Origin of the sequence: Brasilonema sp. UFV-L1, from assembly GCF_012912105.1 — a bacterium.
Classification (GTDB): domain Bacteria; phylum Cyanobacteriota; class Cyanobacteriia; order Cyanobacteriales; family Nostocaceae; genus Brasilonema.
In genome coordinates this window covers 1-42004 of sequence record NZ_QMEA01000046.1, presented here as the reverse complement: position 1 = coordinate 42004, position 42004 = coordinate 1, and the positions used below count along the sequence as shown (strand labels likewise).

The following is a 42004-nucleotide window of genomic DNA, read 5'->3' as shown; positions in this document are numbered from 1 at the left end:
AGATGGGGAAGTGGGGGAAGATAGGGAAGTGGGGGAAGTATTTTCTCCCCCTACCTCCCCTACTCCCCCTACTCCCCTTGTCTCCTTGTCCCCGGTTCCCATCTCCCCGGCTACCTCTGTACTCAACAAAATCGTCGGGCGTCCTGTGTCCTGTGCGACTTGTCCTGCGACTAACCCCAAGACACCAACAGCCCATTGCGGGTCTTCCAAAACAATAACGCTAGTGGTTGATAAGTCCATTTTGGAAAGCTTTTGCGCGACTTGCCCGGCAACATCTTTCTGCAAAGATTTGCGACGGCTGTTCGCTAATTCTGTGATTTCTGCGAGTTCATTCACACGTTTTTTGTCGCGACTTGTGAGTAATTCCACGCAGAAAGAAGCATCCCCTTGAATGCGACTGACAGCGTTAATTCGGGGACCTAAACCAAAAGAAATATCTGTGGGGCGATCGCCACTTTTCTGACATAATTCCAATAGTCGCCCGACACCCGGACGCCGCCTCAACTCAGGTATTTTCTTAAAATCCTCTTGCAGTCGCCCAATTCCCAACTGTGCTAAGTAGCGACAATCTCCACTCAACTGCACTAAGTCAGCAATAAGTCCAACCGCGACTAAATCCAATAACTCCTCCAAAGGTTGTTGCGGGACATTTGGTAAACTTTGATAAAAAGCTTCCACTAATTTGTAAGCCACCGCCACCCCAGAAAGATGAAACAGCTGATGTGTTTGTGGCAAATAGCGAGGGTTAATAATTGCCGTCACAGGGGGACGTTCCGGTGGTAAAGTGTGATGGTCTGTGACTATAACATCTACACCTAACTGCTTAGCATAAATAATTTCACTTATATTTGTACTGCCAGTATCACAAGTCACAATCAACTGAAAGCCTTGTTTTGCAAACTTATCAATTCCTTGGCAGTTCAATCCATGAGATTCAGTTAAGCGATTAGGAATGTAATAAACAAGCTGCGTATTTTGAGCAAAAAATTGTCCCAAACCATCCCACAGAACAGCTGTAGACGTAATTCCATCAGCGTCAAAATCTCCCCAAATAGCAACTTTTTCCCCAGCATCTCGTGCTTGTTGTAACCGTTCCACCGCCTGATGCATCTCTTGTCCAAACTCAAATGGACTCGCGGCTTGATAAGCTTGTGGATTGACAAAAGCGGCTAATTGTGAGTTTTCTCTGATTCCTCGTTCCCACAACAACTGCGCGGCAAAATGTCCACCTGATGCTGGTGCATATTGCTTCACCGCTTGGATAAACCATTCTGGGGGTTGTTCAGTTGTTGCAAGAATCCACTGTTGTTCTGGCATGATATTATGTCCGGTAAAAGACTTATGATTAAGTTCGTAGTAGCGCTGTCTTCGCAAAAAGCTATATTTCGCGCTTTAGCGCTACTACAAAGGTGGATTTTTTTATAAGTGATTAGGCGGACTTTATATGAGATAAAATCTCTACTAACAAAAACCTGGTTTTGAGAAATCAAATCACAGACAAACACCAGATGAGTACAAATTATTTATCTGCGTGCATCTCGTGTTTATCTGCGGTTCCAAATACTAAATCATGATTGTGGCACAAGTCCCTTAAAACAGCTGATAACTGATGACTGATAACTGTTATACTGGTGCTTCCTCCTCTAAAGCTTGAGGTTCACTCACCAAAGTATTGAGTGCGACTTCACTAGCCACTCCATCTGACTTGCGAGGACGCATAGTAGGACGAGAACGCTTGTAACCTGCTCTTTCAGCCTTTTGGTGTTCGTATTCAATCAGTCTGCCATAGTATTCGTGCTTGCTTAAATTCATCGACAAGAAAACATGCTGGCGAACATTGCCAAAACCCTTGCGGTTGAAAAACTTCACAGCGGGGATATTCGCCGGATCAGTGTCTACCAACATGAACCGCGCCCCATCCTCAATCATACGTGCAATAACCCTATCAACCAGCTTGTCTCCCACGCCGCAACGCTGAAATTTAGAACTGACTCCTAACCACAAAATGTAACCGTAAGTCCAGCTAGCTTTGGTAATAATAGTTCCTAAAATGAATCCTGCTAGTTGTTCATCAACTTCTGCAACAAGACAGTATTCTGGATCAGTGTTATAAAGTCCTATGACTTCCCACTCATCCCAGCAACGATACAAATAGGGATATGAATTGCTGGTAAATAACTCTTCACCCAAGTGATAAACAGGGGCTATGTCATCTATTTTTAATTCGCGGACATAAACCGCTTCAATTTCATCAAAATGCATAAAATAATAATCAAGAAATTGTCAGTCATTTACAAAGTGACTTCTTGAATGCTAGCTAGATTTAGTAGGTTCGTGTCTATTGTTGTAGAATTTGTATGAGACATTTCTTCAGAAGTGGCATCGTTATCTACATCCTCAGCACCACTTTCTCTATTGCACCGCTTTGTATACTGACAGTAATCGCAGGCTTTGCTGCCTTCTGGTTCTTGTGGGAAGGGTTCTCCCTGGTAATAACGCTCTATCCAATATGTTAAACGACTCAAAAGCTGGTTAAGTTTTTTTGCAGCTTGTTGGTGTTGGATTGTATTATAACTAAATTTAATACTTTGTGGCTGACCTTCAGATTGGACAAACCAGTAAGTCATAGAAATATTTTCTGGTAGATAATCACTCGTTTCAGCCAAGACATATAGGTAAAGACGTGTTTGCCAGTTTTGTTCTAGCTTACGTTTATGAGGCGGTTTAGGATAAGTTTTCCAGTCAATAATTTGTGCATGCTGGTTATCTGCAATCAATAAATCATAAATAACCGTGAGCAAATAATCTTGAACTTGCAGAGTACAGTAGTGTTCACTTTCACGAAAAGTTTGGCTATTGGGAACAGGCTTTAAAATTTCTGGTGCTGCATTAGCAAAGCTTGACATCCAGCGTTGCAGTTGAGCATCCTCTTGTAAGAAAGTATCAATAGGTAAACCCATTTCTCGCTGCTGCATCAGCAAGTGAAAGCGGCTTCCTAAAGTTTGCCGTTCTTCATGTTCTGGATCTAAGGGAGAATGGAGTTGTTCTAAGTAGGTGTGTTGGAATTGACGGGGACAACGTTCTAGTAAGTTGAGTTGTCCTTGCGAAAGTCGCAACAGTTGAGGTTGAGTTATTTGCATAATACTATTCTAGAGCGTTGGTACATTACCAGTACTCCAGAACTCATGGTAGCAGGAACATTCCAAACTCCGCACACCCAAAAGCTTTTTCGTTTCATTTTTTGGTTTGCATATCAACCGTTATAAGACATAATATACTACATGAAGTAGTGTAAATTTGTCTGGTGAGAATTTCGTGAAGAAGTTTAAAGACACATTTCATCTTGTATTCAGCTACAGCAAGATTTTCTACCGTTCCTTACTTTTGTTGTGGACATCTGCACCTAGAGAAACAATATTTCTCACTGCTGCACTCTTGCTACAAGGTGTTATTCCTGCTGTTGCTATCTGGATTAATAAACAAGTTGTAGATACAGTAGTCGCTACCTTAAATTCAGGAAGAGAATTTCACATTGAGACTCTTGCTACCCTCTTTACTGGGTGGGTTAGTGCTATTTTTATTGAAACTTTGCTACCACCTTGGGTAGAAGCTGCTTATAGAAATCTTGGTGAAAAGCTGAGTGCTCATATTAATTTGCAGTTGATGCGTAAAGTTGATAGCTTCGTTGATTTAATTCACTTTGAAGACTCTCGCTTTTATGACGAATTACAGATCATTCAAGAACAAACAGAACGTCAATCATTTAACTTAATAGGAGGAATAGCTCAAGCATTTCCTGTATTCCTGACCTTGATAACAATGTTGATTTTGTTGTCTGGTGTGAGTTGGTGGATTCCTTTACTGATTCTCATAACATCCTTACCTCAAACTTACGTCTCTTTCAAAATCCAGTGGGATATTTGGGAAACAATGTATGAGAAAAGTCCACAAGATCGCCGGATGCAGTATTATTCATCAATGATACTGACTGATACTTATGCCAAGGAAGTACGACTTTTTGGACTGGGTTCTTTGTTTATCCAACGCTATCTTGAAGCTTTCCAAGATAAGTACAAAGCAATGCAAAACCTGCGAGGTAAACAAGCGTTTTCATTAACTGGTTTGTCAGTGTTAAGTGCGTCCGGGAATGCTTTTGCTTTCTTTTGGATTGTGCTACAAGCTATGAGTGGAAAAGTGACTCCTGGAAGTGTGCTGTTGTTTATCCAGTCATTAGCTTACACTCAACAAAATCTCAGTCAACTTATGGGTAGCTTTTATCTTCTCCAAGAAAACCTGCTGTATATGGAGCGTTTTTTCAACTTTCTGGAAACGAAATCCACCATGTCAGTTTGTATTCCTAGTTCTCCAGTACCCAAACCAATTAAGTCAGGAATTACATTTGAAAATGTTGACTTTTCTTACCCAGATAATAGAGTAGCTGTCACTGGAATTTCTTTTACCATCAAGCCTGGTGAAACAGTCGCTTTAGTTGGTGAAAATGGTGCAGGTAAAACTACCCTCGTTAAACTTTTAGCTCGCTTTTACGACCCCACGAGTGGCAATATTTTTATAGATGGTGAAAATCTCAAAAATTTAGATCTTCAAGCATGGCGACAGCAAATTGCAGTAGTCTTTCAAGATTTTTGCCGTTACTCTCTAACAATAGGAGAGAACATCGCCTTGGGAAATCTCAGCGCTATCAATAATTTAGAACAATTAAAAAAAGCTGCTGAAAAATCTGGGATTGCACAAAAGGTTGAATTGTTCCCAGACAAATATTTGACACAACTAGGTAAGCAATTTGACGGTACTGAACTTTCTGGAGGAGAGTGGCAAAAGTTAGCTTTAGCACGGGCTTTTATCAGGGAAGAAGATGCTCAAATCCTGATTTTGGACGAGCCAACAGCAGCTTTAGATCCCCGTAGTGAGTACGAAATATACCGCAGTTTTTCTAAGTTGGTTCGGGGGAAAACAGCTATTTTAGTGACACATCGACTAGCGTCAGTACGGATGGCTGACCGCATTTTGGTACTCAAAGCCGGGAAATTAATTGAAGTTGGTACACATTATGAACTTTTGCATCAAGGCGGTGAATACGCTGCGCTTTGGAGTATGCAAGCACAACAGTACCAAGATACAACAATGCAGTCATGATCATTTTGTGTCAAATTCTGTTGCTTAAACTTGCGCGATCTAGGCTTCCTTGCAGCAGAGGCGATTGCCTCTGCTGCAGACTACCCGCAGTTACAACAGAAGACGCGCCTCTTGCTTGATGCGAAGCGTATCGCATTCCATACCTTTACACTTATTCATCTCTTAATGACGATAGGTGAATGGTCATCAGACACAAAGCTACTTTAAACTTGATATATAAATGTATTAATTAACGTATGCTGCAAAAAAGCGACAGTCAAACGTATTCATAAGCAGTTCTTCTTGTTGCTGACTTATCGCTGACTCATTGCTTTTCAATATCCTTATAAAATTCCATTATGGTGTAGGTAAAGCTTAACTTAAATTCTGAATCAATTGCGTGTGGAGTTGTGCTGAATGGAATTACTCGTGTTTGGATTAGTAGTGGTTTATACAGGTGGTGTTTGGAAGTTCTGGAATGGATTTAACCGGACAAACTTCCAGCGAACTCTGCCCAATCGCTTAAGATTAGCCTTATTATGGCCAGCTTTGTTTGCCACAAACAAATCTTATCGTCAAAATTTTAGAAAGGCTCTTAAAGGTTAGAGTTGTTGATGGGACATATCTAACTGATATTATCGACCACAGCCATCATCAGAACTTACGCAAAATGATGGAAAAACGAACTGTATAAACAAACTAGCAAGCGGTGAGACAGGGCTGCATCCTTGTTTCCCGCACCTTGGCGACTGGCGTAGGTTAGAAATATGAAGTTCTAGAGAGTTCTTGCCTAAGTCCTAACAATGAAACTGGTAACGCTTTGATATCGTGACTAATAATTTACAACCAAAAAATACAGAATGAAAACCACTATATAATCTCAACTTTGCGATAAACGCTGGACTGCTTCACCTACCAGCATTTGATGTGCTTCTGCTAGAAGGTGGGGAATTTTGTCAGCGTGGGGACTACGGCTGAGACATTGTCTCAAGTCTAACTTTTCTACGTTGTCTGCTTTATTACCGGGAAACCAATGGTTTGCATTACCGAGTAGGTTGTAGCGCATTTTGGAGTACTCCAACATATCATAGGCGATCGCCAAATTTCTTAACCATAAAATCGTTGGAATATTCACTTGATCTGGTGTTTCCTCGAAAGTCGGTAAATTGAGTTGCCAAGTTTTCACCCAGTCTTCCCCCAAGGTAGAAATCGCTTCTTCCTCTAGCCTTGCCAAAATTGGTGATAAAATTTCAGATACATTATCTAGCAAATCTAGAGTTTGCAAGTGTTCATCAAAATCTTGTGGTTTTGCAGCCCCCACACTCAGAGTATGTACTTGAGAGTGACTCAGACAAAACAAATCATTAAACACAATTGGACTCAAAGGAGTACAAAGATTTGTTAATTTTTGTGGTGGTTTATATAACATCCCTCCTTTATCAGACGGACTAATAATAAATACACCCATATCTTGGCTGTTTGCTGCTTCAATAGCAGCCCAATTCACTTGATTGATGTAATACCAATGTAAATTGACGTAATCGAATTGATTCGTCTGAATGGTTTGAATAATAATATCTGTTGGTCCATGCGTGGAAAAGCCGATAAACCTGACTTTTCCTTGTGTTTGAAGTTTTTTTGCTATATCCAAACAGCCACCAGGACGAATGCTATAGTTTAATAACTCGGCATTGTTAATACCATGTATTCCCAGCAAGTCAACATAATCTAATTGAAGATTGCGTAATGATTTTTCAAAGTCATTCTGAAATTCTTTTGGATCTGCTGTCGGACCAACTTTCGTTTGAACAATTAACTGTGTACGCTTGAAAGTCGGTAAAATTTTCCCCAACTGCATTTCAGAACTACCATAACCACGGGCAGTTTCAATGTGGTTAATTCCTAGTTCAACTGCCCGTCGAATCGTTGCTTCTAGATTTTCCTGGTGATCATGGGGTATTTCCGATTGCGGGATATCCTGCCATTTATATTGGTATCTCATACCACCGCAAGAAAACACAGGCATTTGTAATTCTGTGCGTCCAAATCGTCTGTATAACATCGTTAGATTTGTGATCTCAATTAAAAGATGAGTATAACGAAAAATTGCTCAAGATAATTTCTGTAAAAACTTGATAATTTTAATAAAATTATTAGGTATTTTACTATGTTTATTTACTCTCGACAAAAGAAAAAGCTTCTCTGCCGATGAAAACTAGGAATAATCATTGTTTTAGTCAGTACAGCTTAGAACAATCCGGAAAATCTCCAACTTGTGCGAAAAATAAAACGTTCCCATTGAAGTCTGATTAGTGGAACTATAATTTTTTTGGAGGGATTAATGCCGCATTACTTTAGCACTCAGCCAATCACTCACCCTGTGAATACCCACTTGAAAGGTTCTCATGGCAATATCAATAATTTTATAGGTTTGTCTATCATTTCCTTTCCCATACTTCTTTTAGTAGGAATTATTACTTATAAAAAGTATCGTACTGCTGTTTTCCGTAGACAAGTTGCTATCCTAGAAAAAATTTGGTTAATGGATGTTAAGAATAATACTTATAGACAAGACTGAAATTATAAAATATAACAGATTTGTGTCCAAATCGCTTTGAGTTTTCCTTCGTTTTTACATCTTCGTAAACTGGAGACTTAAACACCAAAGATTTTAGCCGCTTCCTTAAGGGCGAGATATCCAACAAAAACCTACTTAACTCAACCAGAAACAAGGTAGCATGAGTTAAGTAGGTTTAGGGATTTTAAGCAAAAATATTGTAACTACAAATATTTTAACTATTGACTTGTTGTCTCCAGAAATCGGAGCGGCGGGATTCGAACCCACGACCTCCACTACCCCAAAGTGGCGCGCTACCAAGCTGCGCTACGCCCCGTAGTCATCTTTCCAAGTATAACCTCAAAAACAACATTTATCAAGGTGTATTTTTAAAAAACCTTGAGCGTTTCACAGGCTTGCAACAAACCAGAAACAGCAGAATCATTCCATTTACCCTCTGCACAACGCCCTGTTTTTAGGATAAAGCGTAAACTGTAGGCATGAGGATAACCTTCCACTTCCATCCACAATAAATCGCTCTCAACTTCACAAGCAATCTTTTCCTCATCCATTAATTCAGTTGCAATTTGTTTGATGGTGTCTGTTAATTGCGTGAGTAACCGACAAAAATCATTCAATTCAGCTTCAGTTAATTCAATCGCCCAATCATCTGTACCTACTAAACCTTTAAACTCTGGCGCTGCTGAGTTCCAGCCGATACGCCAACCAAGTCCACTTTTGACAACACGTTCCATAGTACCGCTTCGCGGAATTCAAAATTCAAAATTCAATCCGGTGCTGCGCACCGCTGCGCTAACAAAATTCAAAATGTTTAGAGTATAAGCTTTTCGTCGATTTTGTAGACAAGGGAGCGGCTTAAGGCAAAGAGGGTATGGTTGCTTTATTTCCGCCGCCTTGCAATACTTAAAAAAGTTAAAAGTCAAAAGATTTTTTCACTTTCAACTTTTCACTTTTTACTTTAACAGCTGCGCACCGCCGCCTTTAGGTACTCGTCTTGGAGTTGGGGTTGTTTCTTCTGGCTGGGATGAGGAGGGAGTGGGGGTAGAAGCTGGTGTATTTTGCGAGTTAGAACTGAAAACGTTAACCAAGGCTTGCACCAAAGCATCTCGTTGACGACGGTTTAAGCGTGCTATTGCAGCGCGATCGCCATCAAAAGGATTTTTTCGCAGACTATCTTTTCCAGGATAAGTCGCTTCATACATGACTTCATTAGCATCCAGGTAATCAGCCAAAGTCAGCTTCCAGTCGAGTCGGTAGTTTGGCGCACGTCCCTTCAAATAGGAGTGATACCATATCATACGACTGACCAGGGTGTTATTTTCAGCGACTTTCCCCGTTTCTTTGCTAATGTACTGATTTTCTCGCGGTAAGTCGGGTAATTGCTGATAAACTGCTTGCCAAGCATCACTACGACTGACTCTTTGAGCGTCAGCAGGTTGGGAAAAAGTGAAAATAAGTACACTAGCCAGTAATATCCCAATTCTGTTGATCATGTTATGGAACAGGAGATGGGGGGATGGGGGGATAGGGAGACCTCCTGCGGAGGAATTCAAAATTCAAAGTTCTTTTTTTTGAATTTTGTTAGCGCAGCGGTGCGCAGCACCGGATTGAATTTTGAATTGTTTAGTCCCCTTATCTACTGCTTCTTCTCGGTTGAAATTACTTTAGACTTCACCAATGATTTCTGGTTGAGTCAGTTCATCAGACATTTCAATAATAGCCCTGAGTACTGGCTTCATCATTGCATCATCCGCACTGTCAAAGTCTTCGTAACGCCGACGCTTAGCACGATTTGCCACTTGAACTGTGATGCGGTAGCGATTTGAGGCTGCATGAATCAAGTCCTCAGCACGGTGCATAACTTGCGATTGAGTCGTCTCGAACTTAGAACGTCTGAGCATACATTACTGGTTTTATAAGTCATTCTCTTCAGTTTAGCAGCACTCACTGCTGACTGCTGCCTGGTAAAAAGGAAAGAAGAAACTAATGTATGTTAGTGACATACTCCTACACTGACGCAAGCATACACCGGAATTCGGCTTGTAGTCGCGCGATCGCCCGTATCTCCTCCACGCCTACGCTACGCTAATAACGAACGAGAATATATCTCCGACATATAAAAATTATGAACGAAACGGTTATCAAAGAAATACTAAGGAAGTGTTGGTCACTCAAATCAAGTACACTTTGGACTGAAAATAACCCCGCACGGGGACAGTGTAATGTGACTGCTCTTGTTATTCAAGATTGCTTTGGTGGTAAGATTTTCAAGACCAAAGTCAGTGACAAATGGCATTTCTATAATTCGATAGATGGGCTGAGTTACGATTTCACAGCAGAACAATTTGAGTCGCCTGTTGAATACCTTGATTTACCCGCAACTCGTGAGGAGGCTTTGGCTGACTTGAATATCAATCAATATGCTTACCTCTCAACAAGATTCAAAGAAACTCTTGCCAAAATACCATCTAGTATGGTGAAAAAGAACTCAGATACCCAAGATTAATACAACTTGTTTCCCCATCACAAATAACGCAACGCCAATCATCACAATCAACGTCACTTTACCACCAGGAACAAGTGGTTGACTCATGCTCATTGATTGTTGCTGTTCTTGACGTTGCTTCCAAATCATCAACGCAGGAATAATCCCACTTAAAACTGAAATACTGAACGTTCCAGCATAGTCTAGAGCAATTAAGAAGATGCTAGGATTAAGCGTTCCAAGACTCATAGGCGGAAAAAGAATCAGTGAATAAAGCGGTAGACTTTTAGAAGTCTCATTCGGTGCAAATATATCTTTGAAGAAATCCAGCAAGCCGTACATAAACCCAATGAATGATGTGACAATCGCAAACTCAGAGAAAATAGATACTAAAACTCCTAACCATTCTCCTGCACCACCATTACGCAAAATTTGCAGTGGATCAAAAACAGTTTTGCCACCAAAAGTACTTACCATATCAGGACTGATGCTTCCCAAAATGACAGCATTCCAAGCCAAGAACATAATCAAGGGAATCGCAGAACCAATAAATAAGGACTGACGTATCTTGCGAGCATCTCCTTCTAGTTGAGTCACAACTGTTGGTACAACGTTACTGTAAAACAGCGCCACAAACATCACTGAAACGGCTGCGGGAACAGCACTCCAATTCTGAAATAAGAAAGAGGAAGTCTTGAGCTGCGTTGCTCCTAATAACAACAGTCCGAGAAATGAAGCCAGAACAATTGCCACAAAAGCATTGTTCAATTTTTCCACAAATTTTTCTCGCCCAAGGTACATAATACCACCAAATAAGAGAGTGAATGCTGTTGTCCCCACCAACGCAGGCAAAACACTCTGCACACCCAACATTTTTTCAACAGCAGATAATAAAATTTCTCCACCTTGAGCAACATACGCCACAAGCAAGGCGTAGTGCAAAAACAGATACGCAGCACCTGCAATCCGCGCACCCAACTTGCCAAGCGTCTTCTCAATCATTAACAGCAAACCTAAACTTGGACGCCCCACAAGACGCATCGTGTTCAAAGTCATTTCTGCAATCAAAAGACTAGAAACTAAAGTGTAGAGCCAAACAGCAATCAATAAAACTGTTGATGGGACAACGCCAGATGGTAAAGTCACTGCAGGCAATGCCAGAATACCAGCACCAACAGTGGTTCCTGCAATCAGTGCTGTACTTCCTAAAACACTACCTGGTTGATGATTAAGCTTATTGCCATAGAGTTCAAGGTTAGAAAATAATCGAGTGACTTCTAAGGTATCTGAGTTGAGAACTGCCTTCATATGGGTTCTGCTAAGGTGAGCAAATTCTAAAACAATTGTGTGTGCAACAAAAAGTAAACTAATGTAAATTATTTTAGCAAAAACGGCTATTTTCATCACCTAGTGCTTGTCATCACTTTGAAGATGTCACGGGGTCGCGCCACGTAAAAATTTTGGCAGCCGCCTTACTACGAGTACTCGTCTTTACGGGGTTACGACTGGGAAAAAGGGTCAAGCCTTATTACAACGAGTACCCGTGAGCACCGACAAATCAACCAAACAAAGGCTTGACCCTTTTTCTTGTCCCAAGTGCTCAGGAACACAGATAAATCTTACAAAGGCTGCCAAAATTTTAGGGGACAATGCGTCAACATGGTGTCTGCTACAAAAACGCAGATAGCAAGAAATCAAACAAGGAAAAACCTAATTTAGATAGCAGATAACTTGCGGATAACCGAAAAAATCAGCCCTCCGACTCAGAACTCGTTGAGATCAAAGCCCACTTTCAGACAGAGGTACTCATATTCTCAGCTTTCTAGAATGACTTCCAGAACTTGCAAGTAGTTAGTAAATAGACAAAAAAGCTTCGCAAGTTTTCATTTTGTAAAGCACAAGAACTTGAGTCTAAAGGAGATATATCATGGCAGATACAAGCAAGCGTGGATTTGCTTCAATGGATGAAGATAAACAGCGCGAGATTGCTAGTAAAGGTGGACAAGCTGCTCACGAAAAAGGAACAGCACACGAGTTTACTTCTGAGGAAGCCAAAGAAGCTGGCCGCAAAGGTGGTGAAACAGTCAGCCAAGATCGAGAGCATATGTCAGAGATTGGTCGTGAAGGTGGTAAAAACTCTCATAAGGACGCAAAAGACGAATAGTTTTTAAATCATCGCTAGACTACTGAAGCATGCTTTCAATTGTAAAAGTCAAGACTTACGTTATCAGACAACAAAACTAGGTTAGAACTTGACTTGACAACTCTGACACACAATACAAAGTAGCGCTATCGCGCGGTAGCGCTACTACAAGCCGAATTCAGGACTTTTAGATTTAGTAAAATAGATCGATTTATTGTAGTCTGATTGCAAATAGTGTGGTTTCAAAATCAAGTTGAAAGATAAATTTGAAAGCAGTTGAAAACAATCAGGTTTGCAGGTCGGAATATATTAGTAATATAAAAAATTAGTAATATAAAAAAATTTTCAACCGCCAGTGATTATCAAACCGTTAACTTCTGCGACTCATGATTGGGTGAAGCATTTTACTGTAAATCATTGGAGTGCTGATACTGTCGTTGCTCATGGTAAAGTGTTTTCGCCACACTTACTTCCTGGCTTTGTAGCAATACTAAACAACGAACGTATTGGACTGGTGACTTATCACATCTGTGACGGCAGTTGTGAGATCATTACTCTGGACAGCCTGCATCATGGCATCGGAGTTGGTACAGCTTTGATAGAAGCGGTTAAGGTGGAGGCGAGACAAGCGGGATGTCAGCGACTGTGGCTGGTGACTACCAATGATAATCTTGATGCACTGGGCTTCTATCAGAAGCGAGGGTTTATGCTGGTAGCAGTACATCGTCACGCTGTGGAACAGGCGCGACGAGTAAAGCCAAGCATTCCGCTGATTGGTGAGAATGGAATCCCAATTCGAGACGAAATAGAATTGGAGATGGTTCTTGACTAGAATCACAACACAATACAGCATCTTACTCCCTTCGGTGCCAGAAGAATACCGATTAAATGAACCACAAAGACACGAAGAACACAAAGAAAGAAAGGAAGAAGATAGGTAATCTTACGCCACCGAAGGGAGTAGTGTTTACATTGAGATGTGATTCTTGGCTATATACAAGCGTGTGCAAAGCCGAAATGATAGCCAAAATGATAAAATTTCATGAGTTCACAATTTCCCGTTTTATCCTCTTCAACAAAGGTATTTGTGTTAGAACTCTACAGCTATTATCGCTCAACAGCTTCATATAGAGTGCGAATTGCACTCTTTTTAAAAAATATTCCTTACATTTATAAAAGCGTCTCAAAGTTAAGAAAAGGTGAGTCAAAATTCACGGCTGAATTCAGCAAAATAAACCCTCAAAAAATGGTTCCTACCCTGATTGATGGTCAAGCTGTCATCAGTCAGTCTTTAGCAATTATCGAGTATCTTGAAGAATGTTATCCCCAACCTCCACTTTTGCCGAAGGATAGTTTAGCACGAGCTTATTCACGTCAAATTGCACTTTTGATCGCATGTGATATTCATCCTTTGAATATCAAGAGAGTTCGTCAGTATCTGACCTCACCAATGAGTCATAATGACTCTGAGAAAATGGATTGGTATCGCCACTGGGTAGATGAAGGCTTCACAGCTATAGAATTCCTTCTCGTTAATAGTACATTTCGTGGTAGTTTTTGTCATGGTGATCAGCCAACAATAGCAGATTTGTTTCTTGTACCTCAAGTTTATAATGCAGAACGGTTTGGATGTCCTTTAAAGCCATATCCAACAATTTGCAAAGTTTATGAAGTCTGCATGAATCATCCTGCATTTCTAGCAGCACAACCACATTTGCAACCTGATGTTTTGGAGTACAGTCCTGACGATGAATATTAAGAATAAATATCATCACAGTTGAAGAGTACTAAGTTCAGAAAACCCTGTTCGTTAAGTATTCTACTATGTTCAAAAATCTGAGGATGAAAAAGGAGGAAACCAATTTAACCAACCATCCCAAGTTTGCACAATTTCTGCAAATTCTGCGTAACCTGCTGCTCTCGGATGAGCACCATCATTCGCTCTTGCTTCATCTTGCCAGATATTTGACTTCTCCAAAATCGGAAAAATATCCAAATAAGATATCTCAAGTTCATGACAAACTAAAGCAAATTGTTTAGATAATTTCGCTATTCTTGAATTTCTTTCATCTTCTTCTTCATCTGCACAGGGTGGGGGACCAACCATTAAAACAGGATATAACTTTTTAGCCTCAGTCAAAATATTATGGATATTTTCTATTGATTGTGCCAATTCAACACGAGGTTTATCATTTACCAGTGTTGTATCATTAACCCCAAAAGAAAATACAACCCTACCATCATATTCTTTTGGTAAACGGTAAGAAACTTCTTTTAACCAACGTTGTCTTAGCTCTGTACTTGTTTCTCGTCTGACTCCTAAATTATAGATGGTGATATCATAGCCTTTTTTATAAGCATCAACACAAACTCTTCCAGTCCATCCAAGAAACTCTGGATCACCAGTACCGTTGACAAATGATTCTCCAAGGAAGCAAATCCTGATTTGTGGTGGCTTTTCTGACATCATTCAATCGCAATCTCCTATCTGTACTATATGCTTTGGCCTTAGCCACGATGTTCACCCCAACGGCGTCGCCCCCTAAGTAGTTCTGAACTTCATCAGGAGTGTCATACAGGTACACGCATGTCCCTAATGTTGCACATCAAAAAATCTAAAACACTATTGTGCAGGAAATTAAAGAGGAAACCTTAACCTAAATTTGTGCAAGTTTTAACTTAATTTTCGTTCTTATTATCTTACTTTATCTGTAGAGTTAAGGCATAGCTGTGCTAAAATACGGTAAAACAGTAGATTATTAGATATATGCAATCCTGAAAACATTTACAGCGTAATGTTCAGATTCTTTTTCCTGTGGTGCTTTTTACTAAAACTTGAGGAGTAACAATGTTCAAGGCGATCGCGTGTGCCTGGATACTACTTATTGTTGGCGACTTCCTTTCTACTTTTTGCTATCACGTACCTGAACACGTTTTTGGTATGCTTCACCTACGAACTCACCACTCCTACAAGAAAAACTTTCGCCATTATGCCATCTTGACGTTCAATTTTGAAGTTCTTCTTGATGGTATTCTGGGTGCTTTACCTTATTTATTAGTAGCAGTAGTTCTATGGTCTTTTTCCCCTATAGGTGTTTTGTGTGGGCTACTATTTGGTCAGTTTCATGTATGGTGGAGACATACGAGTACTTTGGGTTGGCAAACTCCCAAGTCAGTAGAGATTTTATGCCGAATTCTGTTCATCACGACTCCAGAAAGACATTGGCAGCATCATCAAAAAACTAACCAGGGTTACGGCGATATTTTCACATTCTTTGAACAGCCAGCAAAAAGCTGGTTGCGTCTACTACGCTTGTTGAGGCTTCGTTTCTCGCACTTGCTTGTGTCTCAATAATCTGATAGAAAACCATATTTATAATAATGACTACAATTGGGGTAGTAGCAATAACTACCCCAACTTGCTTATATATACCTGACAAATCAACCAGTATTTCTCATACCTGCGGCGATACCGTTTATGGTTAACAACGCCCCTCGCAACAACTCGCCCTTACTGTAACGAGAGTGAATGACTCCAGATGTCACATTTGTTCGAGCTTCACGTAAGCGCTTGAGTAGAGAAATTTGTATGAAGCCTAGTGGGACTATTGTACCATTACGTAACTGCACCGAGCGTTGCAAGACAGGATCTCCATCCAAAAGTTGTTGATGACCTGTGATTTGCAACACTAAACCCCGTGTTAAATAGAATTCATGAGCAATTTGTTCAAAAACCTTCTCTAAACGAGATTTATCCTCAGGATTGGACAATTGCTGAACATATTGCTGAGCCATTTGCAAGTCTACTTTAGCTAAGGTCATTTCTGCCTTAGAAATCACCATTTTGAAGAAAGGCCACTTGATGTAAAAATAGCGTAGTAACTTCAGATGTTCTTCTGGTTCCTCGTTTAAGAATTCTTGCAAGGCTGTACCAATACCATACCAAGAAGGTAATAAAAACCGGGTTTGTGTCCAGCTAAACACCCAAGGAATTGCTCGTAAGCTGCTTAAATCTTTTTTACCAGATGGACGACGCGCAGGACGAGAGCTAATTTGTAACTGGCTAATTTCCTCAATCGGGGTGACTTGATGGAAGAAGTCAATAAAATCAGGTTGTTCGTAGATCAGGTTGCGGTAGTGTGTACGCGATCGCGCTGCTAATTCTTCCATAATTTCATTCCAAGGTTCAATATCATCAAACCCTGTCCGTAGCAAGCTCGCTTGAATAACAGCAGAGGCGATTGTTTCCAGATTATACAGCGCTAAGTCCCGCAACGAGTATTTAGAAGCCAGAACTTCTCCTTGTTCGGTAATTTTTATTCGTCCATTGATACTGTGACCAGGCTGAGCTAAAATAGCTTCATAAGATGGACCACCACCACGTCCAACAGAACCACCTCGTCCATGAAAAATCCGTAAATTTACGCCGTATTCTTCTGCGACTTTCTGTAGTGATTTTTGAGCTTTGTGAATTTCCCAGTTACTGCTTAAAAACCCAGAGTCTTTGTTGCTGTCTGAATACCCCAGCATAACTTCTTGTAAGTTTGGAGTCAGGGATGATCTGAATTGGGAAAAAGAAACTTCAACAGTTCCGTCTGCTTCTCCTGCTTGATACCCTCCTGCTAGTAAAGCGCGATATAAAGGTAATGCAAATAACTGTCGCATCACGCTTGTGGAACGTTGTAAGTCTTCTACTGTTTCAAACAAGGGAACGACTTGAATGCTTCCAACAGCTGTACCAGGATCATAAAGTCCAGCTTCTTTCGCAAGAAGCAACACTTCTAGCACGTCGCTAACTTGGCGACACATGCTGATAATATAAGTTTGGCAAACATTGTTGCTAAACTCTTGTTGCAGCGATCGCACAACCCGTAATGTTTGAATGACATCGTTTGTTTTTTCAGAAAATGGCAGTTCTGCTGGAATTAACGGGCGGCGTGTTTGCAGTTCTTCAACCAGCCAAGCAACTCTTTGCTCTTCTGATAGTTCGTTGTAGGAAACTTTTAAAATTCCCAGGTATTCTAGAATTTCATTTAAAGCATCAGAATGACGAGAGGATTCTTGACGGATATCCAGATGCGTTAAGTTAAAACCAAAAATTTCTACCTGACAAATCAGATTTTCTAATTCTCTACAACTCAAACCTGTTTCTGTCAAGTTGCGTTCAATCAAACGTAATTCTGCTAAGAATTCTGCTCCTGAGCGGTAGATCGGGATATTCTGATTCTTGAGGGTTTCTCGTTTAGACAAAGCGATGTTGCGATCGCGAGTATTTTCCAACCGCTTGAGGACATAAGAAAGTTTCAAGCGATATGGTTCTTGTCGAAAACGCAAAGCCAGTTGCTCATATACTTCACTCAGTTGAGACTGCTCTAACTCCAAAGATTCAAGTAAATCTGGTAAGATATCACTCCAGTGCAACGAAAGACTCAACAAGCTAATCAACTGCTTCACTGACTTGATGTATTTTTCTAGCACAACGTTGCGCTGATAGCAAGCTGTTTGCCAAGTAATTTCTGGTGTGACTGATGGGTTTCCATCTCTATCTGCTCCTACCCACGAGCCAAACTTACAGAAGTTTTTCTTGGGAGGTTCTAACCAGGGAAAAGTGCTACCCAATGCATGTTTGAAGCGTTTGTACAAGTGGGGAATCGCATCAAATAACACTTCTTGGAAGTAGTGTAAGGCATAATCAACTTCATCGAGTACCGAAGGTTTAAATTGGTGTAGTTCGTCGGTACGCCACCACAGGCGAATTTCTTCAACCAATTGTTCTCGCACTTCCTCATCTTCCCAGGATGAAGTACCATTACTAGAGTGCTTTTCCGCCACATCGAGCTGTTGCAAAAGCTTCACGACTCGCCGTTGCTTATCACGGATTGTATGCCGAACAATTTCTGTTGGGTGAGCAGTGAAAACCAGTTGTATGTCTAATTGTGCAATCAGACGTTGAATTTGCTGTGGTGGAACGTTTAGTTTGAATAAATGAGGAAACAAACTCGCAAAAGTTCCTTTTCGTTTAATATTAGAGTTTGATTGCCAACTTTTTGTCAACAAGTTTGCTCCAAGTCCACTGTTAACAGGATTTTCTGCTTCTTCTTGGTTTGATGAACAGATAAAATCTGGTAAAGCTTCTTGAGTTGAGGACTCTGTATCTACTTCATAACGAATTAATTGCTGCTGTTGTTCATAGTCTTGCTCTATGATGTTAATCAACTGAAAATACAAAGCGAAAGCACGAGCGGCTCGAATTGCTTCGTTAATGTTGAGCTGTTCTATCAGCTTGAACACAGAGGAAGCTTGGTCGTTGATTGCTTGTCCTTCTGGAGAACACAAATCCCGTAGTTGCCGCAGCAAGTCTACCATCTTTTGACCACATTCTTGGCGCAGAACTAACTCCCATAATTCTTCCACAACTTGAAGGCGATGGCGCAAAAATAAATCAGAGGCGGGGTAGATATTCACTGCCTGAGTAAAAGAGTATAAAAGGTTACTCATATGCTTGATGCTGGTTAAGCAGGTAAAGATTATGTGATTCTATGAAATGACCGAACAAAGAACTCAGTCGTCAACAACTCACAAACTCAGAATTGGAGGAAAGAGAATAGAGTGCATGGGAACATATTTTTTTGTGAATCAAAAAGAAGATGTGTTTCGAGACACCCGGAAAGCGCGATGAAAGACAGCATGCTTCTCAAACAAATAAGCGCGCATTTCTTAGCGGATGTATTTCTAGCTGCACAGTTCTACCTTGGTGCGTTCTTCAGCAAAATTGCCGTAGAATCATTGACAATCAAAAGTATATTTTTTAGCTTTGTTTATGATTCGTTTTGGTCAGGAAAGTTGAGAATGGGCAGGCGATCGCCTCGAAATAATTCTTCGGTTGCTTCCCCAATGCCTTGTAGAGTTTTTGCAGTGGCTTTTTCTGCCATCAACAATAGTAGGATAGACACGGTACCAACTTGTAAAAGCAGAGACTGGGGGATAGAAAAGAGAACCGGATTGAGTCCAGAATCAGATGAAGAATCAGAGGTCACAGGTGGCATGTGCGATTTCCTGGAAGTTCAAGAAGAAAAGGGACAAAATGCGAAACCAAACAACAAGTCAAACCACTGCTATTTTGAGGGTAAACCGGAGGCAGGAAACTGGTGAGGCACTCCGCCCTTGGGAATTCCCCAACAGTCAAAGGAAGTACCGAACCTATAAGGACTCTCGCCTTGGGTCAGTCTTGTGACTGTATACAACTATTTTTGCCGATTTTACAAAGTTATAACGTAACAAAAGCGTAAAAAAAAAACGACATAGTGTGATAGTTCTATAGTTCTAGTGTACAAGGTATTGGGGATTAGCGATTGAGAATCAAATCATGTTGTTTCCAGTAAAAAGCGATTGACAAAGTGACCTCGACCAAGTAAATAGTTTCTTGTTGAATCAAAGCATTGTTCCCTAAAACTAGCTTTCAGTAAAGTCAATTTTCCATGAAAACAGAATTACTAAATCGCCAAAAATCTCTAGTGCAGTGGATTAGCCAAGCAACAGGGATTAGCACTTTCGGGGTGAAAATTCGGTTGCAGGGAAACAACCTACACATTTTGTGCGAAGGTCGAGAATGTCCTCAGCGTTGGCAAACTTTGTCTGACTTGCTGCGAGCATTACAACAAACAGACTTGGATGTTTTGACAAACCAAGGACAACCATCAATTTATCAAGTCTTTGTCTACGGACGCAAAAAAGGAGAAAATCGCGCTCAATGGTGCCATAAAGTTTATCTTAATCAACTGGAGCAGCATTTAGAAGAGGTAGAGCAAGCGCTGCTAGAAGACGAGAAAAAATCTCAAAAACCGAGTGGGGCGCTGATTGCTTCAAACGAAAGTTTAGCTCGTCTTGGAGAACCAGAGGCGATCGCTCGCTACCTTAGTGAAACCCTAAGTAACTTTGGTATTGCTGTAGAAGTTAAACTCATCAAGCCAAAACCCACAGAAAACAATCAGAAAAATGAAAGTCGCTTGTGGATATTGTGTGAATCGAGTTACAGTCCTGATGCATCCTTAATTGCTGAACCAGTCGCCCAGAAATTACGGCATCTGAAACTTTCTGGTTACCAAGATGCTGTGATTGCTTTGCGTGTCAGAGGTGAAAACAGAATAGATTGGCAGTTCAAGATAGATTTGACGCCATCTGAGGTTATGCTTAAAGAATGGGCACGCTGGGGAGATGTACAAGCGCTGTCATATTTGTTAAGCGAGAAGTTGTCAGAGTTAAAAGTAGCAGTCAAGGCAACACTCAAAGAATCAACACTACACATCTTTTGTACCCAAGCTTTTGACCAATTCGGAACTGCTCCTGAACCAGATAAAACACTGTGTTTAGAAGCAATCAGACCTTTTTTAGAAAAAATAGCTCCCCAAGGCATTGTCGCAACCACAGTGTATGGGCAAAAGATAAAAGACAATCAACCAGCATGGGTTGATTGGTTATCATTACCTGCGAATGAACATCCAGCTTTAGGAATATCAGCCCAAAAGCTGGCGACTTCTTTTGATCAACCTGCTATTGTTTTCTTGTTGGAACGTTTGCTCAACCCTGATCTAGATACGCGCCTAAAAACGGGAGGTATTCGCGTCCTTTTGGATCGCAAAGCAGATTTATTGCACATCATGTGTGATGCACCCGTTTGTCCAGCACGCCAACAAACTGCATCAGCTGTGACTCAGTTTGTGCGTCAGTTGGAAATACCTGGGATTGCAGGTGTGCGTGTTTATGGACGTCGTGCAGGCAACAAGGAACCTTTATGGGATTACAGTGTCGATTATAATCACCGCCAACGTTTAGTGAGCGAGGCAACACCAGAATTTGCTGCAGCCTCTGCTTACACTCGTGAGCTTCTACCATCTAAAATTGACGAACCTGTGCTGCGCCCTAACCTTCCTACAGAAGAAGTTTACACTTTTGTCACAGAAGTGACTCAAGATTGGAGCGCAACACTCAAAAAATTTTTTCTAGAAACACATTTGTTTATAGATAACGACGAATCACACGAACAAACAACACACCATCAAGGACTTAAAGTTGCCTTAGTCTGGGGTACATTGGGATTACTACTGACTTTACAAACAGATTGGATTTTGGAGAGATTTTTAACCCGCAATATACCCCAAACCTCGACAGTGACTAGTGTTTTACCCAAATCATCCTCTAGTCTTGGAACATTGTCTACTTCTGAAACTGACGAGAAACGAACAGCATTTTTTACCACGACTTCTAAAGACAAATCTGCCAAACCTGGGAATAGTGTCTCCAATACCTCTGAATCTACACAAGCAGATTTGCAAGCTTCACCATTAAAGCCAAAGGCAACATCAACTGCTATTCTTCTTGCAGCACGTTCTCACAAATCGGGAGCATTGCTAACGCAAATACCAAGTTTTAATGCTCGGCAATTAGATGAGCAACTCGCACTATACAAACAGCGTATAGCAAAAAATGGACATCCGCCAGATGTGTTGATTATTGGATCTTCACGCGCTCTTAGAGGAATAGATCCTGTTGCTCTTTCCAAATCTTTGGCAACTCCAGACTCTCATCACATCGATGTTTTTAACTTTGGCATAAATGGTGCCACAGCAAAAGTTGTCAATTTTATTGTGCGTCAAGTTCTTGAGGTATCGGAACTCCCAAAACTTATTATTTGGGCAGACGGTGCTCGTGCTTTTAATAGTGGTCGAGAAGATATCACTTTTAGCACAATTGCTGCATCACCCGGATATAAATATATCTTGGAAAAAGCAGCAGAAAAAGCAATTTATCTTGGCACAACTAACACCACAGATCAAGAAACAGGAATTCAGATAGGTAAAGGTGCTTATCAGGCAGTAGATAATTGGTTAAATGAAAGTCTAGCTGCTTTATCTGCTAGTTATGAAAAGCGTGACAATCTCAAAAATCTTTTGAAACAACAATTGAAATCTTTGCCTGTTATGAGTCATACTGACCAAGCAGCGACCAAACAATCACGCAACTTGAATTTAGAAAATATTTCACAGCAAGCAGTTGACTCTGACGGATTTCTTGCTCTTTCCACGCGCTTTCAACCGACGACATACTATCAGAAACATTCTCAAGTTTCAGGATACTACGATAACGACTACAAATCTTTTCGACTCCAAGGTGACCAAGATATTGCTATACAAGAACTACTTCGATTTGCCAAGTCTCGGAAAATAACTCTAGTCTTTGTCAATATGCCTCTGACAGCAGATTATTTAGACTCAGTACGCTCAAAACATGAGCAAGAATTTCAGCAGTATATGTTAAATTTATCTACCAACCCAAACTTTATTTATCGAGACTTAAGTCAATTTCTACCCAAGGCCCATGACTACTTTTCTGATCCCAGCCATCTCAACCGTTACGGTGCTTACAAAGTCTCACAAAAACTTGCTAATGATCCTATGATTCCTTGGCCTTTTAAATAAGAAACAGCTTGAATAAAAATTCACGCATTCACTGCCTACGGCACGCTACGCTAACATTCAAAGTATGCCTGCCTTCGCTACGCTATCAAAAAAATACAGAATAATTCAGCTTGGGTGAAGAAAAAGTCATTCTGACTCCTGACTCCTGACTCCTGACTCCTGAGTAAAACATGAACTTGATATCTATTCTATACGGGTTATTTTTGCTGAGCGTGCTAGGAATTTATTGGTCTGTAGCACAACAAAAGTTGCGTTTATGGACATTGCTAATTGCTAGTATAGTGTTTTATGCATCTTTGCAACTTCATTACGTCCCATTGCTGCTAGTACTTATTTTTTTTAATTTTCGTTTAGCTAAAGAAATTGGTGAGCAAACGTTAAAACCTCATTTTTTAGACTGGCAACTTTCTAATGAAGAATGGCATTTAGCTCAATTTGATTGGAATCGTCGCCGTCTTAAACTTTTGTGGCTAGGTATATTTGTAAATGTTTTTTTACTACTCTGTTTTAAATACTTATTACCTTTATTAGAATTCTTTTTTCCTGGTATTATCTCCTCACCTGCTGAATCTTTTAAAGTCATCGTACCTTTGGGAATTTCATTTTTTATCTTTGAGTGTATTGCATATTTAGTTGATGTCTACCGTGGCGCACCCGCTAGTGAAGAATTTGTCCAATTTGCTGCATACAAGTTTTTCTTTGTCAAATTGATTTCAGGTCCAATTACTCGTTTCCATAGCTTAGCAAATCAATTCAAGAATCACCGCTTCCTCACTCCTGAGATTGTGGCAGATGGACTATGGCTTATTGCTAGAGGTGCAGTCAAAAAAGTTATCTTAGCAGACCATTTAGGAATTTTTGTTGATTTATGTTTTGGGAACTTGCAAAGGGCGGGTAGCACAGATTTATGGTTAGCAACTGTTGCTTACGGCTTCCAGCTGTATTTGGATTTTAGTGGTTATGTAGACATTGCCCGTGGTAGTGCTTTACTGTGTGGTTTGGTTTTACCTGAAAATTTTGACTTTCCCTACTTCAGCACTAGTATTGCTGACTTTTGGCGACGCTGGCACATCACTCTCGGGGATTGGCTGCGTAATTACCTGTACTTTCCTTTGGGTGGTTCTCGTCAAGGATTAGATCGCACCTGCATTAATTTAATTATTGTCATGCTGATTGCAGGTATTTGGCACGGTGCAGCATTGAGTTTTATGATTTGGGGAGTCTTTCACGGGTTAGCTTTAGCTGTTCATCGTTTGACTGATGCAATAAGCGATCGCTTTGAAGATATAGAAAATTTCTGGCAACAACCATTAGGTACAATTTTGGCTTGGCTAGTAACGCAATTCATGGTTTTCACCTCTTGGATTTGGTTTCGCTTACCGAACCTCAAAGATTCTTCTTTAGTCTTTCAACATCTTTGGGGTTTTTCTGGCGATAAGCAATTTGCTCAAAAGGTATACGTTGAAGCTTTAAATATTACTCAATACCAACTGGCAATATTACTAGTCATTTTATATATTGCAATGGCTGGAGTCTACATTTTTCATCGAACACTCAAGTTACAGTTCAACTGGCCTATAAAGCTTGTTTTCGTACCGTTGTGTTTCTACAGTGTTTGGTTACTCGCTCCTGAAGGCAGCTTACCTTACATATATTTTGACTTCTAATTGAGATTTCGTTGAAAGGAGCCTGTTTTCTGGCGAATAAACCGAGTTTTCGGTTATAGAGCAAGGATTTGCATCAGTTACAAACATCATATAGCAGTCATAAGTCATTTGTGAAAAATTAGAAACCCGGTTTCTGCCAGAAACCGGGTTTCTGGGCTCCAGCAATTTATGCGCTGCGCGCAGGCTATGCCAACACAACTCATATAGGATTGCTATAAATAACAAATCAAAAACCCATATAGTATCTCATAGCTGACTGACTTAAAGGTTATCGTCATATTTGTATGACTTAATTTATTTTTATTCATAAACAACATAAAAATATAACAAATTATTAAGTAACTACTTTCGTTTTCAGTGAATTCATGTAAAGTGAAACATGACAGGTAAATCAATGAATTACCTGATTAATAACAGTTAATAACAGTTAAAGCACTCATAAAAACAATGACCACAACAGTACAACGTCGCGAAAGCGGCAACGTATGGGAGCGGTTCTGCCAGTGGATCACCAGCACCGAAAACCGCCTATATGTAGGTTGGTTTGGTGTATTGATGGTTCCCACTCTTCTATCTGCTACCATCTGTTTCATTATTGCATTCATCGCAGCACCTCCCGTTGACATCGATGGAATTCGTGAACCTGTTGCAGGTTCCTTGATCTACGGAAACAACATCATCTCTGGTGCAGTTGTTCCTTCTTCCAACGCAATTGGTTTACACTTCTACCCAATCTGGGAAGCTGCTTCCTTAGATGAGTGGTTGTACAACGGTGGTCCATACCAGCTAGTAGCATTCCACTTCCTCATCGGTATCTTTTGCTGGTTGGGTCGTCAGTGGGAATTGTCCTACCGCTTAGGTATGCGTCCTTGGATTTGCGTAGCTTACTCTGCTCCTGTAGCAGCAGCAACCTCCGTATTCCTGATTTACCCACTCGGACAAGGTTCCTTCTCTGATGGTATGCCTTTGGGTATTGCTGGAACCTTCAACTTCATGTTGGTGTTCCAAGCAGAGCACAACATCCTAATGCACCCCTTCCACATGTTAGGTGTGGCTGGTGTATTCGGTGGAAGCTTGTTCAGTGCAATGCACGGAAGCTTGGTAACCTCTTCCTTGGTTCGTGAAACAACCGAAAGCGAATCTCAAAACTACGGTTACATCTTCGGTCAAGAAGAAGAAACCTACAACATCGTAGCAGCACACGGCTACTTTGGTCGCCTAATCTTCCAATACGCTTCCTTTAACAACAGCCGTAGCTTACACTTCTTCTTAGCTGCATGGCCTGTAATTGGAATCTGGTTTACCGCACTGGGCATCAGCACAATGGCGTTCAACCTGAATGGTTTCAACTTTAACCAATCTTTGATTGACTCTCAAGGTCGTGTGATTGGTTCTTGGGCAGATGTCCTCAACCGTGCAAACCTGGGTATGGAAGTTATGCACGAACGTAATGCTCACAACTTCCCCCTCGACTTAGCTAGCGGCGAAGTTGCTCCTGTTGCAATGAGTGCTCCTGCTATCAACGGTTAATTCTTAATAGCTTAGAGACGCGATGTATCGCGTCCTCCGCAAGTCAAAAGCGCCCTTCTCGAGTGAGAAGGGCGCTTTCTGTTCTTGTAATAGTGCAAGATACCAGATTATTAATCATAAAAGAAATATGGTTCAAACTCGCGCAATATCAAAAACTATCAACACTCTACTTGATTTAAAGGAGAGATTTAATCTTGTTCCTACACAGGATGATGACTTTTTCCAGGAATGGACACAGGATTTACCCGAACTCACCAATCAAGAAATCAAGATTTTAGAACAAATTAAAAATCGATTTTATCGTCATCGAGAAAGGGGTTCTCTAGCAGAAGGGACTGTTAATCAGTTGTTAATTTCTCCCTTACTAACATTAGCTGGTTTGTATGATGAACCTTTCTTTGTGACTACTGAGCCGGAAGTTGAAATCGTTTTCCAAGAAAAAGACGAAGTATTACGGGGACGGATTGACACTTTAATTATTCAACAGCAATTTTGGGTATTAGTCGTTGAATCTAAATCAACTATTGCTTTTACTGTCGCCCTTCCCCAAGTTCTGACATATATGATGGCAAATCCTCATCCAGAACGTTTTGTTTATGGAATGATTACGAATGGAGACGAGTTTCAATTTATCAAACTTGCAACTCACAATCAGCCTCAGTACGATTTATCTGATATCTACTCTCTTCTCATCCCGCGTCGTGAGCAAATACAAGACATTTTGCGTGTCCTAAAAAAGATAGGTCAAATTATGTCATAAATATCTTTGATTGTTAATAACAATTGTATTATAAATGCAACTTTTCTTAGTAAAATTTTAGAGAAAGAAAAACTTCTATGGTTTCACAACCTCCTGTAATAAATAGTTAGTAATCTTTGCAAGAATTGATAGAGGGATTTTTGTGAAGAAGACAGCACTCTCTAAAATATAGGACTTACGCAGGCGCTACTAAAAACAGTGGGTTGCGATTGCTTCCCTCCGGTCGCTGCGGACTATGATTACTAGGACTTACGCACTCGCGACGAAAAATAAGGCTTTGCGATTGCTTCCCTCCGGTCGCTGCGGACTCCAATTGCGTTATTTTTGCGTAAGTCCTGATTACGTTGTTCGTGCGTAAGTCCTGAAATAAATAAGGGCGTTTCTATTGCTTACTTGTACTCGTATTGTACTTATGGTTTGATAAAGTTAGGAAAATAACTAACGATCAGCGAATATTTAAATATAGTTTCATAAAGATTGAAATGACTATGAAACTCAGTTTATTTGCCGACAAATCCAATGCGATACGCCTTGCGTCAAGCTTCCGGCTTATCGCCTGTAAAAGTACAACTCTCTACGCGATCGCCTTCACCATTACCTCGACTGCAACTCTGACTCAGCCAAGTTATGCTCAAAACCAAAAGTTCTTCTGCGGAATGAGCAAAGGTGTTCCAGCAACATTTGTTAACACTAAACGGGGAAACATCCCAATGATTCGCTGGGTTGATGCAGGATTTGCTCCTCCTTGGATTCCTGAAAAGCGCTGTGAAGATATATCTGCCAGATTTCAAAGATTCTATGACAATGGCACGCTAAATTTTCTGCGAGCTGGTAAGTCTGAGCGTCAACCTGTATTATGCGTTGCTAGTGAAAAAGGTGGTCCTTGTTTGCCTGACGGAGTATTGCTTACTCTCAAGCCTGGTAAAAATCCTGAGGATATTCTACAACAACTGCAATATGGTCGGAGTGCGGTTAGTCCTGGAATCGTTGAACTGGGTGGAGGTACGAGCAGCACAGATGTTGTTTCCTCAGAAAAAGACGCAGCCTACCTTGATGTCCAAAAGCTCCTTTCTAAGATGGAAGGTACAGGGACGACACGCACATCTTGTCCAGCAGGACAACCTCTTTGGAAATGTTAAGCAAATTGCAAACTAAACTGACATGCAATGGCGCTTACTTCTACTGGTTGCCTGTATTGGTAGTTTATCAATCTCCTCGGTAGCATCAGCACCGAATGTCGGGGTTTGTGTTGAGCAACCCTTAACCCAACGTTTGGGAAACCAACTGCAATACAAAGCTAAGTCGATTACAGTTAAAGTTTTGTCAAAAAACTTTCTCGGATCAGGTATTCTGATTCACAAACAAGGTTCAGTGTATACAGTACTGACGAATGCTCATGTACTCAAATCAGGCAAACCTCCCTATCAAATTCAAACCCCCGACGCTCACGTGTATGTGGCTGATGTTCCTAGCACCAAAGACTCTGCTCCTTACTTTAAAAACAATGATTTGGCTGTTTTGCAGTTTCGCAGTCTTAAAGTCAGCTATGCGATCGCCTCTTTGGGTTCTGCATCAAATCTGAGTGTAGGCAATGAGGTATTTGCAGCTGGATTTCCCTTTGATTTTGACACAGATCAAGACCAGGGATTTGTTTTTAAAACTGGTAAAGTTTCTCTGATTCTAAAGAAAGCTTTAGAGGGTGGATACCGAATTGGATATACTAATGATTTGCAAAAAGGGATGAGTGGAGGACCACTGCTCAATCGCTTTGGTGAGGTAGTAGCTATTAATGGAATGCACGCTGAACCTCTGTGGGGTAATCCATATGTTTATCAGGATGGAACTGAGCCGGAACAACCTTTGCGAGAGAAAATGAGTAAATCTAGCTGGGGGATTCCGATTGAGACATGGAAAAATGCGAAGAACCCCACCCCCGTAAAGCGTAGCTTTACGTCCCCTCCCCTTACCAAGGGGAGGGGCGGTTTTGGCGTTAGACAAAACCGGGGTGGGGTTCAGAGGGATTCCCGCAGTCACTCTCGTTCACTCTCGTTCCCAGGCAAAGCGCCTGGGAATGCAATTCTGGAGGCTGGAGCCTGGTAGTAGCTCAGGAGGCTCTGCCTCCATTACTGCATTCCTTGCCAGAGACAAGGAACGAGACAGAACCCCACCCCCGTAAAGCGTAGCTTTACGTCCCCTCCCCTTACCAAGGGGAGGGGCGGTTTTGGCACCAGACAAAACCGGGGTGGGGTTCAGAGGGATTTATAAGCAATTAAGCGAACTTGATACTACTAATTTTGATATAACGATTATTGGGGCAAAATTTAAATATGAATTTCTTTTCTCGTCATCTACCACCGGTGCTGATGGGTGCAGCAGTCGTAATGGTGCAACCTCAACTCGCTGTCGCATTATCCCCAACGCAAATCAGCGATATTGCGAAAGAATTTACCGTTCTCATTACTGGTGAAGGTATTGGCTCTGGGGTGATTTTTGAACGTAAAGGTGACACTTATTTTGTGATTACCAATCAACACGTGGTGGCTAACGATGGGAAATATGAAATTCAAACACCTGATGGAAGTCGCTATCCAGTTTCCCGCAGGCGAGAACTACCTGGGTTGGACTTAGCAGAATTGCAGTTCACAAGCAAGAAAAATTACCGCCTTGCTAATTTAGGTAACTCTGACCAAATGAGGCAAGGCATGACAGTTTATGTGGTAGGTTGGGCTGATAGTTTAGCTGGCATAACCAAGGAACGCAGTTATCAAATTACTCCTCCTGGAATCATTAGAAGTCTGATCAAAAACCCAGAAAAGGGCTATGGTTTGGTTTATAACAACGAGGCGATACCCGGAATGAGTGGGGGTCCGGTGTTAGATGAAAATGGTCGTGTGGTGGGAATTAACGCAGCTGCTAAAAGCGAAGTCAGTAAAGAAGGGACTCTGTTGTCAGTTTTGCGGTTGGGAATTCCAATTAACATGTTTCTAACAGCCCGAAATCGTCCGGCGGGTTCGCCAACTACTGCACAACAACCAAATGCTAAACCTAATGTCGCTAGTGCAGGACAAGCAAATACAAGAAAAACGCCAGCGGTTGCAAGACAAAGGAGTGCTGAGGAATTTATCAGCTTGGGGGGAGCGAAGGCAAATAGAAAAGACTACCAAGGAGCGATCGCTGATTACAACCAAGCTTTGCTGATTAATCCCAACAATCCTGATGCTTACTACGGACGAGGTAAAGCTTACTATTATCTGAAAAAGTACCGGGCAGCTCTTGAGGACATTAACAAGATGCTGCAACTCAGTCCTAAAAATGCAAAAGCCTACACCAACAGGGGTGTTCTCCGCTATGAGTCGGGAGACAAGCAAGCAGCGCTGGCAGATTTTAACCAGGCAATTCAGTTAGATCCCAAAGATCCAACTGCCTACAACAACAGGGGTAAGTTCCGCTATGAGTCGGGAGACAAGCAAGCAGCCCTGGCAGATTTTAACACCGCAATTCAGTTAGACCCCAAATATGCACCTGCCTACAACAACAGGGGTATTCTCCGCAAGGAGTCGGGAGACAAGCAAGCAGCCCTGGCAGATTTTAACTCCGCAATTCAGTTAGACCCCAAATATGCACCTGCCTACAACAACAGGGGTATTCTCCGCAAGGAGTCGGGAGACAAGCAAGCAGCCCTGGCAGATTTTAACTCCGCAATTCAGTTAGACCCCAAATATGCACCTGCCTACAACAACAGGGGTAATCTCCGCGCTGATTTGGGAGACAAGCAAGCAGCCCTGGCAGATTATAACCAGGCAATTCAGTTAGACCCCAAATATGCAAAAGCCTACTACAACAGGGGTGTTCTCCGCTATCAATCGGGAGACAAGCAAGCAGCCCTGGCAGATTATAACCAGGCAATTCAGTTAAACCCCAAATATGCAGATGCCTACTACAACAGGGGTGTTCTCCGCGCTGATTTGGGAGACAAGCAAGCAGCCCTGGCAGATTTTAACCAGGCAATTCAGTTAGACCCCAAATATGCACCTGCCTACTACAACAGGGGTGTTCTCCGCGCTGATTTGGGAGACAAGCAAGCAGCCCTGGCAGATTTGAACCAAGCAATTCAGTTAGACCCCAAAGATGCAAGTGCCTACAACAACAGGGGTATTCTCCGCGCTGAGTCGGGAGACAAGCAAGCAGCCCTGGCAGATTTTAACCAGGTAATTCAGTTAGACCCCAAAAATGCACTTGCCTACTACCACATTGGGTTAATCAAATACGAACAAGGAGATATAGAAGCAGCTACGCGTCAGTTTCAAACTGTGATTAATAATAACAGCAAATTAGTAGAACCTCAATTAGCCCTTGCAGTGGCACTTTATAGTAAAGGAGAGCAGCAACAGGGTTTAACGATGGCACAAGCAGTTTTGCGTTTGGACAAAAGGTATGCTGATGTCAAGTTTCTCAAAGAACAATTCTGGGGCGATAAGCTAATAGCAGATGCGAAAAAGCTTTTAGAAAATCCTAAGATTAGGGAGTTGACATCTCGCCCATCTCGCAGTCAATGATATTTATATAATTACGAAAAAAACAATATGACTACTAACCTTTTACAACGCATTACCTATAATCCTGACGTGTGTCACGGCAAGCCTTGTATTAGAGGACTTCGTTATCCTGTAGAATTAATTCTCGAATTGCTTAGTTCTGGCATGACAATAGATGAAATTTTAGCAGATTATGAGGATTTAGAGCGGGAAGACATTTTAGCTGCTCTACAGTTTGCAGTTCGCCTTAGCCAAGTAAAAAGTATCTATAAAATTGCCTCGTGAAATTTCTTGTTGACGCTCAATTACCTGTTCGACTCGCTCGATTCCTGGAATCTGCTGGTTACGATACAATTCATACAAAAGACTTACCTCACAAAAATGCGACATCTGATACAGAGATTAATTCCATTTCAATACGGGATAACCGTATAGTAATTACCAAGGATTCTGATTTTTTAAATTCTTTTTTAACGATTAAAGAGCCTTATAAATTACTTCTTGTTACCACAGGTAATATTAGTAACCTAGAATTAGAGGCAATATTCGCAGCTAATTTGCAATTCTTAAGTGAGCTATTTGTTAGTCATTCCTATATTGAAATGACTCGCGATTCAATCATCGTTCACTTTTGACATCAAGGTATGCTGATATCAAGTTTCTCAAAGAAAATCTTTGGGGCAATGGGCGAAGCCCCCTTCGGGGTCTACATTCCGCTGAGTCCCAAGGGGACACGCTGCGCTAACGCTTCATTCGCAATGACAACTCATCTTCGCTATTTTGGATTCATGTGCCAGCATTAAAAATCTGTTGGGCAGTTAAGGTAAGTTCTGGGAACGTGGGAGATACAATACGGTCATCACCTCGAAACTTGGTAACTCGATACTCACCTTCATCCAATGAGCAAACCAAAATAGTAGGTTGTTTTGGATCTCCTATAAACTCTCTTCCGCCCAAAGCAGCATAATCAACGATCCAATACTCACGAATCCCCATTTCCTCATAATCAGCATATTTTTTGAGATAATCGTCACGCCAATTACTGCTAACAACTTCAATCGCTAAAGATATTGATGCAGCCTGAGTGATGAATGATTCATCTTCCCATACAGGCTCATTGACAAGATTGTCGTTGTTTAGTATCAGTACATCTGGGGAGTATCCAGATTCATGAAGAGGTGGTTTGATGATTACAGTTTTTGGTATGAAGTACGGAAGCTTTAGCCGCAGAAATTCAGATGTTGTTTGGGAAGCTAAAAACCCAACAACTCTTTCATGTTTCCCTTTTGGCAAAGGCATTTCTACAATCACTCCATCATATAATTCATAACGACGTTGCGAATTTTCAGGATACCAAGCTAGGAATTCTTCAAAGGTTATTAGCTTGGTTTTTGGTAAAGCTTGAGTCATGGTTATTACCTCAACTAAGGATAGTACATAAGTAGGTCAACATTGAGAAACATAAAATAAAATCTTTGCGATTGCTTCGCTCCACTCCGTTTCACTCGCAATGACATTTCACGTTTAATTAGGTTGAGCTACTTATCTGGACGGCGTGGGCGTATTTTCCCGAATCTCCAACGAATTAATCATTGCTTGTGCAGTTTTTAAAAAAGCATCATATTGACTTTCTTCCGCTGTATAAGTCACGATATACGCTTTGCTATCTTTGACTGTCCACACTGCCATCATTTTAACATGATGTTGCTCTTGCTTTCCTGTATAAACAACTTCATGCGCTGAAAGATTTGCCAGTTTCGTTGCACGCGAATCATGAATTCTAGGATTTGTTAAAAACTGAGTGATTTCATTAACTCTTGAGTTTGTATAATCAGGCAATGAAATAGGTTTTTTCAAATCTTGCTTTTCTACAGATAGTTCTGGTTGCAAAGATTTTAAATCGCTCTTTTGAAGAGGAAAGAATTTAGCGACATCACCCGTAAATCTATCTTCTATCTTTTGAATTCCCCAACTTTTAGGATATTTCATCCTGATCCCAAAAAAGTTAGAACTATCATACTTAGTTAATGATGAATCATTAGGTGAGAAACCAAATATTTGTCCTATTTCTGGACGAACCAACAAGAGTATACAAGGTACAATAATAACCAAGACCAAAGCCAAGACAAGTTTTCTATTTTGCCACCACTTGGGTTTCGTTTGTGGAACTAAGCTTGAAAGGGCTTGTAAAACCTCATTCACTGACTGGTAACGCTGACGAAAATCATAACGTACCATTTTGTCTAAAATATCTGCTAACTCAGATTTAACTTGTACCAAATGTCGCCAAACAACTTCATGAGTTTCTGGACTTTTTGGAAGTTGTTCAGGCAAAATTCCAGTGAAAGCTTGGATAGCTGTAATACCCAAAGCATAAATATCGCTACTAAAGTGTGGGTTACCAGTCACTTGTTCGCTTGGCATATAACCAGGAGTGCCAATAATTGTTTTTCCTTGAGAGTTAGCTCCCAAAGAATTGATTTCTTTGACTGCTCCAAAATCGATTAAAACTAGCTTTCTATCTAACGCGCGTCTGATTAAATTTGCCGGTTTAATATCGCGATGAATAACGTTTTGCTGATGAACAAACTCTAATGTCTTTAAAATGTCATGCAAAAAGGTAATCACTTCATCTGCACTCCACTGTCTACCTTGTGCAAATTCTCTACTGAGAACATCCCCTTCTATATATTCTTGAACTAAATAAAATTCCCCGTTTTCTTCAAAGTGAGCTAAAAGACGCGGAATTTGGTCATGGTTACCTAACTTGTAGAGAACTTGTGCTTCCCTATCAAATAAACGCGTCGCTGTTTGCAAAGCCCAAGAAGCAGTCAGAGGGGGTTTGAGTTGCTTGACAACGCAATAAGGTTTTCCGGGTAGATCCTTATCGTAAGCCAAAAATGTCTCACTAAATCCTCCCTTTCCTAATTGTCTGACAATTTCGTAGCGCCCTCGGAGCGTTGTTCCCAGCATTTCATTCACCTAGGGATGCACAAGCAATTCAAAGTTCAAAATTCAAAGTTCAAAATTCAAAGTATGCCCTACGGGCACACTATGCGAACAAAATCAAGAAAATCAGTGATAGTAAACTACCCACACTGATTCGGAGTACCGAATACAGTGTGGGCTTTCAGCAGCCCTGAAGAGTCCGTACTGAGATTACAGTACAAACCGTTCGAGCCTCCAGGCTGGCTTACAGACAGCCCCAATAATGCAATCATCTTTGCTCCATTCAAATCCGCGTCACAAGACAACCCGCAATAACCGCATTTGAACTTCTTCTCAGAGCGCAAGCCAATATGTAGGCATTGATGACAAGTTTGGCTCGTGTATGCAGGGGAGACGGTTACAACTTCCACCCCGTCTTTCAATCCCTTGTATTCCAAAAACATCCGCAACTGATAGAATGCCCAAGAATTACTTCTACGACGTTCTGTCTTGTTCCGTGGTTTCTGGTTTGTCCTCTCACGGATACCAGTCAAATCCTCAATCGCTACAAATGCTTGCCCACTTTTGGCTTGCTGAATGATTGTTTTGCTTATGTTGTGGTTTACCCACGCTTGAAATCGTCTCTCCCGCCCCGATAGCCGTGCCAAGACTTGCCGACATCTACGCCGACTAGACCTTGTGCGTGTGGAAGCTTTTTTCTGGAGAGACGCTCTGACCTTGCTGTACTTATCTCTAGTTTTAGTTAACTGTTTTCCGTCCCAAGAATCGCCGTTACTGGTTACAGCAATGTCGCGCCGACCGAAGTCAACGCCGATTACTTTTCTAGTAGGTTGTGGGTCTGGAACCTCATCTTTTAACTGAATGTGGATGTAGTACTGACCGTCACGATGCTTGCACAATTGAGCAGAAGTAGGTTTTCTACCTTTGAGCTTACCTCGTTGATAATTACCAGCATTAATTTTGATGTGTTCGCGACCAGACAATGTTGTTAAACTTACTGACCAGTCCTTTTCTCTAAATGCAAAAATTCTGGCATCGTAATCAGCCGATGTGGGTTTAAACATCTTTACGGGTTTTCCCGCACGTTTAGCCGCCAATCTATTAGCCCCAACTCTGGCACAAGCTCTAACAGCTAAATTAGCAGCCAACCCAAACTTTGAACGCAAATCCTCATAAACAACGTTTTGAATAGTTGTTTTGCTGGTTATCTGCGGTTTAACAACTTCGTTGGTGTAGTTGCAAGCCGCAGCAAAAGCATGAAGAACTACTTCCAACCTTTCAGACTGTGATGGTGTGGGGTTGAGTTTGCAAACTAGCGTCAGTACTTGTTCCATGAGTTCGACCTACTCACATATGACTAATATTATAGACTACAGCCCCGCACTTCGTGCCGCTCCGAAGGGCGTTGTGTGTTCCCGGAGATTGTTAAAAACTTAACTATCCCCACTTCTTCAACAACCATAGGTTGTTATCAGTCGGGGGATGTTGCGTTTTTAACCCGCAATTCCTGAGGCAGCGCGTTGGACGGGTTCCCCGGCTTGAAGCGTCTGCCGTCTCAACACCGAATCAATAGATTACGGTGTGAGCCTCCTTGCGGAAACAGGTGAGACATCCAGCTTTTAGCTGTGTGCAATGAAACGCGTGACAGCTTCAATTCTTGTTTATTTGATGCTTGATACAGATTGTGACACAGAATTTGGTTTAGCAAAAGATATCTTAAGTAGGTGGGCGGGAAAATTTATCAGTTTGTCCGCAGCGAATGGAACGCAGTGGAACGTAGACCCCGGAGGGGGCTTCCCGCTTTCTTTGCAATCGCTGCGGCCTAAGCGCAAAGCGCACGCTACGCGCTTCGGCAGATCGCGCAACTACAAGCTTCCCGGTAACGTGAGGATTTCAACGCCATTTTCAGTTACAGCTAGAGTGTGCTCAAATTGAGCGGAAAGTTTGCGATCGCGTGTCACTGCAGTCCAACCATCACCCAGAACCTCAACTTCCCACGTTCCTTCGTTAATCATCGGCTCAATGGTAAAAACCATACCAGATCGCAGACGTTTTCCCTTACCACGCGTGCCATAATGAGGAATCTCCGGTGCAGTGTGGAAAACGTTGCTGACACCGTGTCCTACAAAGTCTCGCACTACCGAAAATCCATGTCCCTCAGCATACTCCTGAATAGCTGCACCAATATCTCCAACACGTGCTCCTGGCTTAACCTCAGCAATACCCCTTATTAAACATTCCTCTGTCACTTCTACCAATTTTTTTGCTTTTGGGGAAGGTGTGCCAACAAAGAATGTCTTGGATGTATCACCATGATAGCCATCAACAATTGGCGTCACATCAATATTAATGATGTCACCTTCCTTGAGGATTTGCTTGGCATTGGGAATACCGTGACAGATGACTTCATTCACACTCGTGCAAATCGACTTAGGAAAACCCTTATAACCAAGAGGTGCGCTTTTTGCTCCATGCACCTGTGTCCATCGTTCCGCTTCGTCATTTAGTTCGAGAGTACTAACTCCCGGCTTCACCATTGGTTCAAGGTGGCGTAAGAGTTCGGCTGCCAAACGTCCAGCCTTACGCATTTTATCTAGTTCTCTGTTAGATAAAATAACAATCGTTTCAGTTTTCATGAAATTTTGTCTAAAGAATCTGCCATAAATATAGCTTGCCAAAAGTTTGCCAACTGTATGTTACGTTGAGCGATGAGAAACTCAAGAAATCCTTTTTAGCTTAGAGTTTCATCCTCAACAATTATAGTCAACCCCGTTTGGGCAGAACGTCTTGCTGCATCTGCAACCTTGAGGGTGTACAAGCTTTCTTCTGGGGTGACGTATAAGGGAGTGCCATCAATAAGATGATTTAACACCATTGTTGTATCTTTAGCAAACAAACCCTGACGAGCCCCAATTTCTATGGGCTTTGTTTCTCCTCGCTGTACCAAAACTCCTGTGTCGCCATTAAAAATTAATCCACCATCTTCACCATGAACTTCAAACCTACGTTCTGGCTGCCACAAACTTTCACCTCTACCATAGACAACATGGGCTAACAGTCCACTATGAAAGGACAGATGAGTATCGCAGAAACAGCTTTGGTAGTACTCTGTTTCTGTTTCCCAAAATCGATTATGACAGTTAACCGACATCACTGTACCAAACAAATCCACAAGACGGTGCAATCGGGAAAGCCCCCCCATCAAAGGAAAGCCAAAAAGCTCATGATTGTATGTCCATTTGCGAGGTGCGGGATGTTCAGGCTTGATAGTGTTGTAGCGCACAAAAAACACTTGACCGATTTTTGGTAGATGTTGCTTCAAGGCTTGATGTAATCCACCTAAAAGTTCGATATGTTCAACGTGGAGGAATTTTTTTTGTGCTTTTGCTAAGGTAATGAGTTCTTGCGCTTCTGCTACGTCTAAAGAAAGGGGGTATTCTACAACAACGTGTTTGCCATTTGCAAGTGCTCTTTGTGTAATGATACCATGATCTCGATTCACACTGCAGATGACAACCAAGTCTATATTGTCTTGCTCCACCAGTTGTTGCCAAGAATCGACGACCATCATCTGGTAGTTTTGAGCAAAAGCTTTTGTTTTCTCAGGTGTATGACCAACAACAGCAACCAGATGTGAGCGTTCATCATGCAGGAATGCTTCAGATCTTGCCACAGCTGTATACCCGGTACCAATTAAACCCACTCGTACAGGGCGTTTTTGCGAAAAAGTAGAATTATCGTACATCATGATTGTCATTGCCTAATTTATGAGAGCATCCCAATGCGTGTGAACTAGAGTGCGAACAAGACGCTCGCACAGCAGACAGCGTAAATTTGAGTATTTGGGATGCCCCTTAGTTTATTGCTCTTGTGCATGAGCCTGAATGAGTGTTCTGAACTTTTATTGTGATACAAATTTATGAAATGAGTACTAAGTTCTGTTTTTAGACATTTATTATAATTTTTTTGATGCTTTATAAGCCTTTTTAAAAAGATAGCAAATATATACTCAATTCTATAAAGAAAACTTATTCTCATTAACTGACCGGAATGCAGCATTCTCAACAAGACCCAAAAAACCGGGTTTCTAAACGAATAATTAAGGTTTTTAACTGTTGTTATTCTCAAGAAACCCGTCATGCGCGGACGGGGACTTCATTTATTGAGTGAAAATTTTGGTTATATGATGTTACTTTTCTCGTAGGATCAAAAATGAAGCAAATTTTACTCAAAGGCTAATCCAATAAGACGAGCCTTGGAATTCGCTTAAGGATAATTTATCCGGTCCATTTACTAAAGAGAGGATGACAAAATGCCAACTTACAAAGTGACACTAGTCAATACAGCTGAAGGGATAAACCAAACAATTGAAGTGCCAGATGATGAATATATTCTAGACATCGCTGAAGAGGCTGGTCTTGATCTGCCTTACTCTTGCCGCGCGGGTGCTTGTTCTGACTGTGGTGGCTTCATTAAATCGGGTTCGGTTGATCAATCTGAAGGGTCTTTTTTAGACGATGATCTGATCGATAAAGGATATGTGCTGACCTGTATTGCCAAACCGGTCTCTGACTGTACCATAGAAACCCACAAGGGTGAAGAAATCTCTGACGCTTAAGTGCCTCAAAAATCATACTCTTTCATAAAACCTCGCGGGTGGTGTGGAAACCCATAGCCTTTAGGCATGGGAGGAAACACGGTAATCGCGCTTCCCCTAAGAGGGGCGCTGCGCTAACGCTGTCTACGGAACTTTTCAGTTCCGTCCACCGTCAAATGAACTACGGTGAAATTGATTAACGCAGGGTATTGCCCGTATCCAAGGCTTTTCAGTAACCGAGTAAGTTACGAGTACTTGCGAAAATTGGGCTTTTGGGGTGAGGGGGTGAGCACACCCTCTGGTTAACCGTAACCTCGCCCGTAAGTTCCGCAAACTTGATGAGTACGCACCCGGCGTTGCGGGTAGTCAGGGGAGGGGGACAAAGCCCACTGCTTCTAGCTGTGGGAATGGTTACGCTCTGGCGATCGCCGCAGTGCTTCTCTTATAAAAGAAACTTATCATTATTAACTAACTAAATTTCATTACTAATCGAGTTCAATTTCCGGTTACATCCTTTTATTTTTCTCGTAGTATCAGAAGTGAAGCAAATTTTAATGAGCGGCCCAGCCGATAAGGTGAGCCGTGGAACTTGCTTCAGGATAACTTATACGGCCCGTTTGCAAAAGAGAGGATTACAAAATGGCAAGTTACAAAGTCACACTGATCAACGAAGCTGAAGGTCTAAAGGAAACAATTGAAGTACCAGATGATGAATATATTCTAGACGCTGCTGAAGAAGCTGGTCTTGACCTGCCCTACTCTTGCCGCGCTGGTGCTTGCTCGACCTGTGCTGGTAAACTCGTAACTGGTAAAGCTCCAGACCAGTCTGACCAATCTTTCTTGGATGATGACCAAATGGAAGCTGGATATATTCTGACTTGTGTGGCTTACCCAACCGGAGACTGTACCATCGAAACTCACAAGGAAGAGGAACTGTATTAAAACTTAAGGATTTCAAAAACAACCTCTTGTAAGAGTCTGCGATTTCGTAGCAACACAATAGGAAAAGAAGCAGAACTAGCAACAGAAACAACTCTCTGCTGTGTCTGCTCCAACACCTACTTTGGCATTCAGTTTAGATTCACAGTTCTAAGCAGGAGCACAGGGAGTCCCGCGTTCCTGCTTTATTGCTTTCATTCTAGCAATCTCCACAACAAGTTCTCAGGGATCCCGCAAGCTTTTAGTAACAGATGTAAAAAAAAAATTGACAAAAGTAGTCAAACATGATTTTTTTTGATACATGCTCATGTTAAATTCAATACAATAAAGACAAATTTAAGCTGATTTGTTATTTTAAGACAATAAGCAAAAAGATTCGCAGAATGATAAATGGATTGGATTACCCTACTGCGATCGCTACAATCTGATTTCATCAAAAGGTTAACATCTGGTTGTCTGCTGCATTGTGAAACAGAAGGGCAATATAGCGAATTAACAGTCATCTCTGGAGAGAGGTTAAAAGCACTACGGGAATTTTGCTGGCAGATGGCTGAGAAATATAAACGCACTTCACAAGTCCGCGATGTTTTTATCAGTAATTTAAAAGGAAAATTAGGCGAAGAAGTTGTCAAAGAACGTTTAGCTACTTTTGTGACTGAAGTAGATTATGAAAAACGATTCGGTATTGGTGATGGTAAAGTTGATTTTACGCTGACTTTTGATCCATCAGTTGGGATTGCAGTCAAATCACGTCATGGCAGTCTGAATAAAGTCAGATGGTCAATTAATTCAGAAGAAGTCCAAAAAAATGCTGTTGTCGTTTGCATTTTGATTCAAGAGGAAGTCAATGAAGCACAACCAGAATATCACTTGTTCTTCGCGGGCTTTCTTCCTACCCAAATGATTAAGCTCAAAACTGGGAAAATTTCATTTGGGATAGAACAATTATTGTATGGTGGTGGCTTACGGTGCTATTTAGAACAGTTAGAATCTTTGACGCCTCCTGACTCTGATAACCAAAAATCTCAAGAAAAATATCACCCAAAACAGGAACCTAGTTATCAGCCACAGAAGCCACAGTCTGTCAAAACCAACTTTTCTCCTGAACAAGAAGAACGCAGCTATCAGCAACAGAAGCCACAGTCTGTTAAAACCAACTTTTCTCTTGAGCAAAATGACTATCTCCGTTTTCAGAATGGAGATTTAAATTTGCTTTCTGGAAAACTGGGTGATGAATGCTTTGAGAAAAAACAGTATAACGCTGCCATGAATCACTACAATCAAGCTTTAAAACTGAACTCGAAAGATTCTGAAATTTACTATAAACGTGGTTTAACTAGGTACCGTTTAGGAGATTACGAGAGAGCGATCGCAGATTACAATCAGGCAATACAAATTAATCCTTATTACGGCAAAGTTTACACTCAAATTGGTTTAGCGCGTTACCAATTAGGAGATTACGAAGCAGCGATCGCAGATTATACTCAGGCAATTAGAATGAATCCTAACGATGCAGTTGCTTATAGAAATCGCGCTGATATTCGTTATCACCTAGGAGATTATCAAGGAGCAATTGAGGATTATAATCAGGCAATTAAGATTAATCCAAATAGTTCTAGCTTTGGAGATTCCAAGAGAGGAATTGAACTTTTTAGTCAGTCAATAGAGATGAAACCTAATGATGCTGTAGGTTACAAAAATCGTGGAAATTCTCGTTTTGATTTAGGAGATTATCAGGGAGCAATTGAGGACTACACACAAGTTATTCAAATGAATTCTCATGATGTTGATGTCTATTATAACCGTGCTCAAGCTCGTTATGACTCAGGAGATTATCAGGGAGCGATTGCAGATTACACTCAGGTTCTTAAGATAAATACCAACGATGCTGATGCATATTACAATCGTGGTCATGCTCGTTATCACCTAGGAGATAAACTGGGAGTGATGGATGATTTTCAGAAAGCGGCAGACCTTTATCGAAAAGAAGGTAAGTTAGAAGAGCATAAAAATGTACGGGAAAGAATTTTAGATTTAGAAATAGAAGAATCGTTAGATATTTTAAGCTTTTAGAAATCCACGTACCTTCTGGTGGCAGAATTCTCAGTGAACTGAGGAAAAAAAATTGAACAGGTGAAAATATCAATTACGAATTATGTTGACCGAAAAAGAAAAGGATACAAGCCCCCAACTTATGGTATGGAGAATGTAAA

At 41.2% G+C, this 42004-nt stretch carries 35 protein-coding genes, 1 tRNA gene and 1 pseudogene; 20 read left to right on the top strand and 17 right to left on the bottom strand.

Translation table 11 applies throughout. The features are described from left to right. The 3 genes from DP117_RS15205 to DP117_RS15195 all read right to left on the bottom strand — a co-directional run. Nucleotides 1-1317: DHH family phosphoesterase (locus DP117_RS15205; RefSeq protein ID WP_248277669.1), on the bottom strand; the 1317-nt coding region annotated here is incomplete at its 3' end. 306 nt (nucleotides 1318-1623) lie between these two features. After that, a complete protein-coding gene (locus DP117_RS15200) occupies nucleotides 1624-2262 on the bottom strand; it encodes an N-acetyltransferase (protein ID WP_169219139.1) in 639 nt (212 codons plus the stop codon). Nucleotides 2263-2291: 29 nt separating this feature from the next. Next, nucleotides 2292-3140, bottom strand: a complete 849-nt coding sequence (locus DP117_RS15195; protein WP_169219138.1) for a PD-(D/E)XK nuclease family protein — start codon at nucleotides 3138-3140, stop codon at nucleotides 2292-2294. 175 nt (nucleotides 3141-3315) lie between these two features. Between DP117_RS15195 and DP117_RS15190 the strand changes: the two genes are divergently transcribed. Beyond that, nucleotides 3316-5154 (top strand): ABC transporter ATP-binding protein, encoded by a 1839-nt coding sequence (locus tag DP117_RS15190; protein ID WP_169219137.1) that lies wholly within the window; start codon nucleotides 3316-3318, stop codon nucleotides 5152-5154. A 396-nt stretch (nucleotides 5155-5550) separates the two neighbouring features. Further along, nucleotides 5551-5739, top strand: coding sequence for a hypothetical protein (locus DP117_RS15185; RefSeq protein WP_169219136.1), 189 nt, complete (start codon nucleotides 5551-5553; stop codon nucleotides 5737-5739). A gap of 274 nt (nucleotides 5740-6013) precedes the next feature. Here DP117_RS15185 and DP117_RS15180 read toward each other — a convergent pair whose 3' ends face one another. Then, entirely contained in the window at nucleotides 6014-7195 is a 1182-nt protein-coding gene (locus tag DP117_RS15180) for an aldo/keto reductase (RefSeq protein ID WP_169219135.1), read from the bottom strand. 279 nt (nucleotides 7196-7474) lie between these two features. Between DP117_RS15180 and DP117_RS15175 the strand changes: the two genes are divergently transcribed. Then, nucleotides 7475-7711 carry a hypothetical protein gene (locus DP117_RS15175; protein WP_169219134.1) on the top strand — a complete coding sequence of 79 codons (237 nt, stop codon included), beginning with the start codon at nucleotides 7475-7477 and terminating at the stop codon, nucleotides 7709-7711. A 242-nt stretch (nucleotides 7712-7953) separates the two neighbouring features. Here DP117_RS15175 and DP117_RS15170 read toward each other — a convergent pair. From DP117_RS15170 to DP117_RS15155, 4 genes are all read right to left on the bottom strand, one after another. Beyond that, a tRNA-Pro gene (locus DP117_RS15170) sits at nucleotides 7954-8027 on the bottom strand. Nucleotides 8028-8079: 52 nt separating this feature from the next. Continuing rightward, nucleotides 8080-8445 carry a DUF1818 family protein gene (locus tag DP117_RS15165; protein WP_169219133.1) on the bottom strand — a complete coding sequence of 122 codons (366 nt, stop codon included), beginning with the start codon at nucleotides 8443-8445 and terminating at the stop codon, nucleotides 8080-8082. A 219-nt stretch (nucleotides 8446-8664) separates the two neighbouring features. Further along, nucleotides 8665-9204 carry a hypothetical protein gene (locus DP117_RS15160; RefSeq protein WP_169219132.1) on the bottom strand — a complete coding sequence of 180 codons (540 nt, stop codon included), beginning with the start codon at nucleotides 9202-9204 and terminating at the stop codon, nucleotides 8665-8667. Nucleotides 9205-9375: 171 nt separating this feature from the next. Then, complete coding sequence (locus tag DP117_RS15155) at nucleotides 9376-9612, bottom strand: DNA-directed RNA polymerase subunit omega (RefSeq protein WP_169219131.1); 237 nt, start codon at nucleotides 9610-9612, stop codon at nucleotides 9376-9378. A gap of 224 nt (nucleotides 9613-9836) precedes the next feature. Here DP117_RS15155 and DP117_RS15150 point away from each other — a divergent pair, with 224 nt between their 5' ends. Then, nucleotides 9837-10217 (top strand): hypothetical protein, encoded by a 381-nt coding sequence (locus tag DP117_RS15150; RefSeq protein ID WP_169219130.1) that lies wholly within the window; start codon nucleotides 9837-9839, stop codon nucleotides 10215-10217. Here DP117_RS15150 and DP117_RS15145 read toward each other — a convergent pair. After that, on the bottom strand, nucleotides 10200-11504 hold the full coding sequence (locus DP117_RS15145; RefSeq protein ID WP_169219129.1) for an aromatic amino acid transport family protein: 1305 nt from the start codon (nucleotides 11502-11504) through the stop codon (nucleotides 10200-10202). The two genes, DP117_RS15150 and DP117_RS15145, sit on opposite strands and share 18 nt — an antisense overlap. A 619-nt stretch (nucleotides 11505-12123) precedes the next feature. Here DP117_RS15145 and DP117_RS15140 point away from each other — a divergent pair. The 3 genes and pseudogenes from DP117_RS15140 to maiA form a co-directional block, all read left to right on the top strand. Next, nucleotides 12124-12339: pseudogene (locus DP117_RS15140) on the top strand (KGG domain-containing protein); the annotation flags it as partial. A gap of 355 nt (nucleotides 12340-12694) precedes the next feature. Further along, on the top strand, nucleotides 12695-13171 hold the full coding sequence (locus DP117_RS15135; RefSeq protein WP_169219127.1) for a GNAT family N-acetyltransferase: 477 nt from the start codon (nucleotides 12695-12697) through the stop codon (nucleotides 13169-13171). A gap of 210 nt (nucleotides 13172-13381) precedes the next feature. Next, nucleotides 13382-14098 carry a maleylacetoacetate isomerase gene (gene maiA, locus DP117_RS15130; RefSeq protein ID WP_169219126.1) on the top strand — a complete coding sequence of 239 codons (717 nt, stop codon included), beginning with the start codon at nucleotides 13382-13384 and terminating at the stop codon, nucleotides 14096-14098. A 69-nt stretch (nucleotides 14099-14167) separates the two neighbouring features. Here maiA and DP117_RS15125 read toward each other — a convergent pair whose 3' ends face one another. Further along, nucleotides 14168-14806, bottom strand: coding sequence for a GDSL-type esterase/lipase family protein (locus DP117_RS15125; protein WP_169219141.1), 639 nt, complete (start codon nucleotides 14804-14806; stop codon nucleotides 14168-14170). 381 nt (nucleotides 14807-15187) lie between these two features. Between DP117_RS15125 and DP117_RS15120 the strand changes: the two genes are divergently transcribed. Continuing rightward, nucleotides 15188-15694: a sterol desaturase family protein gene (locus DP117_RS15120; protein ID WP_169219125.1), complete on the top strand. Its 507-nt coding sequence runs from the start codon at nucleotides 15188-15190 to the stop codon at nucleotides 15692-15694. An 86-nt stretch (nucleotides 15695-15780) separates the two neighbouring features. On the opposite strand, the gene ppc is transcribed toward DP117_RS15120, so the two are convergent. Beyond that, nucleotides 15781-18837: a phosphoenolpyruvate carboxylase gene (ppc, locus tag DP117_RS15115; RefSeq protein ID WP_169219124.1), complete on the bottom strand. Its 3057-nt coding sequence runs from the start codon at nucleotides 18835-18837 to the stop codon at nucleotides 15781-15783. 320 nt (nucleotides 18838-19157) lie between these two features. Continuing rightward, nucleotides 19158-19385 (bottom strand): hypothetical protein, encoded by a 228-nt coding sequence (locus DP117_RS15110; protein ID WP_169219123.1) that lies wholly within the window; start codon nucleotides 19383-19385, stop codon nucleotides 19158-19160. A 432-nt stretch (nucleotides 19386-19817) separates the two neighbouring features. Between DP117_RS15110 and DP117_RS15105 the strand changes: the two genes are divergently transcribed. From DP117_RS15105 to DP117_RS15065, 9 genes are all read left to right on the top strand, one after another. Continuing rightward, entirely contained in the window at nucleotides 19818-22814 is a 2997-nt protein-coding gene (locus DP117_RS15105; protein WP_169219122.1) for a DUF1574 family protein, read from the top strand. Between the two features lie 170 nt (nucleotides 22815-22984). Next, on the top strand, nucleotides 22985-24481 hold the full coding sequence (locus DP117_RS15100; protein WP_169219121.1) for an MBOAT family protein: 1497 nt from the start codon (nucleotides 22985-22987) through the stop codon (nucleotides 24479-24481). Between the two features lie 447 nt (nucleotides 24482-24928). Beyond that, nucleotides 24929-26011 carry a photosystem II q(b) protein gene (psbA, locus tag DP117_RS15095; protein ID WP_169219120.1) on the top strand — a complete coding sequence of 361 codons (1083 nt, stop codon included), beginning with the start codon at nucleotides 24929-24931 and terminating at the stop codon, nucleotides 26009-26011. A 127-nt stretch (nucleotides 26012-26138) separates the two neighbouring features. Then, the gene (locus DP117_RS15090) at nucleotides 26139-26771 is read left to right on the top strand and encodes a type I restriction endonuclease subunit R (protein ID WP_169219119.1); all 633 of its coding nucleotides are present in this window, start codon (nucleotides 26139-26141) and stop codon (nucleotides 26769-26771) included. Nucleotides 26772-27259: 488 nt separating this feature from the next. Continuing rightward, nucleotides 27260-27910, top strand: coding sequence for a COP23 domain-containing protein (locus tag DP117_RS15085; RefSeq protein ID WP_169219118.1), 651 nt, complete (start codon nucleotides 27260-27262; stop codon nucleotides 27908-27910). 22 nt (nucleotides 27911-27932) lie between these two features. Continuing rightward, nucleotides 27933-28871 (top strand): serine protease, encoded by a 939-nt coding sequence (locus DP117_RS15080; protein ID WP_169219117.1) that lies wholly within the window; start codon nucleotides 27933-27935, stop codon nucleotides 28869-28871. 227 nt (nucleotides 28872-29098) lie between these two features. Beyond that, nucleotides 29099-31327, top strand: coding sequence for a serine protease (locus DP117_RS15075; RefSeq protein WP_169219116.1), 2229 nt, complete (start codon nucleotides 29099-29101; stop codon nucleotides 31325-31327). 27 nt (nucleotides 31328-31354) lie between these two features. Next, nucleotides 31355-31591 (top strand): DUF433 domain-containing protein, encoded by a 237-nt coding sequence (locus DP117_RS15070; RefSeq protein ID WP_169157022.1) that lies wholly within the window; start codon nucleotides 31355-31357, stop codon nucleotides 31589-31591. Beyond that, entirely contained in the window at nucleotides 31588-31941 is a 354-nt protein-coding gene (locus DP117_RS15065) for a DUF5615 family PIN-like protein (RefSeq protein WP_169219115.1), read from the top strand. Before DP117_RS15070 ends, DP117_RS15065 begins: the two co-directional genes overlap by 4 nt. Before the next feature lie 151 nt (nucleotides 31942-32092). Here DP117_RS15065 and DP117_RS15060 read toward each other — a convergent pair whose 3' ends face one another. From DP117_RS15060 to DP117_RS15040, 5 genes are all read right to left on the bottom strand, one after another. Further along, on the bottom strand, nucleotides 32093-32716 hold the full coding sequence (locus tag DP117_RS15060) for a Uma2 family endonuclease (protein ID WP_169219114.1): 624 nt from the start codon (nucleotides 32714-32716) through the stop codon (nucleotides 32093-32095). A 132-nt stretch (nucleotides 32717-32848) separates the two neighbouring features. Continuing rightward, complete coding sequence (locus DP117_RS15055; protein ID WP_169219113.1) at nucleotides 32849-34279, bottom strand: serine/threonine-protein kinase; 1431 nt, start codon at nucleotides 34277-34279, stop codon at nucleotides 32849-32851. 116 nt (nucleotides 34280-34395) lie between these two features. Next, the gene (locus tag DP117_RS15050) at nucleotides 34396-35589 is read right to left on the bottom strand and encodes an RNA-guided endonuclease TnpB family protein (protein ID WP_169219112.1); all 1194 of its coding nucleotides are present in this window, start codon (nucleotides 35587-35589) and stop codon (nucleotides 34396-34398) included. A 531-nt stretch (nucleotides 35590-36120) separates the two neighbouring features. After that, complete coding sequence (gene map, locus DP117_RS15045) at nucleotides 36121-36891, bottom strand: type I methionyl aminopeptidase (RefSeq protein WP_169219111.1); 771 nt, start codon at nucleotides 36889-36891, stop codon at nucleotides 36121-36123. 95 nt (nucleotides 36892-36986) lie between these two features. After that, nucleotides 36987-38000, bottom strand: a complete 1014-nt coding sequence (locus tag DP117_RS15040; protein WP_169219140.1) for a Gfo/Idh/MocA family oxidoreductase — start codon at nucleotides 37998-38000, stop codon at nucleotides 36987-36989. Between the two features lie 567 nt (nucleotides 38001-38567). Between DP117_RS15040 and DP117_RS15035 the strand changes: the two genes are divergently transcribed. The 3 genes from DP117_RS15035 (at nucleotide 38568) to DP117_RS15025 (ending at nucleotide 41864) form a co-directional block, all read left to right on the top strand. Further along, entirely contained in the window at nucleotides 38568-38873 is a 306-nt protein-coding gene (locus DP117_RS15035) for a 2Fe-2S iron-sulfur cluster-binding protein (RefSeq protein WP_169219110.1), read from the top strand. 618 nt (nucleotides 38874-39491) lie between these two features. Then, nucleotides 39492-39794, top strand: coding sequence for a ferredoxin (locus DP117_RS15030; protein ID WP_169219109.1), 303 nt, complete (start codon nucleotides 39492-39494; stop codon nucleotides 39792-39794). A 387-nt stretch (nucleotides 39795-40181) separates the two neighbouring features. Next, nucleotides 40182-41864: a tetratricopeptide repeat protein gene (locus tag DP117_RS15025; RefSeq protein ID WP_169219108.1), complete on the top strand. Its 1683-nt coding sequence runs from the start codon at nucleotides 40182-40184 to the stop codon at nucleotides 41862-41864. Nucleotides 41865-42004 lie beyond the last annotated feature (140 nt).

Bases quoted from the DNA above. Each gene is read 5' to 3' on its own strand.
- DP117_RS15100 (WP_169219121.1), top strand. From the start codon at position 22,985: ATGAACTTGATATCTATTCTATACGGGTTATTTTTGCTGAGCGTGCTA.
- DP117_RS15040 (WP_169219140.1), bottom strand. From the start codon at position 38,000: ATGTACGATAATTCTACTTTTTCGCAAAAACGCCCTGTACGAGTGGGT.
- DP117_RS15155 (WP_169219131.1), bottom strand. From the start codon at position 9,612: ATGCTCAGACGTTCTAAGTTCGAGACGACTCAATCGCAAGTTATGCAC.
- DP117_RS15195 (WP_169219138.1), bottom strand. From the start codon at position 3,140: ATGCAAATAACTCAACCTCAACTGTTGCGACTTTCGCAAGGACAACTC.
- DP117_RS15030 (WP_169219109.1), top strand. From the start codon at position 39,492: ATGGCAAGTTACAAAGTCACACTGATCAACGAAGCTGAAGGTCTAAAG.
- ppc (WP_169219124.1), bottom strand. From the start codon at position 18,837: ATGAGTAACCTTTTATACTCTTTTACTCAGGCAGTGAATATCTACCCC.
- DP117_RS15025 (WP_169219108.1), top strand. From the start codon at position 40,182: ATGGATTGGATTACCCTACTGCGATCGCTACAATCTGATTTCATCAAA.
- DP117_RS15125 (WP_169219141.1), bottom strand. From the start codon at position 14,806: ATGTCAGAAAAGCCACCACAAATCAGGATTTGCTTCCTTGGAGAATCA.
- maiA (WP_169219126.1), top strand. From the start codon at position 13,382: ATGAGTTCACAATTTCCCGTTTTATCCTCTTCAACAAAGGTATTTGTG.
- map (WP_169219111.1), bottom strand. From the start codon at position 36,891: ATGAAAACTGAAACGATTGTTATTTTATCTAACAGAGAACTAGATAAA.
- DP117_RS15110 (WP_169219123.1), bottom strand. From the start codon at position 19,385: ATGCCACCTGTGACCTCTGATTCTTCATCTGATTCTGGACTCAATCCG.
- DP117_RS15090 (WP_169219119.1), top strand. From the start codon at position 26,139: ATGGTTCAAACTCGCGCAATATCAAAAACTATCAACACTCTACTTGAT.
- DP117_RS15060 (WP_169219114.1), bottom strand. From the start codon at position 32,716: ATGACTCAAGCTTTACCAAAAACCAAGCTAATAACCTTTGAAGAATTC.
- DP117_RS15105 (WP_169219122.1), top strand. From the start codon at position 19,818: ATGAAAACAGAATTACTAAATCGCCAAAAATCTCTAGTGCAGTGGATT.
- DP117_RS15200 (WP_169219139.1), bottom strand. From the start codon at position 2,262: ATGCATTTTGATGAAATTGAAGCGGTTTATGTCCGCGAATTAAAAATA.
- DP117_RS15180 (WP_169219135.1), bottom strand. From the start codon at position 7,195: ATGTTATACAGACGATTTGGACGCACAGAATTACAAATGCCTGTGTTT.
- DP117_RS15075 (WP_169219116.1), top strand. From the start codon at position 29,099: ATGAATTTCTTTTCTCGTCATCTACCACCGGTGCTGATGGGTGCAGCA.
- DP117_RS15120 (WP_169219125.1), top strand. From the start codon at position 15,188: ATGTTCAAGGCGATCGCGTGTGCCTGGATACTACTTATTGTTGGCGAC.
- DP117_RS15035 (WP_169219110.1), top strand. From the start codon at position 38,568: ATGCCAACTTACAAAGTGACACTAGTCAATACAGCTGAAGGGATAAAC.
- DP117_RS15055 (WP_169219113.1), bottom strand. From the start codon at position 34,279: ATGCTGGGAACAACGCTCCGAGGGCGCTACGAAATTGTCAGACAATTA.
- DP117_RS15080 (WP_169219117.1), top strand. From the start codon at position 27,933: ATGCAATGGCGCTTACTTCTACTGGTTGCCTGTATTGGTAGTTTATCA.
- DP117_RS15185 (WP_169219136.1), top strand. From the start codon at position 5,551: ATGGAATTACTCGTGTTTGGATTAGTAGTGGTTTATACAGGTGGTGTT.
- DP117_RS15050 (WP_169219112.1), bottom strand. From the start codon at position 35,589: ATGGAACAAGTACTGACGCTAGTTTGCAAACTCAACCCCACACCATCA.
- DP117_RS15150 (WP_169219130.1), top strand. From the start codon at position 9,837: ATGAACGAAACGGTTATCAAAGAAATACTAAGGAAGTGTTGGTCACTC.
- DP117_RS15165 (WP_169219133.1), bottom strand. From the start codon at position 8,445: ATGGAACGTGTTGTCAAAAGTGGACTTGGTTGGCGTATCGGCTGGAAC.
- DP117_RS15070 (WP_169157022.1), top strand. From the start codon at position 31,355: ATGACTACTAACCTTTTACAACGCATTACCTATAATCCTGACGTGTGT.
- psbA (WP_169219120.1), top strand. From the start codon at position 24,929: ATGACCACAACAGTACAACGTCGCGAAAGCGGCAACGTATGGGAGCGG.
- DP117_RS15145 (WP_169219129.1), bottom strand. From the start codon at position 11,504: ATGAAGGCAGTTCTCAACTCAGATACCTTAGAAGTCACTCGATTATTT.
- DP117_RS15085 (WP_169219118.1), top strand. From the start codon at position 27,260: ATGAAACTCAGTTTATTTGCCGACAAATCCAATGCGATACGCCTTGCG.
- DP117_RS15175 (WP_169219134.1), top strand. From the start codon at position 7,475: ATGCCGCATTACTTTAGCACTCAGCCAATCACTCACCCTGTGAATACC.
- DP117_RS15160 (WP_169219132.1), bottom strand. From the start codon at position 9,204: ATGATCAACAGAATTGGGATATTACTGGCTAGTGTACTTATTTTCACT.